Origin of the sequence: Aquimarina muelleri DSM 19832, from assembly GCF_000430665.1 — a bacterium.
Classification (GTDB): Bacteria; Bacteroidota; Bacteroidia; order Flavobacteriales; family Flavobacteriaceae; genus Aquimarina; species Aquimarina muelleri.
This window is the reverse complement of sequence record NZ_AUML01000019.1, coordinates 1-57,671: the sequence shown is the minus strand read 5'-3', so window position 1 is coordinate 57,671 and position 57,671 is coordinate 1. Positions and strand designations below refer to the sequence as shown.

Sequence of the window (57,671 nt, the reverse complement as noted above, 5' to 3'; positions counted from 1 at the left end):
GAACTTTTTTAGTTAATAAGGTAAATGTTTGAAGCAAAATAGGCGTGGACTATCTCTTAAATTTTTGGTAAGAATTTTTTAAGAATTTTCTCATTCTTGTATTTAATTGTACATTGGTACCCGCACCTCAAAATCTAATAATATGTCAGAATTTTGGCTTTATGTAAAGCTAGGCTTTAGTCATGTGCTGGATTGGCACGCTTATGACCATATCCTTTTTTTAATTGTACTTACTGTAGGGTATACTTTTGATAACTGGAAACGAATTTTAGTATTAGTAACGTTATTTACACTTGGGCATACCATATCTTTGTTTTTAGCATCGTATAATGTAGTTTCAGTAAATTCCAAATTAATAGAGTTTTTAATACCGCTTACTATTTTAATAACAGGTTTGTTTGCTGTTTTTACAGTAAAAAACACCTCAAAAAGCGGTAAAATGGGACTTTTGTATGGAGCAACTATTTTCTTTGGACTTATTCATGGATTAGGTTTTTCAAGTTATTTTAAGGCAATTAGTAGTAATGTTAGTTCTAAAATTTTACCATTAATTGAATTTGCTTTAGGTGTCGAAGGAGCACAAATAGTTATCGTTTTACTGGTTTTAATTATTAGCTTTATAGTTCAGACTTTTTTTAGGTTTTCAAAACGAGATTGGGTATTGGTCATTTCTTCTATTGTAATAGGAATGGTAATACCTATGCTTATCGCAAATAAAATTTGGTAAATAAGTAAGGATTAAGATTGTATTTGCCACATCGTAATAATATATTCGTACTTTGAATTATTATCCATTTGTTATTTTTCTACTTTATGTCCAAAAAAAAACAGCTCAAATATGATAAAGCGTATCTTAGAATAGCAAATGAGTGGGGGAAACTATCTCACTGCGAACGAAAAAAAGTTGGAGCGGTTATTGTTAAAGATAGAATGATTATTTCTGATGGATTTAATGGAACCCCGACAGGTTTTGAAAATCCATGTGAGGACGAAAAAGGCTATACAAAGTGGTATGTGTTACATGCAGAGGCAAATGCTATTTCTAAAGTAGCGTCATCTACACAATCTTGTAGCGGAGCAACACTATATATAACCTTGTCTCCCTGTAAAGAATGTAGTAAGTTAATACATCAAGCAGGAATAAAACGTATTGTATATCAATTAGGTTATAAAGACGATTCAGGCTTGCAATTTCTTGAAAAAGCAGGGGTAGAAATAGAACAGATTACAGATTTAGAAGAGTAATGGGATATTCAAAAAAATACTTGCCTTTGTTTTTAGGCCTGGCTATAGGTGTTGGGGTGTTTTTGGGGAGTAAACTAAATTTTAGTAACCCATCAGCAAAATTATTTTCTTATAATTCCAAAAAAGAAAAACTCAATAGACTTATTGATTATATTGATTATGAATATGTTGATGAGATTAACACAGATAGTATAGTAGAAGTTGCTGTAAATCAAATATTAGAAAACCTAGATCCACACTCTGTTTATATCCCCACAGAAGAGTTAGAAGGAATTACAGAAAGTATGCAAGGTGATTTTATAGGTATAGGAGTTAGTTATTATCCATATAGAGATACTATATCTGTAATTAACACAATAAAAGGTGGTCCTAGTGAAAAATCAGGGATTAAAGCAGGAGATAGAATTTTAATGGCTGATATGGATACTTTGTATGGAGAACGTCTTGTACGAGAAGGGTTGGCAAATAAGTTAAAAGGAGAATTAAATAGTCAAGTACAACTTAAAATCTTTAGAAAAAGTAAAGGGGTGTTTAATGTGCTTGTTAAAAGAGGTCGTGTACCTTTACAAAGTGTCGATGCATCTTATATGTTAGAAGATAAATTAGGCTATGTTAAGGTAAATCGTTTTGCAGAAACCACATATAAAGAATTCAAAGTAGCATTAAATAAATTAATTACAAAGGGAGCTAAAAATATTGTAATTGATCTTCGGGATAATGGAGGAGGGTTTATTGCTCCTGCATTAAAAATGGCAGATGAATTTCTTAAGGACGATGTTCTTATTATGTTTACTAAAAATAAAAAAGGAGCAATAGAAAATAACTATGCTACCAGTAAAGGTGTTTTTGAAAAAGGAAAAGTTTATGTGTTAATTAATGAAAACTCAGCTTCGGCTAGTGAGATTTTTGCAGGAGCAATACAGGATAATGATAGAGGAGTTATCGTAGGTAGACGATCTTATGGTAAGGGTTTGGTACAAAGAGAAATGGCGTTAGGAGATGGTAGTGCAGTTAGATTAACAATTTCAAGATATTATACTCCTACAGGGCGTTCTATACAAAAACCTTATGATAATGGTAATAAAGAATATTTTAACGAATATCTGGAACGATATAAAAATGGGGAATTACAAAGTGCAGATAGTATTCAGGTAGCAGATTCTTTGAGATTTAAAACACCAAAAGGTAAAATTGTTTATGGTGGCGGTGGTATTATTCCAGATATATTTGTAAGGAAAGATACAACGCGTGTTGGAGAAACATTAGATTATATGCTTCGTTCTGGTCGTATGGGAGGTTATGTATTTGAAAAACTAGATAAAGATAGAGAGTATTATAATAGCTTATCCGAAGATGAGTTTGAACAGAAAATCAATATTGATGATGATTTTGCAGAAGATTTTTTAAAATATGCAAGAAGAAGAGGTGTAGAAATAGAGCTAAAGGATTACGAAGATCAATTGAAAAAATATTTGAAAGCTACGATGGCACAACAACTTTTTGGTGCTGGTGCATTTGAAAGAATTATAAATAAAGATGATGTAATGATTAATAAAGTAGTGTCGCTTTTGAAAAAAGAATAACTTATACCCCCTAAATATGTCAGAATTTGAAGAATATTTAATAGCTATAGGAATTTGTTCACCACTCTTTTTCTTTATTATTGCAGTTGCTTTTAGATTATTAGATAATAGTGCCTCTATCTTTTTAAAACATGACATTCTGGTAGATACCTCTTATGTATCAGGAGATATAATTAGAGAGCATATACATCGTAATTCTGAAGATAAAAAACTTAAGAAATCGTTAATGACAGCACTTATGTTTAGGCGATTACATAATTTTTTTATGATATTAACAGTAATTACTATTCCTCCTGCAATTATTGCCTGTTTTTTTGTCTTTTAAGCTTTTTGTGAAAAATTATTTGCTTCTCTTCTTTTCTTGAATACTTCTTGATATCAATAAAATTAATAGTAATACAACTACACAAGAAGAAGAAAATACACCTATAAGAGCGGTTTTGCTATCTTTGATTAATGGATTTTCAAAGTCTATATGCGTAGTGTTATAGATGATTAAACTTACTGCAATAATAATTAATGTGTATATAAAATATCTCATTTGTTATATGTATTTAGTGTTTCTATTTTGTTTAAAAAAGATCCTTAATGTTGGTGGCAAATAACTTGACAGCTATTGCAAGTAAAATTACACCAAATATTTTTCGAACAACATTAATCCCTTGTTTGCCTAAAACTTTTTCTATTCGACGGGAAGACTTTAAAACAATATAAACAAAAACAATATTAACTAAGATTGCAATTACAATGTTAATAGTGTGATATTCTGCCCTTAAAGATAATATAGAAGTCATAGTTCCAGCTCCTGCGATTAAAGGAAAAGCAAGAGGAACAACTGCTGCCGTTTCTGGAGCATCATCTCTGTATAATTGTATGCCAAGTATCATTTCTATTGCCAAAAAGAAAATAATAAAAGATCCTGCAACAGCAAAAGAATTAACGTCTATCCCAATCAAGCTTAGGATTTCTTTTCCTACAAAAAGAAAAAGAATCATTAATATAGCAGCAACTATAGATGCTTTTTCACTTTGTATATGCCCTACCTTTTTACGAAGGTCTATGATAATAGGTATGCTTCCTACGATATCTATTACAGCAAATAAGATCATGCTTGCAGTTAATATCTCTTTAAAATTAAAGTTCATAAAAAATAGTTTCAAAAATTTGTGCAAATGTAATTAGACTTTATAGAATAAAGGTATTATAAAAAGATGAATAAATTGTAAAAAATTATGGCATAAGAATTATCTTTGTCCCATGTTTCAATTAGGAAAAACCATAGTTTCTGAGGATATCATAGAAAAAGATTTTATGTGTAACCTCTCTGCTTGTAAAGGAGCTTGTTGTATTGATGGAGAAGCAGGAGCGCCTTTGGAAGAATCAGAAATACATAAGCTTGAAGAAATTTATCCCTTAATAAAATCTTATTTAAGAAAAGAAGGTATAGATGCTATTGAAAAGCAAGGGATTTATGTAAAAACGGAAGAAGGAGAGTTAGAAACACCTTTAATTAATGGTGCAGATTGTGCATATGTGACTTTTGATGATAAAGGAACTGCTTTATGTGCAATTGAAGAAGCGTATAACCAGGGAGAAATAGATTGGAAAAAACCAGTATCCTGTCATTTGTACCCTATTAGAGTTCAGCAATACACTGAGTTTTCTGCTGTAAATTATCATAAATGGGAAATATGTGATGATGCTTGTACATTAGGTAAAGAATTACAAGTTCCAGTATATAAATTTGTAAAAGAAGCCTTAGTCAGAAGATTTGGAGAAGATTGGTATGCAGAACTCGAAAATGTGGCAGCAGGTTTAAAAAAATAACCATTAATGACTGCTTTTAAGTATTAAATCTCTTCTTTTTGATATCTTTTTCTGTTAAAAAACATAAAATTTTTAATTACGGTTTAGCCGTAAATTAGCATATTTCTACCTTTTGAATTTTCTGTTCATAAAACGCGGTTAGTAAGTGAGAAATGGGAGGTTCTCAAGGGTAATCATTACCTAATTTGATATTTTCAAAAAAGAACTAAATAATTGATAGTCATTTATTTATACTTAATTTTGTAATTGATCTTTTTTGTCTCTATTTCTCTTCGTGTTGAAAACTTTGTTGAAAACGTTTGCTAACTTTTGGTGAAACTTTTAACGTATTTTTTGATCTTTGTAAGACCGTTTGAGAAGAAAAAAATTACAAAAAAGTTAAAGAAAATTAAGATGAGTGCTGTAGAACCTATTTTGCAAGAAAATAAAGATCGATTCGTAATTTTTCCAATTCAACATCATGATATTTGGGAGTGGTATAAGAAATCAGAAGCCAGTTTTTGGACTGCAGAAGAAATTGACTTGCATCAGGATATTACAGACTGGGCAACTAAATTAAGTGATGATGAAAAATATTTCATCAAACACATTTTAGCATTTTTTGCTGCATCTGATGGAATAGTAAATGAAAATCTCGCAGAAAACTTTATAAATGAAGTGCAGTATAGTGAAGCAAAATTTTTCTATGGTTTTCAGATTATGATGGAGAATATTCATTCTGAAACATATTCATTACTTATTGATACTTATGTTAAAGATGAAAAAGAAAAAGATATTTTGTTTAATGCACTCGAAAACTTTCCAGCAATTAAGAAAAAGGCAGATTGGGCATTAAAGTGGATTGAATCTGATTCCTTTGCAGAACGCTTAATTGCTTTTGCAGCAGTAGAAGGTATTTTCTTCTCTGGAGCATTTTGTTCTATCTTTTGGTTAAAAAAGAGAGGATTGATGCCAGGACTAACCTTTTCAAACGAGTTGATCTCTAGAGATGAAGGTGTACACTGTGATTTTGCAGTTCATCTTCATAATAAACACCTAATAAACAAGGTTCCAAAAGATAAAATTCGCGAAATTCTTGTTGATGCATTGGATATCGAAAGAGAATTTATTACAGAATCACTTCCGGTAAGTTTGATTGGAATGAATTCAAAATTGATGACACAGTATCTAGAGTTTGTTACCGATAGATTGTTGGTAGAATTAGAGTGTGAAAAAGAATATGGTACGGCAAATCCATTTGATTTTATGGATATGATCTCTTTACAAGGAAAAACTAATTTCTTTGAAAAACGAGTTTCAGAATATCAAAAAGCAGGAGTACTTAATAAAGATACCGAAGAGAATAAAATAAGCTTTGACGCAGATTTTTAGCATGGAATTTTCATAGCAAAAACATATTCATTCTGAGCTAATCAAAAAACATTTCTTCTGTTTACAACAGTTTAGCTCAGTTTGATAAAGCTTAATAAAAAGCTTTACAAAGAAAAACAAAAAGGGGAGAGTCATATATTTTACTTTTAGAATTTCTCAGATCTTAGGATTTAGAGGTTTCTTTTTAATACCTAATATTAAATTAGGTGTGGTGTAATTTTTTGACTCTTAAATAATAAAAATAGTAAGACGAATTAGTATCACTTTCTTTAAAAAAAAGAAAATTTAAAAACCAAAAAAGCATATGTATGTAGTAAAAAGAGACGGTCGTAAAGAGCCAATTATGTTTGATAAGATTACCGCTAGGGTAAGAAAATTATGTTATGGACTTAACTCCTTAGTAGATCCTGTAAAGGTAGCTATGCGAGTGATAGAAGGATTGTATGATGGTGTAACGACAAGCGAACTGGATAATCTGGCTGCAGAAATAGCTGCAACCATGACCATAACACATCCTGATTATGCAAAGCTAGCAGCTCGTATCTCTGTTTCTAATTTACATAAAAACACAAAAAAGACATTCTCAGAGGTGGTTACCGATCTTTATGAGTATGTAAACCCCAGAACCGGTAAAAAAGCAGCTCTGATTGCAGATGATGTATATGATGTTATTATCGCTAATAAGGAAAAGTTAGATTCTACTATTATTTATAATAGGGATTTTGGATATGATTATTTTGGTTTTAAAACATTAGAACGTTCTTATTTACTTAAGATTAACGGTGAAATTGCAGAACGTCCACAGCATATGCTAATGCGGGTTTCTATAGGAATTCATCTTAATGATTTGGATGCAGCAATAGAGACGTATGAGCTAATGTCTAAAAAATATTTTACACACGCCACTCCTACTTTATTCAATGCTGGTACACCAAAGCCACAAATGTCATCCTGCTTTTTATTAACCATGCAAGATGATAGTCTTGATGGTATTTATGATACTTTAAAACAAACCGCTAAGATTTCGCAATCTGCAGGAGGTATAGGGTTATCTATTCATAATGTTAGAGCTACAGGATCTTATATTGCAGGAACTAATGGTACTTCTAATGGTATTGTGCCTATGTTACAAGTGTTTAATGATACAGCTCGTTATGTAGATCAAGGAGGAGGAAAACGTAAAGGATCATTTGCTATATACGTAGAGCCATGGCATGCGGATATCTTTGATTTCTTAGATCTTAAAAAGAACCATGGTAAAGAAGAAATGCGAGCACGAGATTTGTTTTATGCCATGTGGATCCCAGATCTATTCATGAAACGAGTACAAGATGATGCAGAATGGACATTAATGTGTCCTAATGAGTGCCCTGGACTATTTGATATACATAGTGATGCGTTCGAAGAAGCTTATCTTCGTTTTGAAGCAGAAGGAAAAGGTCGAAGAACTATAAAAGCGAGAGAGTTATGGGAAAAGATACTAGAATCTCAGATCGAAACCGGTACTCCATATATGCTATACAAAGATGCTGCAAATCGTAAATCTAATCAGCAAAATTTAGGTACTATTCGTTCTTCTAACTTATGTACCGAGATCTTAGAATATACTAGTCCAGATGAGATAGCAGTATGTAACCTTGCCTCTATTGCATTACCCATGTTTGTGAAAAACGGAGAGTTTGATCATAAGGAATTGTTTAGAATAACCAAAAGAGTAACTAAAAACTTAAACAAAGTAATCGATCGTAATTACTATCCTGTAAAAGAAGCAGAAAATTCTAATGTGCGCCATCGTCCAATAGGATTAGGAGTACAAGGATTAGCAGATGCATTTATACAATTGCGATTACCATTTACTAGTGATGGGGCAAAGAAGTTAAACCAAGAAATCTTTGAAACCTTATACTTTGCAGCAGTTACCGCATCGATGGAAGAAGCCAAAGAGGATGGCCCTTATCAAAGTTATGAAGGATCTCCTATTTCTAAAGGAAAGTTTCAATATAACCTATGGGGATTAAAAGATGAGGAATTAAGTGGTAGATGGGACTGGGATAAGCTACGAAAACAAGTGCTTAAAAATGGTGTTCGTAACTCTTTATTAGTGGCGCCAATGCCAACAGCATCTACCTCTCAAATACTAGGTAACAATGAAGCTTTTGAACCATATACTAGTAATATTTATACCAGACGAGTATTATCTGGAGAATTTATCGTAGTGAACAAACACTTACTAGAAGATTTAGTGAAATTAGGGTTGTGGAACGACTCGCTTAAAGATGCAATTATGCGAGCAAATGGATCAGTACAAAATATAGATATCATACCACAGGATTTAAAAGAGTTGTATAAAACTGTTTGGGAACTGAGTATGAAAGATATTATCGATATGTCTCGCCACAGAGGATATTTTATCGATCAGTCACAATCTTTAAACCTTTTTATGGAAGGAGCAACCATGGCAAAACTAACCTCGATGCATTTTTATGCATGGAAAAGTGGCTTAAAAACAGGAATGTACTATTTAAGAACAAAATCTGCGGTAGATGCCATTAAGTTTACACTAAAAAGTGAAAACAAAGAAGTGTCACAGCCAGAAAAAGTAGCTGTAGCTGCTGCACAAGTTATGGAGTCTCAATCTGCTAAAGCAGAGCCAAAACCACAGCCTGTTGCATTAGAAGAAACAGCACTTACTCCAGAAGAACTTCGAGCAATTATAGCACAGTCTAAAGAAGCTGAAGGAGATGACTGTTTAATGTGTGGGTCTTAATCTAAGTTTATATATAGCAAAAGGGGGAAGTTTTCTTTAGAAATACTTCCCTTTTTTATTATTTTTGAGCTATTTCTCGGTTTATATCGAGATTACGGGTTATTCACTGTATTTTTTATAGATTATTCCTTTTGATAGACTTAAGGACGGTCATAAAAAGAATACTGTTTTTGTCCCTTTTGCAAACCGTAAGTATATATTATGATGAATTGGGAGCAACTTCTGTCTTTAAAAAGACAAGGAGATAAAAATAAGAGATTACGTAAAGAACAGGATGAAACTCGATTAGGTTTTGAAGTAGATTATGATCGTATTATCTTCTCTTCGGCATTTAGGAGCTTACAAGATAAAACACAGGTCATTCCCTTGTCTAAAACTAGTTTTGTACATACCCGATTAACCCATAGTTTAGAAGTTTCTGTAGTAGGACGTTCTCTGGGTAGAGTAGTAGGAAAACAAATTTTAGAAAAACACCCACATCTGGCAGAAGTTTATGGGTATAAATTTAATGATTTTGGTGCTATAGTAGCTGCAGCAGCATTAGCACACGATATAGGAAACCCTCCCTTTGGGCACTCTGGAGAAAAAGCCATAGGAGAGTATTTTAAAACAGGTAGCGGTAAGCGATATAAAGAACAAATAACAGCAAAACAGTATCAGGATTTAATTGATTTTGAAGGAAACGCCAACGGATTTAAAATCCTTACCGAATCCCGAAAAGGAATCGAAGGAGGTCTGCGATTATCCTATGCTACATTAGGAGCTTTTATGAAGTATCCCAAAGAGTCCTTACCAAAAAAACCAACAAAACACATAGCACATAAAAAATTTGGATATTTTCAAAATGATGTTTCTTTTTTTAAAGAAGTAGCAGAAGAAGTTGGATTGTTATCCTATAAAATAGATAATGAATATACCTATAGTCGGCACCCATTAACTTTTTTAATAGAAGCGGCAGACGATATATGTTATACAATTATTGATTTTGAAGATGGAATTAATCTGGGGTGGATCGAAGAGGAGTATGCTCTTGAGTATTTGATTAAGTTGGTTAAGAATTCTATCAATACCTCCAAATATAATAACTTGGTTACTACAGCAGATAGGTTGAGTTATCTTAGGTCTTTGGCTATAAATACTTTGATACAAGAGGCGGCAAGTGTCTTTATTGAAAATGAAGAACAAATATTATCAGGGACTTTTGATATTGCGCTAATTGATAAAAGTAAGTATCAAGCACAAATTAATGATATTATCAAGATAAGTATCGATAAGATTTATCAAAGTAAAGAGGTGACCGAAAAAGAAATTGCAGGGTATGAGATTCTTGCAACTCTTTTGGATAGATATTGTGTAGCTACAGATAATTTTAATCAGGATATAAGCTCTAATTATGATAAGTTAATCCTTAGAGCCGAAGGAGGTAATTTTGATTATAAAAATGAAGATGTATATACTCGTCTTATTGGTATTTGTAATTATGTAGCGAGTCTAACCGATGGTAATGCATTGATGAAATTTCAGAAAATACGAGGGCTACAAATATAACAAACCACTTGTTTTGATTAAAACAAGTGGTTTGTATGATTTGATAATATTTAGTTATATTTTTTTGTAGGTATCTACATAAATATTTTTTGTAACAGTACCATCTTGATTTACATCTTCATGAGGGTATTGTACCTTTAAAATTTCTGAATTTAATTCTATTATAGTTTCAGAGCCATCACCAGTATCATAAGATATTATGTTACCAGATAAAGACCAAGGAGAAGAGTATGCGGAGTTACTACAAGTATCTCCTGTGCCGTTTGCATAAGAGTAAAAATAATCTATAATATTTCCTGTTTTATATTCTATAGTGGTTTTTAGGTCACATTCGTCAGATTGCATTACAACTCCGTTTTCTGTAGAACCTGTAAATTGCCATTTTCCTATTAACTTAGTTTCGTTTATGTTAATAGATGTACTTGGTTCAATATCAGGCTTTCCAATATAGGTAAATGTTTCAGCATAAATGGATGTTTTCTCAATACCCTGATCGTCTTTATATGTCTCTTTAGACTCAAGTTTTAGAGTGGTTTTACTCAACGTTATTATTGTATAGACATCTTCATAATCCCTATCATGATTTGTTAAAATAAAAGTAGATAATTTATTACCGGATAGTTCCCACGTATAATCTGCACTAATAGAAGAAGTGCATTCTTCATTACTTTCATGATGTCCGACAAATTTTGCTAATTTGCTTCCGTCTTCTTTAATAGAAAATTGTGAAATATCCTTTTTATCACAATCATTTAATATATCTTCTTTTCCGTCTTCTTCAATTTTAATTAATTGCCACTTTCCAATAAGATTTGTTTCGGTTATTTCTACATTGTCAGAAGCATCGTCATCTTTGGAGCAAGAAATAAAAATTGTTGCGATAAGTAAGATAAATAGGTTTAGTTTTTTCATAATGTAATTTATAGTTATTTTCTATATATAGAAGGTTTATGTCTTGTTTAGATAAAATGTTACCCTTAATTTTGATGAATATATATTAAGGAACCTGAATTCGATGCGAGAAAATTTACATCAGTCTGATTTTCGATAGAAAATAATACTTCGGCAAAACTCAGTAGAACTATCGAAGACAAATAAATGTTCATTCAAAAGCCTTGTTGCCTTGAGTTCGAAAGTGCGATGCCATTTTCTTCATGTTATCTCAGGCCTTTCGGTAGAGCTAAGACAGGATAGATTTGTAGAGAGATCATTATGAAAAACCCCTCAATTTGATGGTTTTTTGTGGAGAGATTAAGAATAAAAAAAGGGTGCTAAATTTTTCAGACACCCTCAAAAGTTATATTTTAGATAATATTATATTCTTTTGTAAGTATCGATATGAGTATCTGTAACAGTATTACCTTCTTGATCCTTATACTCATCCGTATATTCAATTTTAAGAGTAGTGTTTGTTAATTCTAATACTTTACCTGTGTAAGGTTCATTTTCAAATACGTTAGTAACTATTTCTCCAGATAAAGACCATTTGCCAGTCTCAGAAGAATCTTCTTTACAGGTTGTAGTAGTTTGACTATTTTCTACAACAATATTAGTGTAAAAAGTCATAGTTGTAATAACATTATTAGCTTTAAACTCTATGGTATCCATCAAATCACATTCGTCAAGAATAACTTCCTCTCCATTTTCTATAGAGTTAGTATGTTGCCATTTTCCAATAAGATTTGCTTCGGTAATACCATTGTTATCATCATCACTACTGCAAGAAGTAAAGATTGTAGAAATAAATAAGGTAAGTAAAACTAGTTTTTTCATAATTATAGATGTATATTATATTTCCGCAAAAAAACTATTTTAAAACCTAACATCAAAATACTTTCTTAATAATTTTAAAGATATAATTCTTGCTGAATTACCTTTAAAATTCCTGTGGTAGAAATACCACAAATATTATGTAATTCATCAACTGTGCCATGATGAATAAAGATATCGGGTATGCCTAGTGTTATGATTTTATTCTTAAAATGATGTTGATTGGCATGTGCAACAATAGAACTCCCAAAACCACCTTTAATAACCCCATCTTCTATAGTAATAATGGTTTTGTATTGTTGTAGTATCTGTTTTAGAGTATTGGTGTCTAATGGTTTTACAAAACAAAAATGATAGTGCCCAATTTCTTCTTCGATTTGTTTTAATGCATTGGTAATATTATGAGCAATGGTACCAGTAGAAAGTACAGCAATTTTAGATCCTGTTTTTAAGGAGGTAGCTTTTCCTATTTCAATCTTTTTCATAGGTACTTCCCAATCCACAATGTGACCTCTGCCTCTTGGGTATCGTATGGCAATAGGATAATCTAAACCCAAAGATGCAGTATATAATAAGTGCCTTAATTCGATTTCATCGATAGGTGCGGCAATACTAATGTTTGGAATACAATTTAAGTAAGCTATATCAAAAACACCATGATGTGTAGCACCGTCTTCTCCTACCAAACCAGCACGATCTACACAAAAAATCACAGGTAAATTTTGTAACGCTACATCGTGAATTACTTGATCATAAGCACGTTGTAAAAAAGTAGAATAAATGGTGCAAAAAGGAACCAAACCTTGTGTTGCCATTCCTGCAGCCAGAGTTACTGCATGTTGCTCTGCTATACCTACATCAAATGCTCGATCTGGCATTTCTTGCATCATGTATTTTAGCGAGCTTCCTGTAGGCATTGCTGGTGTAATACCTACGATTTTTTTATTTTTTCTTGCTAACTCTAAAATAGTATATCCAAAAACATCTTGAAATTTGGGGGGCAGACCTGTGTTGTCTTTAGAGATTAAATCTCCTGTAGAAGCATCAAATTTGCCTGGTGCATGGTACTTTACTTGGTTTTCTTCTGCTTGTTTTAATCCTTTTCCTTTGGTAGTAATAATATGTAAAAGCTTGGGGCCTTTAATGGATTTTAAATTCTCTAATGTTTTAAGTAACATTGGTAAGTCATGGCCATCAATAGGGCCGAAATAGTTAAAATTTAAAGCCTCTATAATATTATTGGTTCGAGGTTTGACTCCAACTTTAGCTTTGGTTAGGTATTCTTTAAGTGCTCCAACGCTTGGATCGATTCCTATTGCATTGTCATTAAGAATGACTAGCATATTTGCATCGGTTACTCCAGCATGATTAAGGCCTTCAAAAGCCATCCCACTAGCGATAGAAGCATCTCCTATTACAGCAATATGTTGTTTTTGAATTTCTCCTTTTAGTTTAGAGGCAAGTGCCATACCCAATACAGCAGATATAGATGTTGAAGAGTGTCCTACTCCAAAAGTATCATAATCGCTTTCCTTTCTTTTAGGAAATCCACTTATACCATCTAATTGGCGATTGGTATGAAATATATCTTTTCTTCCAGTGAGGATTTTATGAGGATATGCCTGATGTCCTACATCCCAAACCAAAAGATCATTAGGAGTATCAAAAATATAGTGAAGTGCAATAGTCAGTTCTATAACACCAAGACTTGCACCAAGATGCCCCTCTTTGGTGGCAACAATATTAATTACAAAATCTCGAAGCTCCTTTGCTAGTTCTGGTAATTGATCCAGAGATAATTCTCTAAGATCTGAAGGATATTCAATGTTGGATAATATGGATTGCTGCATAACACAAAAATAGTATTTTGTATTGGTTCTTTCTATACTTTTTATTTCATTCAGAATGCGATTTTTTTTATTTAGCTTTACTAAAAATTAATAGTATATGCTAGATCCATTAGATGATTCTTATTATATGAAAAAAGCCTTGCAGGAAGCGGTATTGGCGTATGAAAAAGAGGAGGTTCCTATAGGAGCGATTATTGTTGTTGCAGACCGAGTCATTGCTCGGGCACATAATCTTACCGAACTATTAAACGATGTAACTGCGCATGCAGAAATGCAAGCCATAACTGCTGCAGCAAATTTTTTGGGAGGAAAATATCTTAAAGAATGCACCTTGTATGTAACTCTGGAGCCATGTCAGATGTGTGCTGGAGCTTTATATTGGAGTCAGATTAAAAAAATAGTATATGGTGCTGTTGATGAAAAGAGGGGATGTGGTACAATGGGTACAAAATTACATCCAAAAACAGAAATAGTAGGAGGTGTTTTAGAAGAAGAATGTAAAGAACTACTTACTCGTTTTTTTATAGAAAAACGTAGTGCAAATTGAAAATTTTATTCTTAACAAATGAAAAATACGATTGCAGAGAGGATACAAGATTTTTTAAAACAATTTCCACCTTTTGATAGTTTACAAGCAGAGGACTTATTGTTAATTTCAAGTCAGATTAAAGTTTTGTATGTACAGAAAGGAGAGTATGTTTTTAAACAAGAAAACCCTTGTAATGACGAATTTTATATAGTTAGAGAAGGAGCTGTTGGATTGTATCGAAATTTTGATACAGATCAAAGCTTGGTAGATATATGTGATGCTGGTGATCTGTTTGGACTTAGAGTTATAATTATTAAAAAAGAATATAGAATGTCTGCAATAGCAGATGAGGAATCTATCGTTTATGCAATTCCGACACAAGTATTCGAACCATTTATTGAAGAAAACAAAGAAGTAAATAAGTTTCTTTTAGAAACCTTTGCTGCACATGCAAGAAATTATTTTACTGAAACAGATAAAGGGCAGCGTATAGATAATACAATTTCTATAGAAGTAGCAAAAGATCTTTCTACATTACGTAGTATCTCCTATTTAAAAAAACCTATAACATGTTTGCCTAAAGATACTGTTCGGGATATTGCCGAAAGGATGACCAGTAAAAAGGTAAGCTGTATCGTGATTGTTGATAAAGATAAATGCCCTGTAGGGATAATAACGGATAGAGATTTAAGAACAAAAATAGCTACAGGAATGTTTGCTGTTACCTCCTCTGTAGATCAAATTATGACCTTTCCAGTAATTACGTATCCTAAAACAATAACAGTTGCAGAAGCTCAGATAGCTTTAATAAAGCAGGATGTTAGCCATCTTTGTATTACTAAAGATGGAACCCAAAACTCAAAATTAATAGGCATTCTTTCTGATCATGATCTTTTAGTTTCGTTTGGTAATAACCCTTCTGTATTAATCAAGGAAATAAAACGTATTAAGAAAGTCCAAGAGCTTAGGTATATCCGAAAACAGGTAGAAAAGCTTTTAAAAACCTATTTAGAACAAGACATTCCTACTATACATATAATAAATATTATCTCTGAAATAAATGATGCATTAACAATCCGAATAATAGAGCTAGCAATAAAAAAAATGATTTACCCTCCTCCAGTTTCCTTTTGTTTTTTAGTTTTAGGAAGTCAGGGTAGAAGAGAGCAGTTGTTATTAACAGATCAGGATAATGCTTTTATTTTTGAAGATGTAGAAGAGGAGTATTATGAATCTACACAACACTATTTTATAGAATTAGCTAATGAAATTACCAAAGGACTTCACACCATAGGTTATGAATATTGCCCTGCCGAGATGATGGCTAGCAACCCCAGATGGTGTATGTCGTTGTCTAAGTGGGAAATGCAGTTTAAGGATTGGATGACAACCCCTACAGAAGAAGGGACTTTATTATCTTCCATATTTTTTGACTTTCAATATATATATGGTAATGTATCTATGGCAGATAAATTATCAAAAGTTGTTTTTGAAGGAGTTAATAAAGGGAACAGGTTTTTAGCGTTATTAGGAGTTAGTGCTATTCAAAAACCATCTCCTTTAGGGTTTTTTAAGCAATTTTTAGTAGAACAAAATGGCGAACATAAAGATACTTTTGATATAAAAACAAGAGCAATGATGGTTTTGATTGATGCAGCCAGAATCTTAGTGCTTTATCATAATGTAAAAGGAGTAAATAATACGTTATTACGATATGATAAACTTGCTGAAATAGAGCCAAACAATAGAGAGCTTTTTGAAAGCTGTGCCAAAGCATTTAGAGTTCTCATTAAATTTAGAACCAGGCAAGGATTACTTCATCATAATTCAGGTAGATTTATAAAATTAAATACGTTAAGTAAGAATGATAAACTACGACTTAAAAGATGTTTTAGACCAGTAAGGGATATTCAAGAATTATTACGAGTGCGTTTTCAACTTAAGAATTTAATATAAATGCAATTTTGGTTTAAAAAAAATAAAAACTATCCTGTCTTTTGGCAAAACTATTTGAATCTGTTTAGTAAAAAAAAACAAAAACAAGCGGTTCAAGATATTCGTTTTATTGCTTTTGATACAGAAACTACAGGATTTGATTATACTCATGATCGTATTTTGTCTATTGGAGCGATAGCTATTAAAAAAAATGCAATCGATGTGTCGGATCAATTAGAGATATATCTAGATCAGGAAATTTTCAATAAAAATACGGTAGAGATTCATGGAATTAGAAAAAATAATGGTTTAACCAAAGTCATAGAAAAAAAAGCTCTTGAATTTTTTATAGACTATATTGGAGATGCTATTCTTATCGCGCATCATGCAGAGTTTGATAAAAAAATGATTAACAAAGCTTTGTCTAGACACAACCTAGGAACATTAAAAAACAGAATATTAGATACAGGGATTCTTTTTAAGAAGATAAAGCACCAAGTATACCTTACAAATCAGCAAAATGTACATTATAGTTTAGATGAATTATGTAATGATCTTAAGATATCTAAAAGCGATAGACATACAGCATCTGGAGATGCATTTATTACAGCATTAGCTTTTTTAAAAATTTTAACAAAATTAAAGAAAAATAAAAAGATAGAGATTTCTGATTTGTTTAGATAATGTAAGTTCTTTGATTTTTATAAAGAGGAGTTTTATTGATGAATCTAAGGATTTTTACTTTCTTTTTCTTTCTCGTAATTTTTCATTTTATTAATATTTTCTTCAGTAAGCATATAATCTTTTACATTTTTGTTTTTCCATCGGTGGTATATAAATACAGGCATTAATATAAAAGTAGAAACCAAAATTCCAACTCCTACGAACTTGTCTCCTGTCACATGGTTTCCGATATTTTTATAATAATATCCAATACAAATTAAGAATAGGATAGCAGCAAAAAGTGTTTTAATAATGTATTTCATTGTATGTTATTTATTCGATACTTGTTAGATCTAAGTAGTATTTTTCTATTGTGTGAAATTAATTAATTTACGACGGTAGGATGTTAGAAGTTTTGATTTAGAAATAAACCCAAAATACTTTCCGTTTTTAATTACAGGAAGATTCCAAGCTCCTGTATCTTGAAATTTTTTCATAACTGTTTTTACATTATCTTCTTCGTAGATGATAATAACGGGTGGCTCTAACATCAATGACTCTACTTTTGTTTTATGATACAAGGTAATATCAAACATAATATCTCTAATGTCGTCTAGAGCAACTATACCAATTAAGTGATCTGATGCATCAATGACAGGAAAAAGATTTCTGTTAGACTTCGCTACTGCTTCGCTTAAAAGCTGCTTTAAGGTATATTCTGGTTTTACAGATACAAAATTAGTCTCAATACAATCCTCCAGGTTCATAAGAGTCAATACCGTTTGATCTTTATTATGGGTTAATAACTTTCCTTGTTTTGCTAGTTCGCGGGTATAGATATTATGTTCGATTTTATTTTTAGAAATAATAAAGGATATGGCTGTTGTGATCATAAGTGGTACAAATAACTCATAACTAGAGGTTATTTCTGCAATAAGAAATATAGAGGTTAGTGGAGCATGTAGTACCCCGGCTATAAGCCCAGCCATTCCCAATAATGTAAAATTAGCTTCAGAGACTTCAAAGCCTATACCTAGATTATTAATAACTTTAGATACTACATTGCCTAATGCACTGCCCATTACCATGGTGGGGATAAATATTCCTCCATATCCTCCTGCAGCAAATGTAGCAGTCATCGCAACAGCTTTAAAAATGGTAATACCAGTTAATAAAGCAATAACAACCCAGATATTATTCGTTATATTATCAAAAGGAGTTTTGCCTATAGCTTTTATATGATCTCCATGTAACAGGTGATTTATAAACCCAAGTCCTTCCCCGTATAATGGGGGAATAAAATACAACATGATTCCGATAGCAAGTCCGCCAATTAGTAATCGATGTATTTTTTTAGGAAAGCGGTTAAAAAAATGTAGTATTCCGAAATACATTTTAGTAAAATAAATAGATGCTATTGCAGTTCCTACCCCTAAAATGATATAAAAAGGAGTATCATAAATATCAAATTTTTCTAAAACATCGAATCTAAATAAAACTTCATCTCCTAAAAAGAAATAAGATGTAATTATAGAGGATACAGATGCAAATAAGAGGGGTAATAGGGATGTTAATGTAAGATCCAGGCTAAATACTTCTACGGCAAATACCAAACCAGCTAAAGGAGATTTGAATACTGCGGATATTGCACCTGCAGAAGCACAACCAATAAGTAATACCCGAGTTTTTCGGTTAACATGAAATAAGGTGCTAAAGCTAGAGCTAATGGCAGATCCAGAACTAATTGCTGGGCCTAAAAGTCCTACAGAACCTCCAAAACCTACCGTAATTGGCGCTAAGATAAGGGGTAAATACCCGTGGATAGATTTTATACTTCCATTTTTTTTAGAAAGAGAATGTAAAATTAAAGGAATAGCAGATTCTACATTTTCTTTAAATATGTATTTTGTAAATAAATAGACTATCCCTAGACCTATTATAGGAATAACAAAATAAAAAGAAGTTTGCCATGAAATAATATCACTTTGCAAAACTACCTGAATTAGGTGGGTAATGTTTTTTAATAATAGAGAAACTAAACCAGCAGTAAAACCAACAAGAATACTTAAAATCAGAATAAAATTCTTGTCTGAAATATGCCGATACCGCCATTTAAGAATACGATAAAGTAATGTCTTTTTTTTGGAGGACATATATACTTGGCTTAACTAATTTTAAAGATAATAAAAATCCCGCTACGAGCGGGATTTAATTTTTTATTATAAATCAAGCTTTATATGTAATTCTTTTAGTTGCTCTTTATCAATAATAGCTGGTGCATCGATCATTACGTCTCGTCCGCTATTGTTTTTTGGGAAGGCTATAAAATCTCGTATGGTTTCCTGACCACCAAGGATAGAAACCAATCTATCAAACCCAAATGCTATACCTCCATGCGGTGGAGCTCCGTATTCAAAAGCATCCATTAAAAATCCAAATTGTGCTTTTGCTTCTTCTGGAGTAAACCCTAAGTGGTCAAACATTAAAGCTTGTGTAGCTTTATCATGTATACGAATAGAACCTCCTCCAATCTCATTTCCGTTTAAAACAAGATCATAGGCATTAGCTCGCACATCTCCTGGTTTTGTATCTAATAGAGCAATATCTTCTGGTTTAGGAGAGGTAAATGGATGGTGCATAGCGTGGTATCGCTCTGTGTCTTCATCCCATTCTAATAAAGGAAAATCAACTACCCATAATGGAGCAAATTCTTCTGGGTTTCTAAGTCCAAGTCGTTCTGCTAATTCCATTCTAAGTGCGCTTAATTGTGCTCTTACTTTATTTGTAGAGCCAGAAAGCACGCAGATTAAATCTCCTGGATTAGCTCCAGTAACCTCTGCCCACTTAGCTAAATCTTCTTGGTCATAAAACTTATCGACAGATGATTTGTAAGTTCCATCTTCATTACATTTTACATATACCATTCCTAATGCTCCAACCTGTGGGCGTTTTACCCAATCAATAAGTTTATCAATTTCTTTTCGGGTATAAGAACTCCCGTTAGGAACCGCAATACCTACTACAAGTTCAGCATCATTAAATACTTTAAAATCTTTATGTTGTGCAACTTCATTAAGTTCGCCAAACTTCATTCCAAACCTAATATCTGGCTTGTCATTACCATACGTTTTCATGGCCTCATCATAGGTCATTCTAGGAAAATCAGCAATGTCAACCCCTTTTATTTCAGATAATAAATGGCGAGTAAGTCCTTCAAAAATATGTAGAATATCTTCTTGTTCTACAAATGCCATTTCACAATCTATTTGTGTGAATTCGGGTTGTCTGTCTGCTCTTAAATCTTCATCTCTAAAGCATTTTACAATCTGAAAATATTTATCCATTCCACCAACCATAAGCAATTGCTTAAAAGTTTGTGGAGATTGTGGCAAAGCATAGAATTGGCCTTCATTCATTCTAGAAGGAACAACAAAATCTCGCGCTCCTTCTGGAGTAGATTTAATCAAATAAGGAGTTTCTACTTCTATAAAATCATTAGTAGATAAGTAATTTCTAACCAACATTCCTACCTTATGGCGAAACATTAGGTTGTTTTTTACAGGATTACGTCTAATATCTAAATAGCGATATTTCATTCGTATATCTTCGCCTCCATCTGTTTCATCTTCGATAGTAAAAGGAGGTGTTTGTGCTTCATTTAGGATAGTAAGTCCCGAAACTAAAACCTCAATATCGCCAGTTGGCATATTAGGGTTTTTAGACTCTCGTTCAATAACGGTTCCTTTAATCTGTATAACGAACTCTCTTCCTAATTTTTTAGAGTTTTCTAAAAGTTCTTTAGCAGAACGTCCTTCATCAAAAACTAATTGAGTAATGCCGTAGCGATCTCTAATTACAACCCAATTTAAAGAGCCTAAATCTTTTATTCTTTGAACCCAACCGGCAAGAGTTACTTCTGTGTTGATATCTGTGGCTCGTAATTCACCACAAGAATGACTTCTATACATAGTTACATATTAAGCCTGCAAAAATAAGAAGATTTATGGATTAGTTGATATTTGATAGTTGATACTTTTTTTAAACAGTAGATTTTAATAAATAACCTATTAGTGGTGAGTTTTTGAGTTGTGATTTATGTGGTTTTAGGGCATTTTATTGAGGGTATTAACTGATTTTTTGCTGTTTTTTTGCGAACAATTGTTAGTTTTAACATTTTTATATCAAATTCTTTTAATAGATTTAACGAAACATTTAAACAGATTATTATGAAAAAACACAAACACTATAGTAAAATGAAGATTTTACTACTTCTAATTTTTGCTCCGGCTATTTTACTTGCTCAGGAGACCATCACAGGTAAGGTGGTCATTGAAGGTACGGGGCAAGGGGCAGCTTTTATGAATGTTGTAGAAGAAGGAACAAATAATGGTACTTCTAGTGATATTGATGGTAATTTTAGTATTACAGTAAATAAATTACCTGTTAAACTTAGGGTATTTGCATTAGGATTTGCTGAAAAAACAGTACCTGTGTCAACTGCAGGAGATATTACTGTGCAGGTAAAAGAATCTACAGAATCTCTAGAAGAGGTTGTTGTAACTGGTTTGGCAACATCTGTAAAAAGAAGTAATGCTGCAAATGCTGTGGCTTCTATTTCATCAGAGGATTTGGCGGGATTAACACCACCCCAAACTTTGGATGGAGCTTTAGCAGGAAAATTTGCAGGAGCGTTAATTACTAAAAGTTCTGGTGCGCCAGGAGGAGGAATATCTGTAAAACTTAGGGGGGTTACTTCAGTTAATGGAAATTCTCAACCTTTATATATTGTAGATGGAGTGTATGTAAACAACAGTAGTATTTCTGGTGCTGGTTTAAATGCAGTATCTGGCGCAGCTACAGGAGGAAATGCTTCTAACCAAGATAACCCATCTAACAGGATTGCAGATATAAATCCAGATGATATAGAAAGTGTAGAGGTGCTTAAAGGAGCATCTGCAGCAGCTATTTATGGTGCTAGAGCAGCAGCTGGGGTAATTATTATAACTACTAAAAAAGGACAGAAAGGAAAAACCAGAGTGTCTTTTTCTCAGGATATGGGTTTTAATACTATTCTTAATTATAGAGGACAAAGAAATTTTACAGAAGCAAGAGCTGAAGGACTAGGAGCGGGGCAAGGAGCGGCGTTTTTAGCGGCTCGAGCAGCAGGAAAATTAGTAGATTATGAAAAAGAGATTTATGGAGAAAAAGGATTTATTTCTAATACAAGTGTAAACGTTTCTGGAGGATCAGAAAATACATCTTTTTATACTGCTTTTTCTAATAATGAAGAAGATGGAATTGTTAGAAACACTGGATATGATAGAAAATCTATTCGTTTTAATTTAGATCATACTTTTTTTGACAGAAGAGCAAAACTTTCTTTGAGTACTAATTATATTGACTCCAAATCTGATAGAGGTTTTTTTAATAATGATAATACAGGTACTACCATTGGGGTAGCTTTAACCTCTACACCACCTTGGGCAGATTTATTTCCTGATGCTAATGGTGCGTATCCTGATAACCCGTTTGGATCATCAAACCCACTTCAAACAAGAGATCAGATAACTAACAGAGAAGATGTAAATAGGTTTATAGTAGGAGCCAATCTTGATCTAAAACTTTATGAAGCAGATAAGTCAGACCTAAAGTTAATATTAGGAGGGGGAGTAGATTATTATGAATTACTAACTACTGCTTTTTTTCCTAAAACATTACAATTTCAAAAAATATCAAATACAGGATTAAATGGATTATCTGCATTAGGAACAACAGAAAATAAAGATGCTAATTACTCTGCATTTCTAGTTCATAATTTTACAACTAATAAAGACCTTAATTTTAGATCTCAAGCAGGACTTACTAAACAAACATTTTATAGAAATACAGTAAGAAATATTGCAACAGATTTAATCGCTTTTGAGACCAATTTAGACCAAGGGGCTAATATAAGTGTAACTCAGTTTAGACAAGAACAAGAAGATTTTGGATTTTTTGTACAAGAAGAGTTAAATTATCAAGATAAGATAATTGCAACTATTGGAGTTAGAGGAGATAAATCTAGTAATAACGGGGATGCTAATGAATTCTTTTATTATCCAAAAGCGTCAGCAGCTGTAAATTTACATAGTTTTGATTTTTGGAAAATCCCAGTTATGAATCAATTTAAAATTAGAGCAGCGTATGGGGAAGCAGGAAACTTTGCACCAAACGGAGCATTATTTACAACATATACAAACTCATTAATTGATGGGATAGCGGGTATAGTAGTTCCTTTAACTTTGGGGAATCCTGATATTACTCCAGAAAAACAAAAAGAATTAGAAGTAGGTTTTGATGCAGGCTTTTTTAATAGTAGAGTTAACCTAGAGTTTTCTTACTACAACAAAAACGTGGATGATTTAATTTTACAAGCAAATATAGAGCCTTCTTCAGGTTTTACATCTAGATTCACTAATGCTGGAAATTTAGAAAATAGAGGAATAGAGATTGGGTTAAATGCAGATGTGTTTAAAGAGGAAAACTTTAATTGGAATACAGGATTGTTATTTTTTAAAAATACTTCTGAAGTAACTAAGCTAGAAGTAGATCCTTTTAATTTAGGTGGTTTTGGAACTGGTTTAGGAACTTTTAGAATAGAAGAAGGAAAGAGTGTAACACAGATAGTTGGAAACAATGCGAATGGAGATTTAGTAGTTTTAGGAAATTCAGAACCAGATTTTCAGGTTACTTGGTCTAACAATTTACGATATAAAGATTTTACTTTTTCTTTTTTATGGCATTGGAAACAAGGAGGAGATAATATTAATTTAACTAATTTATTAACAGATTTTGGAGGAGTTAGTCCAGATTATGATGATATAAGCGATGATCCTGCTGGGGTTACTCCAAATGGACCATATAGAATAGGAGCATTTCGAGCGGGTAATGCAACACCTTTTGTAGAAGACGCATCTTATTTACGTTTAAGAGAAGTTGGACTTTATTATACACTACCAACTAAATTTTTGGATCAAGTATTTAGGGGGTATGTTTCTAATTTTAAAATTGGTTTTTCAGGAAGTAATCTAGTTAATATCTTTGACTATAATAGCTATGATCCTGAAGTTTCTAATTTTGGATCTAATGGTTTGTCTACGGGAGTTGAAGTAACACCATTTCCTTCATCTAAACGTTATTTATTTCATCTAGCAGTTGGATTTTAATATTAAAAAAACATAAGAACAATGAAAATAATAAAAATATTTTTAATTACGATTCTTTCTTCTACAATGCTACTATCGTGTGATGTTGAAGATGGAAAAGATTTAAATGGACCAAGTACAGAGTCTATATCTAGTGGTTTATCTAGAGGAGAGTTACGAGAGACTATAGGAGGTATTTTATCGGATATGCGTATCCAATTGGGTACGCAAATAGATGCGCAATCTGTAGCAGGAAGAGAATATTGGCGTGTATCAAGTTCAGACCCTAGATGGGTAGCAGATTTATTGACGGGAACATTAGATAATAATACATTTTATACAACAAACCCTTATGCAGCAAGATATGCAACAATAAAAAATATCAATCTAGCTCTAGAAGGGTTAGCAAATACGACCGAAGCATTTTCTGCTGAAGAAATAGCAGGGATACGAGGTTTTGCTAATACGATTAAGGCGCATGAGTTATTGATGGTATTAAACCAACAGTATCAAAATGGGATACGAGTAGATGTGTCTAATCCAGATAAACTAGGGCCTTTTTTAAACTATCAAGATTCTTTATCAGCTATTTTTAGTTTGTTAACAGATGCTGCCGCAGATTTATCTAATGCAGGAAGTGAGTTTGCTTTTGTTCTTCCTTCAGGATTTTCGATTACAAGTGATCCAGCAAGTTTTCTTGGGTTTACTAACGGACTAGCAGCTCGAGTAGAGGTGTATAGAGGTAATTACAGTTCAGCAAAAACATTATTAGAGAACTCTTTTATGGATAATAATGTAGGAGCTGATCTACAAAAAGGAGTGTATTTTTCATTCTCATTAACTGGTGCTGATATTGCTAATCCATTATTTTTTGGATTAAATGCTACCGTTGCAAATGTAAGATTAGCGCATCCGTCTTTTGTCGCAGATGCAGAAGCTGGCGATACACGATTAGGTAAAGTAGTGTTTAGAGAAACAAAGAATAATGACACAGGAGTGTTAGAGCCTAATCCTCTTGTTATAAAAGATGAAAATATAGGAGATTTAGTAGGAGAGCATGATGTATTTATTTATAAGAGTAATATAGATCCTGTTCCAGTTATGAAAAACGAAGAGTTGATTCTTTTATATGCAGAGGCTAATCATATTTCTGACCCTGTTGCTGCTGTAGCAGCGATCGATGTAGTAAGAACTGCTGCAGGTTTACCTGCTTATACTGGTAGTACTACACCAACAGATTTGGTAAATGAGATATTAAAGCAAAAACGATATTCTTTATTTGCAGAAGGAGGGCACAGATGGATTGATTTAAGAAGGTTTAATAAATTAGGAGAATTGCCTATTGATAGAACAGGAGATGGAACATTCGAACAGTTTCCTACTCCAGCAAACGAAAATAAATAATATATACACAATAGTATACTATAGAAAACGCCGCATTTTGCGGCGTTTTTTTGCGTTATAATTCTTTTGGTTTATTCTCCTTGGCTTGGGTCAAAATCATCATCTAACTCTTGTGTTATATCTGATTTGTTACTAAGACGGCGCTCTATAGACAGGTTATATTGTTCTGTCAAAGCATTAAGATTACCAATGTATGTCTCAAATTGTGTAATTCCTTTGGTTTTAGCACGTATAAAAACCCAATCCAGCAATTCTCTTAATGCTTTTGTAGTTGTTTTTCTTAATTCGGTAATACTTAGATCACTTTGTTCTTGTTGCTGTTCTTTAATTCTACTTTTATAGACTGTATCAAAATTGAGATGCGCTTGTTTCATTTCATCAAAATATTTACGTTGATTTAACTCCTCTATGGCAGTACGTAACTCAGGAGTTTCTTCTATTTCTTCTATGATTTCATCCATTATGCCTCCTTGTTGATTATATGCCATATCATAAATCTTATAACCATGTTTGCTAAATACTTTGTATAGCATGTTGGCTTGTTTGCTATCTTTTTCATCTTTAGCAAAATCTGCAATTAGTTTTACCCCTCTTTGTACAAGTTTTAAACCATTATCTCGATATTGATCCATCATAGCTAATTCTGGAGTAAGAATACTACCTCTATTTTTTTTGTATACAGTTTTGAAGGCGTCGTATTCTGATACCAGAGTATTTTTGTAGCTGGTCAACTCCATAGCATCCAGATTTTGCTCATTACTTAGTTCCAAAAGGGTACGAACATATTTAGAAAACTCTCCATTTTTGAAATTTTCTAATTTTGGTGCGGCTAATAACTCTTTCATAATTATTTATATTAGATTAAAATTTATTTACTTGATTTTCAATTAATTGTGTTTATTATTTAGAATGAGTAAACGAAACTGGAAAACGCCCCGTAAAATACGGCACGTTTTCCAGTGCCACTAGATGTGTTGCCGCAAAACACGGCACGATTCCAGTCATACAGGATATGTTGCCGTAAAACACGACTGGACTTGCTGTCTGACTGTGATTTCTTTTTGGCTTTATAAGCGATCTTATCATTAACTTATAGAGTAGCCGTATGTTTTTACTACTCATTTTTTTTGTTTCTATTGTTTTTCAGTACAATATTAATAGCTTTTAGTTTCATTTTTCGGGAGTGATAAAAATTTCTTCAAAAATTCTAATACACTAAACGTATCGATTTAGGCAGTTCGAGTTATCCATTCTACCATTTTTCAGGGAGCTTGGATTCACTATAAAGAGGGTTCTTTAGCAATATATATGGGTATATATTTGATCCATAATATTCATATTCATTTTAAAAACATCCAACATGGGACTAAAAGAAAAAAGATTTAGCAAAACATTTCAAGAAGAAAAATATCCAGCATTAAAAGAAGAAATAAATAAAGCATTAGGTTTTGATATAACAATAGAGGTAGCATGGGATACTCTTTTTGAGGATAGATTTATGCACTTGTATGAGGATACTTATCCAAAAATTTATTTTCAGCCATTAGTTTTTGCATTTACAGCTATTACAGTAGATGAGTTAGGGAAAGAAGCTCTGCAAGAAAGTTTGCATAAAATTGTAATATGTAATACCAGTGATCATCATAATCCAGAACGAGCATATAGTTTTACAGATGGGGTGCTTACTGTAGATTTTAGCCCAGTACTTAATGCAGATAAGATAGAAGAACGTACAGATGTATTACAGCAAATTTTGGAAAACGCTCTGTAAACATGCCGTTTTTGTATATAATTTATTACAGAAATAAGAGTAGTATATAGAATTACTCTAGAGGAATACACAATATTAAAATAAGATAGAAGAATGGGGTTAAAAGAAAAAAGAGCTATACAAGCATTTCAAAAAGAGCAATTTGGCTCTTTAAAAAAGGAAATAAATCAAGCAGCAGGTTTTGATGTAGTATTAGAAATTGCATGGGATACACTGTACGAAGATAAATTTGCACATTTGTATCAAGATAGTTTTCCGAAAATTTATTTTCTACCATTAATCGAAGCATTGAAAAACATTTGTGTCGATGATTTTGGAAAAGAGCTATTAAAAAACGGTTTAAGAAAAGTAGTTATTATTAACCAAGATAATAAACATAACCCTGCAAATGCAATTACTTTTGAAACAGGAGTGCTTATTATAGATCATAGTCCTATTCTTAATGCTGATAAGGTAGAAGACCGCACAGATCGTATTACTATTTTGTTAGAAAACAACTTAGACGAGGTACAAATCCAACCTAAGCAAGAAAAACCTATACCTCAATCCGAAGAAGTGGTTGAAGAAAAACCAAAGGAAATAGATATTAATGAGGTATATAACCAATATATAGCCTTATCGTATGAAAAGCAATCAGTATTTGCAGATATGGTAGAGGATTTGCCATGGCAATTTGATATGGCAAAAGGGGTAGTGATTTTTGGGGATATAGAGTTTCCTGTACAAATGTTAGCTACCTATTCTGAAAAAGAAAGCTCATGGCTATGGGCATGGGCAAATAAACAAAGTGGCATACCAGAGCATTTGCTAGCCAGTGTATATGAACTTAAAGAGGCAGGAAGTAGAAAAGGACTAGAAGTTTTTGCTTCTCCAAAATTAGAAATAGATGAAGATTCAGGACATTTTTATGGAGCCCTGTCAAGCGTATTAACTAGTTCTAGTTGTTACTGTCAATTAGATTTTAAAGGTCTAAAAGTATATGTTTTGATAAAATCGGATGTATTAGATCAAAGAGCAATAACCCAAACACCTTTTATCATCTCTAATTTCACAAAGATGATAGCTAATGTAGATTGCTCTCATAAACATGCATTGTATTGTTATTTAGAACAAAAAGGATTTGCTGTAGAGTTTACAGGAAACAACATTGTGGGTAAAAAAGAAGACAACCAGATATTGGGCATATTTGATCTTAAGGGTCGACTTATGAAATTATCTAATACAACCGTATAATAATAAAACGAGATATAGATATATGCAATATCAAGCAACAACCATAGCAAGTTTGGCAATAGAGCATCAAGAGGCTATTGCAAAAGCCCAACAACAAATGATGAACATATTGGATGAGGCACAAGGAAACATGGAGCTTATAAAAAAAGCAAGTGAAGATTTTCAAGAAACCACCACAAAATTGATAAAAGAGTACGAAAGACAAACAGCCGTAATTGATGCATTAGATATAATTGCAATACCAGAAATAGAGCAAGTATATGATAACTCTAGAAGTGATTTAGATTTAGATGCATTGGTTTATGATGGAGATAGAGACGGGGTTTTAGATTTTAAGAAAGATCAACTGATTGAAGAAGTTTTAAATAAAATTAAAGACAAAAGAATAGCTTTTACATCCCGTAAACATTTACTAAAATCAAGTTTACGTCTAACCAAAACATTAGCACCTGTTTTACACGAGATAGGAGAGCATTGTAAAGAGGTTTTGAAGTTAAAAGCAACTATCGAATTTTTTGTTTATCAAAGTGATGTGTTTAATGCCTCTTGTTATCCCCCAGACGATAATAAGTTATACATTATCCTATCTTCAGGGATTTTAGAGCGTTTTCAAAAAGATGAACTTAGTTTTGTAGTAGGACATGAAATAGGGCATGTGCTATTCGAACATTTTAATTATCCTGTAAAACATATATTGGATGAAGGTAGTAATACACTTGCGCCAATACATGCCATGAAACTTTATGCATGGAATAGAAATGCTGAAATAAGTGCAGATAGAGCAGGCTTATTATGTTGTCAGAGTTTTGATGCAGCAGGACGTACATTTTTTAAACTTTCTTCTGGGGTAACTACGGATTCTTTAGACTTTCAATTACATGAATATATGGAACAGTTTGTAGATCTAGAAAACATATTAAACGATTCGGATCACGATCCATCAGATTGGTATAGTAGTCACCCTTTTAGCCCTTTACGGATAAAAGCATTAGAGCTTTTTAATAAAAGTAAAACCTACCAAAAATTTAATCCAGAAATTTTTGGTGAAATTACAGAACAAGATATGGAAGATCAAATAAAAAGAATAATGTCTCTAATGGAGCCAGAAGACCTTAACAGTGAGTCAGAACAAGCGCCAAAAATACAACGCTTTATGTTTTTAGGAGGATATATGATCTCTAATGCAGATGGTACTATAGAGGATTCTGAAATACAGGCACTAAGCAGTATTGTTGCCCCCAATGTATTTGCCGAGTGTATGTTGACGATAAAAGGCTTATCTGAGGATGAAATTATTGAAGAGTTACAAGTGCTAGCCAAAGATTTGGATATTGTACTTTCGATAATGCAAAAATTAAATGTATTAAGAGATCTTTCGATTATATCTTATGCCGATGGCCATATCGATGAAACCGAAGTTGAGGTTTTATACAATTTGGCAAGAATACTATACATTAATACAGATTTTATTGATCGTGTCATAAATGATGCGCAACAGGTAGATTAATTTAAATTTTTGTAATGGTTATGTTTTGAAAACAAAGAAAAAGAAAACTTTATTACAATTAAACATATTAGTTTTTAAGAAACTTATTTTTGTATCATATTTACGCTGAAAAAAAGGATTAGTTACAAAACAAAAGTGTAAAAGTAGATAAGTGTGTTGATTTCAAGAAATATGGACGCTTTTTTATGTTTAATAAATTTGTATTTGGATAGCTTTGTAACTAAAATTAAGAGGTTCGTTTTTTATGATAAAAAATAAAAAGGTATTAATTGTTGAGGATGAATTTTCAATCGCATTAGATATTAAAACCAGTTTAGAAAAACTAGATTATTTTGTAGTTGGTATAGCAGACAGTCATAAAGAAGCGATGAAATATATGGCAGAAACTATATTGGATATTGTTGTAATGGATATTCATATTTCTGGAGACAAAAATGGTATTGAAACAGCCGAAGAGATTTATAAAAAGTATAAAACACCAGTTGTTTTTCTTACTGCTTATGATGATGATACTACTTTTAAAGAAGCTTTGAAAAGTAAACCTTTTGGCTTTTTATTAAAACCCTTTAAAATAAAAGAATTATCCTTTGCTATACAAATAGCCTTACAAAAACAATTCGAAAATAAAGATAAGGTACCCTCTGTATCTAAAAATAAATTATGTGATACATTATTTATAAAAGATAAATCACAGCTAACAAAAGTTAAGATAGATGATATTTTATGGGTAGAAGCAATGGATAATTATACCCAGATTATCACTAAGAATAAAAAGATAGTAGTCAATATGTTTTTAAAAGAGTTTTATGAAAAAGTACCAGAAGACAAATTCTTAAGAATCCATAGATCCTATATTATTGCATTACAAAAAATAGATAAAATAGAGACTAGATTTGTTTGTGTAGGAGACAACAATATCCCTATAAGTAAAGCATATAAAAATCAACTATTAGAACGATTGGATATTTTATAGTATGAGGATGATAATATGCTTTTTGAAGAGAAGTAGTTTGTTGTTTTTTTTGCTCTTACATCTTTCATTACTAGGGCAAACAGATAGTTTAATTCAAAAACTGGAAACAGTTTCTAAGAAAGAAAAAATACAGATATATAAAGAGCTAACCCTTAAGTATAGTAACTCAGAGACAGAAAAATCACTTCAATACGCCCTGGAAGGATTAGAGTTATTAGAAGATAAGAGTTCTAAAAATGCAGGCTATTTCTATTTTATTTTAGGTAGGTTATATAATGCAAGTGCTGATTATGAACAAGCATTATTTTGTTATACTAAAACACTAGAGATAGCTAAAGGGTTACAATATGAGTTGGGGGTTGCCAAAAGCCATCAAAACATAGGATTAGTGCATATAAAAAAGGGAGATTATCATCAGGCACTTGACCACTATTTAAAAGCAGTTACGATTTATGAAATCCAAAAAGAAGAGAACTTTCTTGTAGGCGTTATAGGTAATATAGGCTCGTTATATTCTTGTAGGCTAAAAGATGATGAAAATGGTTTACTGTATTATAATAAAGCATTAAAACTATCAGAAAAGATAGGGAATGCAGAACATAGAGCCAGTATATTAGTAGCGGTAGCAGAAATGTATATGCGCCAAAAAGATTTTGAAAAAGCAAAAAATATATTAAAAGAATCTATTGATGTTGCAGAAAAAACAAATGTTCCCCAAACAGTTATAGTTGGATTGAGTAATTTATCAGCAATAGCTGAAGAGGAAAATAAATTAGAAGAAGCATTAGTGTATGCAAAAAAATCTTTAAAACTAAGATTAGATACTGGTAAAGTAAACGAAAATGCCTCAGAATATTTAAGATTAGCTAATATCTATGAAAAACTTGGAGAGGCAAAAGAAGCAAAATTACATTACGATAAAGCTTTGTCTACAGCTTTAGCTACAAATGCTTTACCACAATTGTTAAAAGTATATGAATCTCTTCAGGATTATTATAGTAGACAAAAAGAGTATAAAAAAGGATATCAATATTTGCTACAATATAATACAATTAAAGACTCATTGTTTACTGAAGAAAAACATAAACAACTTAAAGAAATACAAGCAAAATTTGATATAGAAAGTAAAGAGAAAGAAGTACAACTACTAACTAGTGAGAACCAGATAAAAGCCTTAGAAAATAAGAGCCATCGAATTGCCAGATTTTTATTAGTAATAGGGTTAGTTGCACTATCGGTAGTATCGTTAACAATGCTATACGCATATAGAAATAAACAAAAAACGAATAAGATCCTGGCAGAAAAAAACAAAAAAATATCACAAACCCTAAAAGATCGCGAAATACTATTGAAAGAAGTGCATCATAGGGTGAAAAATAATTTACAGATTGTTTCTAGTTTATTAAGGTTGCAATATAAATTTGGAGATCATAAATCTTCTGGAGAGATTCTGCAAGAGATTCAGAATAAAATACAAGCAATGGCTATCATTCATGAAAGACTTTATAAATCTAGCGACCTGTCTTTTATTAATCTACAGACGTATTTAGAGAATTTGTTAAACTATTTTAAAACAAGTTACGATCTGCCAAAACAAAATATCACAATAAGCGCTACAGTAGATACTATTAATCTAAATATGGATTACCTGGTACCGTGCGGGCTAATTGTTAATGAGATTATTGCTAATAGCATAAAGTATGCTTTTAAAGAGTCGTTAAGTGGCCATATTAGTATAGAAGCATCCAAAAAACAGGATACCTGTTTACTAACAATAAAAGATACAGGAGTTGGTTTTCCAGAAGGTTTTAGAATGAAGGATAGTACATCTTTAGGAATGCAACTTATACAAGGACTTACCAAACAAATTAAAGGCTCTGTAGAAATAACCTCTAATCCAGGAGCATGCTATATTATTAAATTTGATATAGCGTAAGAAATAACAAGAAATCAGCTTACCCTTTTTTATAATTCATTTACCAAATAAATAGAACAATACACCAGATTAATTTAGAAACGATACTATAGTACGGTAGTTTTGATCCATAAACGATTTAAAGAAAAGTGAAAAATGAGAAATATTATTAAACTATTAAGAGTAGGAAGCGCTATTCTATTTGCAAGCACTATAGTTGGGTGTAGTTCTAACGATGATGATCCTGTTTCAATTGCAGAAAAAATAAAGATAGAAGAAGCAAAACTTTCTGCTTTTCCATTATTTGGTATACCATCCACAAAAGTAGATATCATTGATCCTGAGATTGTCGATAATAAGGAGGTTAAATATGGAGAGATTAATATCACAGTACCCAGCACAACGGTTTTAGATAATATAAGTGCCTTAATTACATCTGAAGAGCTTAATTTAAGTAAGTTTAGTATCTCTCCTAGTAATGATGTAAAATTATCGTATGTAGAAGGAAAAACAAACGTATATACTATTCGTAATATAATAGGGGGTAAAGAAGAATTATTGCACTATAATGTAAGTATTACAAAAGAACCAATAGAGGTGTCTGAAACTTTAAAAATTACAAGTTTTACTTTCGAAAAAAGTAAAAATCCAAGCCTGCCTAATGATATAGAAATTTCAAGAATAGTTGAAGGTATAGGTGTAGATAGGATATATCTATTTGTACCTGCAGGAACAGATTTTACTAATCTAATTCCAACAATTACTTATGATGGCACAAAAATTTATTATTACCAAGATTCTTCACAAAGACCAGGTAGTACTAACAATGAATATCCTGCGCAGGGTAAAAGTATAGATTTTAAATACCCCAAATCTTTTATTCTGGAAGTTAAGGATCGGAATAATGAAGAGTTTAAAACTACTTCTGTAATTGTAGACGTAGTAAATCCTCTTATAGTCGAAACAACATCGGTAATTATACCCGATACAAAAGAAGGTAGCACAGAAGTATATATGATTGCAAAATGGATTAATCAAGGGAATCACATGCTTGTATACGGAAAAGCTGATGCTCAGGAAAATCAAGATCCTGATTTAGGAACAAATGCAATTAGAGTAACTAGAAGTTTGCCATCAGTAGGTTTGGTACCAGGCGAAAGTGCAGACGTAAAGGCTGGTATTGCAAGTGCAAGTTTCCCCAGAGGAACCTATAAAACAACCGCTGTGTTTTATCCTAGATTTAGATATAACGAAGAGGTTGATGATTTATTAGAGCCAGCAAGACTAAACATAACGGCTAAAATCATTGAGTAATACTAATACCAAATTAATTATGAAATTGCTTTTTCGTTTTATAACCCTGTGATTGATTTGCATAACAGTAGCTATAGAAATCACGAACAAGAAAATAACCCAGAAAACGAATACCTTAGATGTGATATTTTATGGTTAAACTGGTATAAGAGTTATGTTTTATAAAAAAAGAATAGAGTTTAAATAAAACAGGCAGTATTCTTTAGTTTTATCTTAGAATACTGCCTGCTGTCTTAAATCAATTTTAAAATTGAACTAAGCAGTTATTGTTTTTGATGGCACTTCTGAAACTTTCTTTTTATGAAACCTTACCTTAATTTTATGTACAATATAAAACAAGCATGGTACAATAATAAGAGTTAAGAATGTAGCTATAATTAATCCGTAGATTACAGCCCAAGCTAGTGGTCCCCAAAAAATCACGTTATCTCCTCCTAAATAAATTTTTGGATCAAAGCTAGAAAACAATGAAAAGAAATCTATATTAAAGCCTATGGCGAGAGGTATTAATCCTAGTACTGTGGTAATAGCAGTAAGTAATACAGGTCTTAAACGCGCTTTACCTCCTTTTATAATAATTTTCATTACCTCTTCATTCGGTAAAAGTTCTTTTTCTAAAACGTTAAGCTCTGCTTTTTTTCTATCTATTAAAAGTTGCGTATAATCTAATAATACAACCCCATTATTTACTACAATTCCTGCAAGTGAGATAATCCCCATCATGGTCATCATAATTACAAAAGAAGCTCCTGTAATTAATATACCTCCAAATACACCAATAAAACTTAAAAATATTGCAATCATTATTATAGTAGGTTTTGAAATAGAACCAAATTGAAAAATAAGAATTAACATAATAAGTCCTAACCCAGAAAAGAACGCACCCATTAAGAACGACATTTGTTTACCTTGCTCTTCTATCTGCCCTGTATAATCCACTTTAACACCTCTTGGTAACTCTGAAAAACCAGCCATTTCGGTCTTAATCTGAGATACAATTGCTCCTGCATCTGTAAAACCAGGCTGAAGCCCAGAATATACAGTTACAACTCTCTTGGTAGCTTTATGTTTAATAGCACTAAAAGAAGAAGTGTTTTTTTGAGAAGCAACTGTAGAAACAGGAATTTCTTTCAGTTGTCCTGTTGCCTGATTTCTAAAAGTGATATTTTGATTAAAAAGCGCACTGGTATTATATCTGTTTTCTTCATTAAAACGCACATAAATATCATAATCTTCTCCATCTTTTTTATACACCCCTGCTTTTTCTCCAAAAATAGATCGACGCAGTTGGTTTCCTACTTGCCCTGCGGCAACATTAAGTTCTCCTGCTTTTTCTCGATCTACTACCACCTGCATAGCAGGTTTTCCTTTATTAACATCTATTTTTAGCTCCTCTATACCAGCTATGTTTTTTTCATTAATAAAATTACGTATTTTCTCTGCAAGAGTAATTAACTCGTCATAATCAGGGCCTTCAATCTCCATATTTATAGGATATCCAGCAGGTGGGCCTACAGGGTCTTTTTCTACAGAAATGGCAACACCGGGGTAGATTCCTTTTAAGGATTCTTGTACTTTTTGACGTAATACCTCAGAGTCTTTTCCTTTTCGGTATTTAAACTCTCTCATAGTAGCTGTAATCTTTGCTTTATGAGGCATTTCGGCATTACTTCCTCCATCTGTTTGTGGATTTCCAGCACCTTCTCCTACCTGCGAAACAGCAGATTCTACTAAGAAATTATAGTTCTCGCCATCTACATACTCTTTGTCATTTACAACAGCATATACTCTTTGTTCTATTTCTTTGGTAATCGCGTTGGTTTTATCAATATCTGTTCCCTGTGGATACTCTATATAGACTACAATCTGATTAGGCTTATTATCTGGAAAAAATTCTACTTTGGTTCTTTGGCTACCAATAGATGCTCCAAACATTGCAAAAACAACAAATAATAAGATAAAGGTTCCAGTTATAAAAGCATAAGATCTCCAGCCCTTTAGAGCAAAGTTTAAAAATCGGTGATATTGATTTTCTAACCAAGCTAAAATTCTTCTTTGAAAGAAATTTGCTGCGCCTTTTAATACATATCTATATAGCCAGAATAGGATTGCAGTAAAAATCATAAGACTACCTAAACCTCTTACCGCTCCTCCAAAAATTAAGATAAATGTACCGATACCTCCTAAAATAATACTTAAACGTATTAGCTGTTTACGAGTTAGTTTTTTTTCACCTATTTCCATAAACTGAGATACTAACATAGAGTTAATGAAAATGGCTACAAATAAAGAGGATCCAAGTACTACAGATAGTGTAATAGGAAAATAGATCATAAACTGTCCCATGACCCCAGGCCACATTCCTAAAGGGACAAAGGCTGCTACGGTAGTTAAAGTAGATATAATGATAGGAAAAGCGATTTCGCCAATACCTTTTTTTGCAGCTTCGATCCTGGACATACCTTCTTCTTCCATCAAGCGGTATACGTTTTCTACTACCACAATACCATTATCTACCAACATTCCTAATCCCATAATTAATGCAAAAAGGATCATAGTATTCATAGTATATCCTAAAGCAGATAAGATCATAAAGGACATAAACATAGACATTGGTATAGCAAAACCAACGAATAATGCATTTCTAAAACCTAAAAAGAACATCAAAACTCCTACAACCAGAATAATACCAAATATGATATTGTTAACCAAATCACTTACTTGATTGTTTGTCTTTTCGGATTGGTCATTTGCAACTGATATTTTAAGATCGTTTGGAAATACATTTTCTTTTGCATCCTCTATAATCAATGCTATCTTTTCTGCTGCTTCGATCATATTTTTTCCAGAACGTTTCATAACGTCTAGCATTACTACACTATGCCCAAACTCTCTGGCAAAGGTGGTTTGATCTTCATCTTTAAATTTTACTTCAGCAATATCTCTAAGATATACAGCACCATTTTGAGATTTTACTACAAAGTCATTAAGTTGCGATGGTTTTTCTATTTCTCCTAAAATTCGTATCGTACGTCTTTGCCCACTTGTAATTAGGTTACCTGCAGACATTGTCATATTACCGTTACGGATGGTATTGATAATATCGTCGAAACTAACTTTTGCAGCCATCATCTTATAGATGTCTACGGCAACTTCTACTTCTTTTTCTTGAGCACCACGAATCTCTGCTTTTTTAATTTCTGGAAGATCTTCTATTTCATCTTCTAGATACTCAGCAAACTCTTTTAATTTATCCACAGGATAATCCCCTGCGATATTAATGTTCATGATTGGAGTTTCTTCAGAAATACTCAAATCAAAAACATTAGGTTCTACTTTGGCTCCATTAAAAGTAGGCCAGTCTTCATTTGCTTTTTCAGAATCTACCTCATCTTTTACTTTTTGTTTAGCTTCGGGTATACTAAGATCTTCATCAAATTCTATTGTTATTATTGCATAATCTTCTTGCGAGGTCGAAAGTATTTCTACTACGTTGCTTACGTTTTTTAATTTATCCTCCAGAGGATCTACAATCAAACGTTCGATATCCTCTGCAGTGTTACCTGGATATGGCACACTGATATAAATTTTGGTTTCGTTAATCTCAGGAAAGTTTTCTCTAGGCATAGAAAAATATGCCGAAAGGCCTAACACGAGAAATATACCAATCATTACATATATAGTAGTAGGATTGTCTATCGCCCAAGACGATAACTTAAATTCCTTATCTACCTTTTTTTTATTGACTTCCATAAATGTGTTAGTTTAAGATTTTAACTTTCTGACCATCTTTTACGCTTCTGGCCCCTTCACTAATTACAGCATCACCATTTAGAACTCCTTCTGTAATTTCGATTAGGTCTCCTTGTGTTTTTCCAGTTTTTATAATTACTCTTTTTGCTTCGGCAATGTTTTCTGAATTTTTACCCGAAGTAACGTAAGTGTATTGGTCTCCTTCTGCATTTTCAGAAATAATACTTTGTGGTATTAATATTGCTTTTTCATTAGTATAATCGTTGATCTTTACTTTGGCAGTAAGGTTAGGTTTTACAGTTCCTCCATTGGATGGGACACCTATTTCTACCATAAAAGACCGATTGTTTGGATTGATATAATTTCCTACCTGACGAATTTTTGTAGTAATTGTTTTATTCAAAACAGGAAAATAAACTTCAACATCTTTACCTATAGTGATACTAGTGATATACCGTTCTGGTACTTCGGTTTCGATGTACATATCATCTAAATTAACAATTCGTATTACAGGGGTTTGACCTGGCGATACTACACTTCCTTGTTCTGTTATGATATCATCAATAACACCAGAAAAAGGAGCGTTTACAGTAGTTCTAGCTAATTGACGTTTAATTTGACTTACTACGTTTTGTTGTGCTTCAAAATTTGTTTTAGCTTCCAGAAATTGAATTTCTGAACCTATTTTTTGCTCCCAAAGTCTTTTTTGGCGATCAAAGGTAGTTTTGGCTAATTGTGCCTGTACTTCTACTTGTGATAATTGTTGGCTAAGTCCACCGTCATCAATTCTGGCAAGTAATTGACCTTTAGATACTTTTTGTCCTTGCTTTACGTAAATTCTTGTAAGAATCCCACTCATTTCGGGATATAAAACTATATTTTTCTTAGTTTCTACGTTTCCTTGTAATTCCAGATAGTGATTAAACAAGGTGTCTTTTGCTATAATGGTAGTCACTAAAGGTAGTTTTTTAACAGAATCTAAAGCAGCTATAGCTTTGTCTATCTGTTTTAATTTGTTAGTAACCTCTTGTTGTTCGGTTATTATTTCAGTTCTTTTAGAACGTAAATCTTGTAGGTTGCCTTCTTCTATGATTTTCTCGATAGATTTGGCATTATCTTTCCCACACGATAGGATGATAAGTGATATGGTTAGTATAGAAAGTATCTTTTTCATGATAGGTTAGTTGTTATTGTTTGGCGTGTTTATAATTGTTTCTAGTTCTGCCTTTTTATTAATAATATCAAGCATAGCGGTTAATACTTCGTTTTGAGAAGAGTACAATTGTAATTGTGCTTGTCTTAATTCAAAACTGGTAGCAAGACCTTCAGAATATTTAATTTGATTTTTTTTCTCAATTCGTTCTGCTAGCGTAAGGTTTTGTTTTGCTGTGTCATAACTTTCTAATGAAAATTTATAATTACTTACAGCATTATCATATTTGATTTGTATTTCTTGTTGTGTTCTGGTAAAATCTGTTTTAGATTGCTCGTTAGCAATTTTTGCTTGCTTTGATCGTGCACTTCTTTTAAAAGAACTAAAAATCGGAATATTTAAAGTTGCTCCCAGAATTGAAGATTGAAACCACCTTGTTTCATTATCTAAGAATACGAAATTGTTATCAAATGCAGAGGTGCCATAATTTACAAAAGCAGATAAAGATGGTAAAGCTTTACTCTTTTCTAATTTTAATTCTAATCTGGTTTGTTCGGTGAGCAGATATGCTAATTTGTAATCTATATTGTTTTCAATTATAAAAGATTTATTAACAATAGATTGGTCTATGTTTTTTAAAGCTAGTCCTTCTAATGTTTCTGTAAGTACAATATCCGAATCTAGATTTTTTACTCCAATAGTCAAGCTAAACATTTGCATTGCAATTTTTTCTAATCGTTCTGCGTTGCTAAGTTGATTAGTGATTTGTAATAGAGTTATTTGTAATTGTTCTACATTTTCTTCTTCTGTAAGACCGTTGTCAAAAATCTTTTTTGTCTCTTCGTAGTTTTTCTCAAGAGTTTCTAGATTGTTTTTAAGGATTTTTACACTTTCTTGAGAAATAAGCACACTGCCATAAGCATTTATAACACCTTTACGAACTTGTAGTTGCGTTTTCTCTTCTACATCATTACTGTATTGTAAAAAGGTTTTTGCCGCCTCTAAGCCTACTAGGTATGATCCATCAAAAATAAGTTGGCTTAACGTAGCTGTTGCCGAGGCCTGTTGTTTTGTGCCAAATACAATAGGAACAAATGTACCTGGTTCTCCGCCAGTTACTTCGCCAGGAAGTAGTGTGACTGGTTGCTTTAATTGATTTTGATAATTAATAGCAGCATTAATTTGTGGAAGACCATCTGCGGTCGCTTCCCATTTTCTTTTTAGCGCTTTCGCAACATCACGTCTGGCATTAATTGATTGGTAACTATTCTCTAGTGCAAAATCTATAGCTTCTTCTAAAGTGAAAGAATACGTAGAACTTGCAGGTGGTTCTTGTTGGGCTGATATTGTGGTTGTAATTAACCAACCAATGCAGATTAACCAAAGGTTGTTTTTCATAAATATTACTCTTTTATTAGTAGATTGTTTAAAATTTCTAGTCCTTTTTCTGTAGCAATTCCTCTAATATGGTATTCCAGGTAATCCTCCATAAGTTTAGTCATGGGGAATTCCTGCATAGGAAATGTGTCTTGATCTTTTATTCCAATAACTCCAACAAAATAGATTCGTGAAATAAACTGGACATCCATGTTTTTTCTATACATGCCAGATTTAATACCTCTATCTAAATTTTCGATAACACATTCTTGCATTACCTCAAACTGTCTGGATTTTAAGGCACTGTATATCTTTGGATAATATTTTTGTAGTTGGTATTGTGGAGAGGTTTTTTCGTTTTTTAAATGGTTCATTACAAAAGCCTTGATTTCATATAGTTCTTCGATGGGATCATTTTTTTGATCTATAATAGTATCTATACCATCCGAGATACAACAGAATAAATGGTCTGTGGTAGCTTTTACTAATTCTGTTTTATTTTGGAAATGAGTATAAATAGTTTTTTTAGAAATCCCCATTCCAGTAGCAAGGTCATCCATAGTCACACTTTTAAAACCAAGATTTAAAAATAGATCATTAGCTTTCTCTATAATTTTTTCCTTCATTAATTATGTGTTTAATTTTTGCGCAAATGTACATCTGGAAACTATGAAAACAATAAAAGTTTCCTAAGTTTTACATTTTTTTAACACTACTTTTAATTTTGAGGATATTTGCTTAACAAAATGTTTTAAGCGACATAAAGGATAAACTTCCTTTTTTTAAAAGTTTCGATTACTTTAGCACAAAAAAACATTGTGCATACAGTTTCTGACTATCAAACATATTTTTTAGAGTATTTATCTAAGAAGATTATTACCAAAGAACCTAAAAACCTATACGAACCTATATCTTATATTCTTAATCTTGGTGGTAAACGATTGCGTCCAATATTAGTTTTAATGGCTTCTGAAGCTTTTGGAGGGTCTTATAAAAAATCTCTGGATGCAGCATTGGCAATAGAGGTTTTTCATAATTTTTCTTTGATACATGATGATATTATGGATGCAGCTCCTCTTAGGCGGGGTAAAGAGACGGTTCATGAAAAATGGGGGGTAAGCACAGGAATTCTTTCTGGAGACGCTATGCTTATTAATGCATACCAACTGTTTGAAAATTATGAAAGTGAAACTTTTAGAGAGTTAGCTACATTATTTACTAAAACAGCTATAGAGGTTTGCGAGGGGCAACAATACGATATCGATTTTGAAACTCGTGATGATGTAGTGATTTCTGAATATATCAAAATGATAGAGTATAAAACAGCCGTTTTGGTTGGTGCAGCTATGAAAATGGGTGCTATTATCGCCAATGCTTCAGAAAGTTGCAGAGAGGCCATTTATGATTTTGGAAGGTTGTTAGGCTTGGCATTTCAGCTTCAGGATGATTATTTAGATGCATTTGGCGACCCTGATACTTTTGGTAAACAAGTAGGAGGTGATATTATCGAAAACAAAAAAACTATTTTATATTTAAAAGCTCTCGAATTTGCTAATGAAGGTGAAAAAAAACAACTAACAGGGCTGTTTTCCCTTAATCCAGAAAACCCTTCTGAAAAGATAAATACAGTCAAACATCTTTTTGAAACAACAGGAGCAAAAGAGCAAACACGCATCGAGATCGAAAAATACACAGAAAAAGCCTTTGCAGTACTAGATAAACTATCTGTAACAGAAGATAAGAAAGAAGTGTTACGATTGTTTGGAAAAAAACTAATGAATAGAAGTGTCTAAGTCTTATAACCTTGTAGCGGCAGATAAATTATTAGAGGAGGTTCGTGAATCAGAGCTTTATTCTCAGGTTGTTATGCAAATACAAAAGGACTTAAATCGTGCTGGAATGGATCATACTATTAAAAGTGAAAAGCCTCAGGGTTTGTTTTTAGAAATAGTCAATTTACTTTTAGAGAAATTACATAACGATTTCAACGAATTCCTTAACCTGTTATATGCTGTTGATGTCTCTGAAAGTGAAATAAAAAAGCTAGATTCAGAGGATAGTACAGACATAGCAAAATATGCTACTTATTTGATTTTAAAAAGAGAGTGGCAAAAAGTTTGGTATAGAAATCAATAAATCTTTAGCTTATTTCTGTAATAGTTTAGTCGATTTAACAATTGGTAATCCTTTCTTTATTTATTAAAGAGTTTTTGATTTAGATTAGTTATAAAATTTTAAATAAATGAATCTATATAATAGTGTTTTCTTATTTTTCTTTTTCTCTTTTAGCTATAGTCAAGAGCTCTCCCAGAACGAGATAAATATATCTTATGAATCATTTTTACAAGCGGTAGAAAAAAAGGACACATTAGTTACTGAAAAATTTAAAAGATATAAATGTTCTGAATTTTTTTCTGGTAGTATTAAGTTTTATTTTCTAGAAAAGAAATTAAAACTGATTATACATAGATATAAACAAGGCGGAGATATGAATTTAGAACATTACTATGTGGATAAAGATACGCTGAGGTTGCAAACATCTTTTTTAGAAAATATTCGATATAATACGTATTCTTTTGAAAGTACACATGAAAAATCTTCAACTATAGAAAAAGTGCTAGAAGTTATAGAGTTTCGAAAGTTTTTTGGTCGTGACTTTAATGAATTGTGTTATGAAAGAAAGGATATGCAAAAGCTTGCAGAGTGGAATTCGGATTTTTTTAATTCTTTAAGTTTTAAAAAAAAACAATGTGCTAATGGAGTAGTAGAAGATGTGAATTATAAATACAGATTACTTCTTAAAGCAGAAAAGAAACTTGTTAATTATGGGGGCAAAAAACTAGGCTGTATTTTTCATTTGTGGTAATAATAAAGACTTTGTTTGTAAAATTAGTTTTAAAAATACACTCTAAGAAATGGGGTGTATGCACTTCCATAAATACTTTTCTTATCATCGTATAAAACGTCATATTTAATTCCTAAAGCCATAAAGCCAACTCTGTATCCAGCACCAATAAATAAAGCAGGATACCAATAATCCTCTGTGATTTTTTTATCTGAAAATTTAATATTTCGGCTAACCCCCATTTCTTCAAACTCTGCAGAGATCTGTAATTTTGGAAAAGGATTTAATAAAGTAATAATGCTTGCGCCATAATTAGTGCTATTTATCTTTTGATTTAAACGTTTGTTATCAAAACTACTGTATCCAAAACTCACGCCTAATCCAGCACTGAACCACTTGTTAAATTCATATATAGCAGATGGAGCAACAACAGCATTAAATGTGTCATTAGAAAAACCAATGCCCAGATTACCTCCAAATCGTACGTTCGACCAGAAGGAGTTGTCCTGAGAATAACTTTTTTGTAAGGAAAAAAGAATAATAAGAACTAATACTAGAATTTTAGGATTTATATAAAAATTTACTTTCATTATTCGTTTTATGAAAAATTATAACATAAATATAAGTAATTCGATGTCTAATATATCGTAATTATTGTATTTTTGTGGCGTTTTGTTATTTAAAAGACAGTTGAATACTTACATATGGATAAATATTCATTTTTGAATGCGGCTAATACCGCATTTTTTGCAGATTTATACGATCAATATTTACAAAATCCAGATAGTGTAGAGCCTAGTTGGCGTGCATTTTTTCAAGGTTTTGATTTTGGGCTAGAGAGCGCCAATGGATCGGGAGAAACAATATACGTAGATCGTGACCCTGGTGAAACAGTTGCGGTTCCTCAAAATGTTCAAAAAGAGTTTCAGGTAGTTAGATTAATTGATGGCTACAGAACTCGTGGACATTTGTTTACTAAAACCAATCCGGTAAGAGAACGAAGAAAGTATACTCCTACTTTAGCACTAGAAAACTTTGGGCTAAGTCAGGGAGATCTTAATACCGTTTTTAATGCTGGGGAGATTATAGATGTAGGCCCTAATACGTTAAGTAATATAATAGTTCATTTAGAACATATTTATTGTGATTCTATTGGAGTTGAGTATATGTATATTCGTAATCCTGAAGAACGAGAATGGATACAAGCGCGAATAAACTTTAATACCAATAGAACAAAGTTTTCTGCCGACCAGAAAAAACATATTCTTAAAAAATTAAACCAAGCAGTTTCTTTTGAAACCTTTTTACATACAAAGTATGTGGGGCAAAAACGTTTTTCACTTGAAGGAGGAGAAACACTTATTCCTGCATTAGATGCATTAGTAGAAAAAGCTGCAAGTTTTGGAGTAAAAGAATTTGTGATGGGTATGGCTCATCGTGGTCGTTTAAGTACGCTTACTAATATTTTCGGAAAAAGCCCTAAAGATATTTTCAGCGAATTTGATGGTAAAGATTATGAAGAGGCAATATTTGATGGGGATGTAAAATATCATTTAGGATGGACTTCTAAACGTGAATCTGATTCTGGAAAAGCTATTAATATGAATATAGCCCCTAATCCTTCACATTTAGAAACAGTAGGTGCTGTAGTAGAGGGTATTACCAGAGCAAAACAGGATACGCATTATAAAAATGATATCTCGCAGGTACTTCCTATTGTAGTACATGGGGATGCTGCTGTAGCAGGACAAGGGTTGGTGTATGAAATTGTTCAAATGGCACAGCTTGATGGATATAAAACAGGAGGAACAATTCATATCATAGTCAACAATCAAATTGGTTTTACTACAAACTATCTAGACGCACGTTCTTCAACGTATTGTACAGATATCGGAAAAGTTACTTTGTCGCCTGTTTTGCATGTAAATGCAGATGATGCAGAAGCTGTAGTACATGCAACCAATTTTGCATTAGAGTTTAGAATGAACTTTGGTCGGGATGTATTTATAGATTTATTAGGATATCGTAAATATGGTCATAATGAAGGAGATGAACCCCGTTTTACGCAGCCAAAATTATACAAAGCGATCTCTAAACATGATAATCCAAGGGATATATACGCACAGAAACTAATATCCGAAGGGATTATTGGTGTAGATTATGTTGCAGATTTGGAGAAAGAGTATAAGGAGTCTCTTGAAGAAGAGCTAGAGGATTCTCGTAAGCAAGAAAAAACAGTTATCACTCCTTTTATGCAAGATGAGTGGGCTGGGTTTACTAGAGTGCAAGAGGATGAGATGATGAAAGTGGTAGACACAACTTTTTCTAAAGATAAATTAACAGAAATAGCAGAAGTAATAACCAAGCTGCCTTCCAATAAAAAATTTCTTCGTAAAATAGAAAAAATTATTAATGAAAGGCATAAAGGGTTTTTTGAAAACGACCAATTAGATTGGGCAATGGGAGAGTTACTTGCCTATGGCTCTTTGTTAACAGAAGGATATAATGTAAGAATGAGTGGGCAGGATGTTGAGCGAGGAACATTTTCTCACAGGCATGCAGTAGTTAAGGTAGAAGATAGTGAAGAAGAGATCTTATTATTAAATAACCTTAAAGGAAATCAAGGAGACTTCTATATTTATAATTCATTGCTTTCAGAATATGGAGTTGTAGGTTTCGATTATGGGTATGCTATGGCTAGTCCCGATACATTAACTATTTGGGAAGCGCAATTTGGAGACTTTAGTAATGGAGCACAAATAATGATTGACCAATATATATCCTCAGCAGAGGATAAATGGAAGTTGCAAAATGGATTGGTAATGCTATTGCCACATGGATATGAAGGACAAGGAGCAGAACACTCTTCTGCAAGAATGGAACGCTACCTGCAATTATGTGCAAAAGATAATATGTTTGTAGTAGATGTAACCACTCCTGCAAATATGTTTCATTTGTTAAGAAGACAAATGAAGGCTAAATACAGAAAACCACTAATTGTATTTACTCCAAAGAGTTTGTTAAGAGATAAAAGAGTAGTATCTTCTGTCGAAGAATTTACAAATGGAAGCTTTCAAACCGTAATTGATGATGTAAGTGCTGTTCCAAAAGATATAAAATCTCTTGTTTTTTGTACAGGTAAATTCTATTATGATTTGCTCAAAGAAAAAGAAGAGTTAGGAAGAAAAGATATTGCTTTAGTGAGAATAGAACAATTATTCCCTTTGCCAACCGTAGAGATGGATAAGTTGATTAAAAAATATAAGGCAGAAGAAGTGGTATGGGCACAGGAAGAACCTCGTAATATGGGAGCATTGAGTCATATGTTAATGAATTATGACGAAGCGAAAACATTTAGGTTTGCTAGTAGAAGACCTTATGGAGCTCCGGCAGCAGGTAGCGCTACTAGGTCTAAAAGAAGACATCAAGAGGTAATCGATTATGTGTTTGATAAAACAAAGAATAATCAAAGAAGATAAAATATAGTAAATAATCATAGATTAAAAGTTTCCAAAGGAAATTATACAAAGGATAAATTCAGAATTATGGCTTTAGAAATGAAAGTCCCATCACCGGGAGAATCTATTACAGAAGTTGAAATAGCACAATGGCTTGTTGAAACTGGTGACTATGTAGAAAAAGATCAAGCAGTTGCTGAAGTAGACAGTGATAAAGCAACATTAGAGTTGCCTGCAGAAGCAAGTGGTATTATAACACTTATAGCGGAAGAAGGTGATGCCGTAGCAGTAGGTCAGGTAGTGTGTCTTATAGATACAGAAGCTGCTAAGCCAGATGGCGCTGCTGCACCTGCTCCTGTAGCAGAAACTCCTAAAGTAGAGGAGAAAAAAGAAGAGTCTAAACCAATAGCACCAGCTAAGGCACAAACGTATGCCACAGGTACTGCGTCTCCTGCTGCAAAAAAAGTACTTGCAGAAAAAGGAATGGATGCAAATCAAATACAAGGAACTGGTAGAGATGGTCGCATAACTAAAGCAGATGCATTGGATGCAAAACCATCTATGGGAACTCCTGGATTAGGAAGTAGAGGAGAAGAGCGTAAAAAACTATCGATGCTTCGTCGTAAAGTTGCAGAACGTTTGGTTTCTGTTAAAAATGAGACTGCAATGCTTACTACATTCAACGAAGTGGATATGCAGCCAATTTTTGATCTTCGTAATAAGTATAAAGAGGGTTTTAAGACCAGACATGGAGTTGGTTTAGGTTTTATGTCTTTCTTTACACTAGCATGTGTTAGAGCATTAAAGATGTATCCTGCAGTAAACTCTATGATTGATGGAGACTTTATGGTTTCTTACGATTTTCAGGATATCAGTATTGCTGTTTCAGGACCCAAAGGATTAATGGTGCCTGTAATTCGTAATGCAGAAAATCTAAGTTTTAGAGGAGTAGAATCTGAGGTAAAAAGATTAGCACTTAGAGCTCGTGATGGTCAAATTACTGTAGATGAAATGACGGGAGGGACTTTTACTATTACTAACGGAGGAGTTTTTGGAAGTATGTTATCTACACCAATTATTAATCCACCACAAAGTGCTATTTTAGGAATGCATAATATTGTAGAGCGTCCAATTGTTAGAGATGGTCAAATCGTTATTGCACCTATCATGTATGTAGCTTTGTCTTATGATCATAGGATTATAGATGGTAAAGAGTCTGTAGGGTTCTTAGTAGCCGTAAAAGAGGCATTAGAAAACCCAGAAGAATTGTTAATGGATAATAATATAACTAGAGCATTAGAAATGTAATTAGTTTTATCATATATTTTATAAAAACCTTAGTTCAAAAAGAACTGAGGTTTTTTTTTATAGAACCATTTCAGAATACGGTATAATCGTGGTATACCCTTTTTTTCTAAAGTATTCCATTTCTAAGGTATTTCCGGTGACTAAGATAAAATCACCACCCCATCCACCAAGGCTTTTTATACTACCAGAGTAATCAGGGAATAAAACAGATTTTACTGTCGGTGTTTTTATAATTTTAGAAATAGTTTCTTCGTGAGATTGTATTAAAATTTCAAATCTTTTTACTGATGAACAATCTAATATTTTAGAAGTAATTTCATTTATAATCGTTTCTGCTTTATCAAAATCTTTTAATGGTAAAGATTGATAATGTTTTATAGATTCTTTGCTATCTTGTTTTTGATTTAAATAAATAAAGAATAAGTTTTCTTGAAAAATAGGATTAAAACTAGAAACTGTTATTATTGGTTTTCCACTATTACGCTTATATAAAATAGGAGAGTTGTATTGCGCACAGGCAATATCATAACCACTACCTCCAAAACTTTTTTCTAATAGAGTAAAAGCATCTACTTTTGCCCATTGAGCGATATTATTAATTAATGTAGAAGAAGATCCAAGTCCCCATTGGCGATCAAACTCTAATCTGGTTTCGACTAGATACCCTTTTTTTAAAGATAGAAACTCTGGATTTAATATTTTTGCAACAGTAAGGATGTTTATTAGTGTTTTTGTGATAGTGAGCTCTTTATTAGTATCCTCAGTTGGTCGAAACGTATTATTTTCTAGTATTAGATTAGTCTCAAACCAACAATTACCTTTGTCGTCAAAGCTTTTCCAGATAATTTGATTTGTATCATTTTCTTCGATATATAACCATTGCCCTTTTTTTGTTGGTATAGCCAGAGCTCTCACCCCATCAAGAACCAAATATTCTGCGGTAAGCAATAGTTTGCCATGACTATAAAAGGATTTTTTCATTTTAAGCTCTCAATTTTTCAATTTGTGCTACCACCTCACTATGAGTAACCGTATTTGTTTTAAAATAATTTATTAGTTGTTTTTTTTCAGTTTCAGTGGCCTTAAATTGGTTTAAGATGTTCATAAGGTGCATTTTCATGTGTCCTTGTTGTATACCCGTAGTTATTAAAGAATTTATAGCGCCAAAATTTTGAGCAAGTCCGGCTACAGCAGTAATCTCCATTAATTTTTTTGCATTTGGTTTTTTTAATAATTGTAAAGATAACTTTACGAGAGGATGAAGCGATGTTAGCCCACCAACAGTACCTAGTGCTAAAGGGATTTCTATAGAAAAAAAGAAGGTATCATCCTCAATTTCGGCATGAGTTAAGCTAGTATACTTCCCATTTCTTGCGGCGTATGCATGTGCTCCTGCTTCAATTGCTCTAAAATCATTTCCTGTGGCTAATACTACTGCATCAATACCATTCATTATACCTTTATTATGAGTCACAGCACGATATGGCTCCACTTCGGCGATACGTACGGCTCTTACAAATTTTTCGGCATATTGTTGTGAAGAAAGAAAAGGAGTAGAAGGTAGATCCTTTATAGCACAAGAAACAGAAGCTTTTACCAGACATTGTGGGACGTAATTAGAAAGGATACTCATAACTACTTCGATATTCTTTTCATTATCAAAAAAGTTAGAATACTCTTTTGCTTCCGTAGTGATTGTTTTAGCGAACTGCTCTAGACAAGAGTTTATAAAATTAGCTCCCATTGCATCTACAGTTTCAAAAGTGCAATGCAATTGGTAATAGTTGTCTATTTCAGTAGTTTTATCCTTAAGTTCAATCTCTAGTACACCACCACCTCTTTTTTCCATATTTTTGGTTAAATGAGAAACAGAGGATAGCAAGTTAGGTTTTATTAGGTTGAAAAATTGCTGTAATTTCTCATAACTTCCTGGATAGATAAAATGTACTTGTCCTACTTTTGTAGTGGATATTACTTCTGTATGGAATCCTCCTCGTGTCTGCCAAAATTTGGCAGCCTTACTGGCAGCAGCAACTACTGAACTTTCTTCAATAGTCATTGGTATGGTGTACTGCTTATTGTTAATAAGGAAATTTGGAGCTATCGAGAAAGGAAGGTAGTAATTAGAAATGGTGTTTTCAGTAAACTCATCATGAAGTTGTTGAAGTGCATTATCAGAATTCCAATACTTTATTAAAATAGCTATAGTGTTTTGATCATTATTAAAATAATGTTCTACTAACCATTTTATTTTATCCGTTTTAGAGAGTTTAGAAAACCCAGAAACTACAGGTGTCATTGTCTTTTTTTGTTATTAATGAGGTCAAAGATACTATTCTGTTTTATCATATCTATTGTTGAGCTATTTTTAGAAGCCTTAAAAAGGAGAGTTTATGAGTTTTTGTGAGAAACTAAATGCTAGATTATCTTTTAAAAATGATTTTTTTAAATATTAAATTCTATTTTGGATTTGTGTAGGTTTTACCTTAATAGATAATAAGATACATCAATAGTGTTTTAGCTTTTATTGATGATATGTTAAAAAAATCAAGTATGGACTCATGAAATTATTGTATTTAACAGCAATTGTTGTATTTTTCAAGGATTTTTTAGTATTCTTGGCGTTCATAAATTTTAAAATTACGGTATGAAAATCACAAAATTACTTTTTGCGATTGCATTTTTTGTTGTTCTTGTAGCATCCGCACAAGAAAAGGCTTTTACTTTAGAAGAAATATGGAAAGGAGCTTTTAGTACAGAAGGGTTACAATCGCTTCATTCCATGAAAAGTGGAAAAGAATATTCTGTTATAGAAAGAGATGCAGTTTCTGGCGCAATTAATATCGAGGTTTATAATTATGAATCTGGAGAAAAAACAAAAACACTAGTAACTTCTTCTTCTTTAGGAGATCTATCTACATTTCAAGGATACTCATTTAGTAAAGATGAGAATAGGATTTTACTTTCCAGCCAATTAGAACAAATATACAGACACTCTTCCAGAGGAATTTATCATGTATATGATGTTCTCTCTAAAGGGATTTTTAAGGTTAGTGATAAAAAAATCCAAGAGCCTTTATTGTCACCTGATGGTAATAAGATAGCATATGTGTTAGATAATAATATTTATATGTTAAATTTTGCTACAGGTCAAGAAGTTCAGCTAACAGATGATGGAAAAAAAAATGAAATAATAAATGGAATAACAGATTGGGTGTATGAAGAAGAATTTGCATTTGTAAGAGCTTTTGATTGGAGTGCTGATAGTAAAAAAATAGCATTTCTGCGATTCGATGAACGAGAAGTGCCTGAGTTTTCTATGGATGTGTATGGTAAAGATTTGTATCCGAAACAAGAAGTCTTTAAATATCCTAAAGCAGGAGAAAAAAATGCAAAAGTATCTCTTTATGTAGCAGATATTACTGAAATGACTTTAGACGAGATTAAGTTAGGAGATTATAAAGATTTTTATATTCCTAGAATAAAATGGACAGCAAGCCCAGATGTTTTGAGTGTACAGGTACTAAACAGACACCAAAATAGTCTGGATTTAATTTTTGTAGACGCTAAGACTAAAACACCGACAGTAGTGCTTAATGAAAAAGATAATGCGTATATCGATATTACAGATAATCTTACATTCTTAGACGACAATAGTTTTATCTGGACTAGTGAGAAAGATGGATTTAACCATATCTATCATTATACAACAACGGGAGAGTTAATTAATCAAATAACCAAAGGTGCTTGGGAAATAACTAACTACTATGGGTATGATAAAAAGAACAAAAAAATATACTATCAAAGTGTAGAAAACGGAAGCATAAATAGAGATATTTATTCAATTACTTTAGATGGAAAAGATAAAAAACGACTAAGTAATAAAGAAGGAATTAATGATGCAGATTTCAGCGCAGATTTCAGCTTTTATATTAATTATTTTTCTAATTCTACGACCCCATATGAGTATACTTTAAATAAAGGAAATACAGGGGTAATAGTTCGAGAAATTAAAAATAATAAAGGGTTGTTAGAAAAATTGAAGCAATATAATGTTAGGCCTAAAGAATTTTCTACAATAGAAATAAATGGAGAAACACTAAACACTTGGATGATTAAACCAAAAGATTTTGACTCAGCAAAAAAGTATCCTTTGTTGATGTTTCAATATTCTGGACCAGGATCACAAATGGTAAAAAACTCATGGCATAGTGCTAATGATTATTGGTACATGATGTTAGCACAACAGGGGTATATTGTTGTCTGTGTAGATGGTAAGGGGACTGGTTTGAAAGGAGCTAAGTTTAAGAAAGCTACACAGAATGATTTAGGAAATTTAGAGGTTCAGGATCAAGTTGCTGCAGCAAAACATTTTGGGGCATTAGAGTATATCGACGCTTCAAGAATTGGTATTTGGGGATGGAGTTATGGTGGTTTTATGTCTAGTAACTGCTTGTTTAAAGCACCAGATGTTTTTAAAATGGCTATTGCAGTAGCACCAGTTACTAATTGGAGGTTTTATGATACCGTTTATACAGAACGATATTTAATGACTCCTCAAGAAAATACAAAGGGATATGATGATAATTCGCCAATCAATTTTGTAAATGGATTAAAAGGAAAATTTTTATTGATACATGGTAGTGCAGATGATAATGTACATGTGCAAAACACAATGCAACTGGTAGAAGCATTAATACAGGCAAATAAAGATTTTGATTGGGCAATTTATCCAGATAAAAATCATGGTATTTATGGAGGTAATACAAGATTGCACTTATATAATAAAATGACTAACTTCATTACAAACAACTTATAATTAACTAAATAAAGATAATGACAAATACAGTTAAAGCAGCGCATCAAAAAGAGCTTTTTGGGCATCCCGTGGGATTATATATATTATTTTTTACAGAAATGTGGGAGCGTTTTTCATACTATGGTATGAGGGCATTATTAGTTCTATATATGACAACAGAAACTATAGGGGACGAAAGAGGTGCAGGTTTAGGTTGGACAAGTAAAGAAGCTTTGGCATTGTATGGTTGGTATACCATGTTAGTGTATGTAGCATCCATTCCAGGAGGAATGATTGCAGATAAAATTTTGGGACAAAAAAAATCAGTTCTATTAGGAGCTATAATATTATGCCTTGGTCATGGAGTATTGGTTTTAACGGATACTTGGGCATTTTATACAGGTTTAGGTTTAGTTATTTTGGGTGTTGGGTTATTGAAACCAAATATTTCGACTATGGTAGGAGGTCTTTATAAAGAAGGAGATATTAGAAGAGATAAAGGATTTAGTATTTTTTATATAGGGATAAACCTAGGATCTTTATTAGCTACAATGATAATAGGGGTCGTAGTCGCAAATTGGGGATGGCACGCTGGATTTGGATTAGCAGGAATAGCTATGGTTTTTGGACTCTTAAATTATGTGTACGGACAAAAATTTTTAAAAGAAGTTGGTAATTATGTGCCAAATAAGATAGATGAAAATGAAGTTTCCTACGGAAAGCTGTATGCAAAATTATTTAGTTCGCCTAAACAATTAGTAATTGTTGCAATTTTATTAATAGCATCAATTTACGGCTGGTATACTTTAGATTGGGGTTTTGGGTTATTATTCATTTTTTTAACAGCTATCACTGCATTATTAGTGATGATATACAAAGATTTAGATTCTCAAGTGTTTAAAGATCGTTTTTTAGTGTTATTACTATCATTTATCATGGTAATTATTTTTTGGGGAGCTTTCGAGCAAGCAGGAGGATTAATGAATTTGTATACAGAAACCAATACCGATAGAAATTTATTTGGATGGGAAATTCCTACAGTAATGTTTCAGAGTCTAAATGCAGGTTTTATTATTTTATTTGCAACATTAATTGCAAGTATCTGGGCTAAAAGAAAATTGAAAGGAAAAGAAGCATCTTCTTTATTTAAAATGGCTTTAGGTATTATAATTATGGGATTTGGATTTTTATTTATGGTATTTGCTGCGATAGAATTTGAAAAGTCTGGAAGTTCAAGTATGATTTGGTTAGTTTTAGCGTATTTGTTTCATACCATAGGAGAATTATGTATTTCTCCGGTAGCATTATCCTTTATTACAAAGTTAGCACCAGTTAAATATGCCTCACTAATGATGGGGGTATATTTTGCAGCAACAGGACTAGGAAACAAAGTGGCTGGAATTGTAGGTGAATCTGCAAGTGAATATGGAGAGTTAACTATTTTTTCTGGAATAGTAATATTTACAGTAATTTTCGGATTATTATTTATTATGATATTAAAACCTTTAAAAAGATTAACACATGGAGCTGAAGAAAAAGAGAGGGTCTTAAAAAATGATGAAGCAGAAGGTTTTGAATTAGTAGAGAATTAATAGTAGTTTATTTATGAATACAGATATAGAAAACTTATTTAAAGATAAAGTTTTAGGGCATCCTGCAGGTTTATTTGTGCTTTTCTTTACAGAAATGTGGGAGAGATTTTCATTCTATGGAATGAGAGTCTTGTTAGTGATATTTTTAACCCAACCATTGTTTGGAGAAAACCCCGGATGGGCAAATTGGCCTAGAGAACATGCATTAGCATTATTTGGAACGTACGCATCTCTTTTGTACTTAACACCAATTTTAGGAGGGTATATTGCAGATAAAATAACTGGTTATCGATGGGCAGTTACTATAGGGTGTTTGATTATGACATTTGGTCACGTTGCTATGGCTTTTGAGACAGAAGCAACTTTGTATTTTGGATTAGCATTGTTAGTAATTGGTACAGGTCTTTTTAAGCCTAATATCACTTCTATTATTTCTGAAATGTATAAAGGAAATGATTCTAAAAAAGACGGCGCCTATACCATATATTATATGGGGGTTAATGCAGGGGCTTTTTTTGGTATTATGCTTTGTGGATATTTAGGCGAAAATTATAGCTGGGCTTTGGGCTTTGGTTTGGCAGGAGTTTTTATGCTTTTAGGAACAATTCAATTTTGGCTTTCTAAAAATATATTTGGAGAAATTGGGGCAAAACCTAAAAAAGAAGTTGCTGAAAAAGAAACTGTTTTAGAAGATGGAGATAAGCTTAATCCTTTTACTTTAATTGACAAGATTCTCATTGCAATAACTGCAACAATAGGACTAACTTGGTTAATTAATGACCCAATGTCCAAAATTAGAGGTATTAATTTATTTGATTTTAAAGTAGGTAGTTATGAAGGAACAACCTTTATGATTGTTTTAGGTATATTGCTTTTTGTATATTTAATAGTTTCTAGAATTATAAGGTACAGTCCTACAGTAAGAGATAGAATGATTGCAGTAGGAATTTTTGCTTTTTTTACTATTTTCTTTTGGGCTGCATTTGAACAAGCTGCAGGTTCTTTAAACATTTTTGCAAGAGATTATACTGCAAGGGATTTATCTGGTTCTTCTGCATTGGTGTTTAAAATTATTGATACTATTTTAACTGTTGTGCCATTAGCTATTATATCATGGGTATTGTACTTGTTATTTAAAAAAACATTTTCTAAGATAGGACTTTCTAATATCGTGTTATCGATCAGCTTTATTATTATATGGGGAATTGTTGTGTGGAAACTAAACAATGAGTTTAGTAAGGATACTACAGAGGTAGGTGCAACATGGTTTGGAATATTAAATTCATTTTTTATTATAGCATTAGCACCATTGTTTTCTAAATGGTGGGAAAGTAAATATAATCCTAGTGTGGCTTTTAAGTATGGTTTTGGATTAGGGCTATTAGGCTTTGGGTTTGCATTATTGGCATTTGGATCTTCTGATATTCCGCAAGGAGCAAAAACAGCTTCAGTAAGTATGATTTGGCTAATTTTAGCCTACTTGTTTCATACATTAGGAGAGTTATGTTTGTCACCAGTAGGATTGTCCTATCTTAGTAAGCTTGTCCCAGGCAGGATGATTGCATTTATGTTCGGTATTTGGTATCTTGCTATTGCAATAGGTCAAAAAGCAGCAGGAACTCTTGGAGGCATGATTGATGAAATCACTGCAAACTATAACTTGTCTACTTTCTTTTTAATCTTTACAATAGTTCCAATTGTGGCAGGAGGGTTGATTATTCTTCTGAATCCAGTATTGAAAAAACTAATGCATGGAGTAAAATAAATAATATTTATTTTTATTCGTTTACCCAAATACAACATAAATTTTTAAATTAAGGAATAGTTTTTATTTCCGACCTAGTTATAAAATTTTACACCTATGAAAAACCTACTTATTATTATGTTTCTGATGTGCTTTTCTGCCCAAGCACAAGGAATTAAATGGATGTCTATGAATGATGCGTTAGAGGCTCAGAAAAAAGAGCCTAAAAAAATTTTTATGGATGTATATACAGATTGGTGCGGGCCTTGTAAGCTTTTAGATAAAAAAACTTTTCATAATAAAGATGTAGTATCTTATGTAAATAAGAACTATTATGCAGTAAAGTTTAATGCAGAAGGAACAGAAGAGGTGAAATACAATAATTTCACATACACTAATCCAAATTATAATCCAGATAGAAAAGGTAGAAATAGTCAACACTTTTTTGCAAATGCATTAAAAATAAGTGGATATCCTAGTATGGTATTTTTTGATGAAAAGGCAAACCTCATAGCTCCAGTGGTTGGATATAAAACACCAAAACAGTTAGAGATATACCTTAAAATGATCTATAGCAATGATTATAAAAAATTAACGAGCACTGAAGCATGGAAGGATTATGAAAGTTCTTTTGTAAGTACTTTTACAGATTAGAAAAACATATATAAAAAATATTGTAAACCCCATTAAATAAAGTGATTAATGGGGTTTTGTTTTTGCTAATATCTGATTAGCATATAGTTTTTGGTTAAGAATAGGAGTTGTTTATTAGGTAGTCCAGTTTCTGATTTTTCCATAAATAACTCTATATAGTAAAGAGTTTTGTGCAGGGCCCTATCTTTTTTTCTGCTAGTAATAATTTAAATAACCTCTTAGTTTTATTAAGAAACTCTGTTATAACCTGAGTTCGACGTAAGAAAAAAGGGTTTTTACTTGTAGAAAAAGCAGAAAAACATTATATTTAAGTATCTAACATTCAAATATTTAAATGAATTTCTGCTTATGATTTCTAAAGATAAAATTACTGAAATTTTCTTTTCTATTGATGAATTTTGCAAGGTTTTTAACCCTGCTTTAAAGAAAAGACAGCTTACTACAGGAAAAAAGACAAGAAATAGGAAGTTTACCATGTCTGCTAGTGAAATTATAACCATTACTGTTCTATTCCATTGTAGTGGCTATAGAACCTTCAAACACTTTTATATTTTTTACGTAAAAGAGCATTTGCAAAGAGAGTTTCCCAATACTGTTTCT

The 57,671-nt window shown here is 32.3% G+C and carries 44 protein-coding genes and 1 pseudogene; 29 read left to right on the top strand and 16 right to left on the bottom strand.

The annotated features are described in order from the left end of the window. Positions 1–142: 142 nt before the first annotated feature. The 4 genes from H527_RS0109455 to H527_RS0109440 all read left to right on the top strand — a co-directional run bounded on the left by H527_RS0109455 (position 143) and on the right by H527_RS0109440 (position 3,153). Positions 143–727, top strand: a complete 585-nt coding sequence (locus tag H527_RS0109455; protein WP_027412488.1) for a HupE/UreJ family protein — start codon at positions 143–145, stop codon at positions 725–727. An 86-nt stretch (positions 728–813) separates the two neighbouring features. Next, the gene (locus H527_RS0109450) at positions 814–1,245 is read left to right on the top strand and encodes a deoxycytidylate deaminase (protein ID WP_027412487.1); all 432 of its coding nucleotides are present in this window, start codon (positions 814–816) and stop codon (positions 1,243–1,245) included. Next, entirely contained in the window at positions 1,245–2,828 is a 1,584-nt protein-coding gene (locus H527_RS0109445; RefSeq protein ID WP_027412486.1) for a S41 family peptidase, read from the top strand. Before H527_RS0109450 ends, H527_RS0109445 begins: the two co-directional genes overlap by 1 nt. 16 nt (positions 2,829–2,844) lie before the next feature. After that, a complete protein-coding gene (locus H527_RS0109440) occupies positions 2,845–3,153 on the top strand; it encodes a hypothetical protein (RefSeq protein WP_027412485.1) in 309 nt (102 codons plus the stop codon). Positions 3,154–3,168: 15 nt separating this feature from the next. On the opposite strand, the gene H527_RS23515 is transcribed toward H527_RS0109440, so the two are convergent. Together H527_RS23515 and H527_RS0109435 are read right to left on the bottom strand one after the other, a co-directional pair. Continuing rightward, positions 3,169–3,369, bottom strand: coding sequence for a hypothetical protein (locus H527_RS23515; protein ID WP_081414585.1), 201 nt, complete (start codon positions 3,367–3,369; stop codon positions 3,169–3,171). A 31-nt stretch (positions 3,370–3,400) separates the two neighbouring features. After that, entirely contained in the window at positions 3,401–3,973 is a 573-nt protein-coding gene (locus tag H527_RS0109435; protein ID WP_027412484.1) for a MarC family protein, read from the bottom strand. A 112-nt stretch (positions 3,974–4,085) separates the two neighbouring features. Between H527_RS0109435 and H527_RS0109430 the strand changes: the two genes are divergently transcribed. The 4 genes from H527_RS0109430 to dgt all read left to right on the top strand — a co-directional run bounded on the left by H527_RS0109430 (position 4,086) and on the right by dgt (position 10,341). Beyond that, positions 4,086–4,655: a DUF3109 family protein gene (locus H527_RS0109430; protein WP_027412483.1), complete on the top strand. Its 570-nt coding sequence runs from the start codon at positions 4,086–4,088 to the stop codon at positions 4,653–4,655. Positions 4,656–5,048: 393 nt separating this feature from the next. Continuing rightward, positions 5,049–6,026, top strand: a complete 978-nt coding sequence (locus H527_RS0109425; RefSeq protein WP_027412482.1) for a ribonucleotide-diphosphate reductase subunit beta — start codon at positions 5,049–5,051, stop codon at positions 6,024–6,026. Between the two features lie 304 nt (positions 6,027–6,330). Then, positions 6,331–8,793: a ribonucleoside-diphosphate reductase subunit alpha gene (locus H527_RS0109420; protein WP_027412481.1), complete on the top strand. Its 2,463-nt coding sequence runs from the start codon at positions 6,331–6,333 to the stop codon at positions 8,791–8,793. Positions 8,794–8,997: 204 nt separating this feature from the next. After that, a complete protein-coding gene (dgt, locus tag H527_RS0109415; protein ID WP_027412480.1) occupies positions 8,998–10,341 on the top strand; it encodes a dGTP triphosphohydrolase in 1,344 nt (447 codons plus the stop codon). Between the two features lie 54 nt (positions 10,342–10,395). On the opposite strand, the gene H527_RS0109410 is transcribed toward dgt, so the two are convergent. From H527_RS0109410 to H527_RS21765, 3 genes are all read right to left on the bottom strand, one after another. Beyond that, positions 10,396–11,253: a lipocalin-like domain-containing protein gene (locus H527_RS0109410; protein ID WP_027412479.1), complete on the bottom strand. Its 858-nt coding sequence runs from the start codon at positions 11,251–11,253 to the stop codon at positions 10,396–10,398. A 402-nt stretch (positions 11,254–11,655) separates the two neighbouring features. Further along, positions 11,656–12,114, bottom strand: a complete 459-nt coding sequence (locus H527_RS0109405) for a lipocalin-like domain-containing protein (protein WP_027412478.1) — start codon at positions 12,112–12,114, stop codon at positions 11,656–11,658. A 74-nt stretch (positions 12,115–12,188) separates the two neighbouring features. Next, the gene (locus tag H527_RS21765; RefSeq protein ID WP_035087752.1) at positions 12,189–13,961 is read right to left on the bottom strand and encodes a 1-deoxy-D-xylulose-5-phosphate synthase; all 1,773 of its coding nucleotides are present in this window, start codon (positions 13,959–13,961) and stop codon (positions 12,189–12,191) included. A gap of 97 nt (positions 13,962–14,058) precedes the next feature. Here H527_RS21765 and H527_RS0109395 point away from each other — a divergent pair, with 97 nt between their 5' ends. The 3 genes from H527_RS0109395 to H527_RS0109385 are packed head-to-tail and all read left to right on the top strand — an operon-like array spanning position 14,059 to position 17,109. Continuing rightward, on the top strand, positions 14,059–14,508 hold the full coding sequence (locus H527_RS0109395; RefSeq protein WP_027412477.1) for a nucleoside deaminase: 450 nt from the start codon (positions 14,059–14,061) through the stop codon (positions 14,506–14,508). Positions 14,509–14,526: 18 nt separating this feature from the next. Continuing rightward, on the top strand, positions 14,527–16,446 hold the full coding sequence (locus tag H527_RS0109390; protein ID WP_027412476.1) for a DUF294 nucleotidyltransferase-like domain-containing protein: 1,920 nt from the start codon (positions 14,527–14,529) through the stop codon (positions 16,444–16,446). Beyond that, on the top strand, positions 16,447–17,109 hold the full coding sequence (locus H527_RS0109385) for a 3'-5' exonuclease (protein ID WP_027412475.1): 663 nt from the start codon (positions 16,447–16,449) through the stop codon (positions 17,107–17,109). Positions 17,110–17,153: 44 nt separating this feature from the next. On the opposite strand, the gene H527_RS0109380 is transcribed toward H527_RS0109385, so the two are convergent. The 3 genes from H527_RS0109380 to aspS all read right to left on the bottom strand — a co-directional run bounded on the left by H527_RS0109380 (position 17,154) and on the right by aspS (position 21,056). Next, entirely contained in the window at positions 17,154–17,411 is a 258-nt protein-coding gene (locus H527_RS0109380) for a hypothetical protein (protein WP_027412474.1), read from the bottom strand. A gap of 45 nt (positions 17,412–17,456) precedes the next feature. Beyond that, on the bottom strand, positions 17,457–19,241 hold the full coding sequence (locus H527_RS0109375; RefSeq protein WP_027412473.1) for a chloride channel protein: 1,785 nt from the start codon (positions 19,239–19,241) through the stop codon (positions 17,457–17,459). 66 nt (positions 19,242–19,307) lie between these two features. After that, positions 19,308–21,056, bottom strand: coding sequence for an aspartate--tRNA ligase (gene aspS / locus H527_RS0109370; RefSeq protein WP_027412472.1), 1,749 nt, complete (start codon positions 21,054–21,056; stop codon positions 19,308–19,310). Positions 21,057–21,314: 258 nt separating this feature from the next. Here aspS and H527_RS0109365 point away from each other — a divergent pair, with 258 nt between their 5' ends. Then, positions 21,315–24,293, top strand: coding sequence for a SusC/RagA family TonB-linked outer membrane protein (locus tag H527_RS0109365; RefSeq protein ID WP_027412471.1), 2,979 nt, complete (start codon positions 21,315–21,317; stop codon positions 24,291–24,293). Between the two features lie 21 nt (positions 24,294–24,314). After that, positions 24,315–25,676: a RagB/SusD family nutrient uptake outer membrane protein gene (locus H527_RS0109360; RefSeq protein ID WP_027412470.1), complete on the top strand. Its 1,362-nt coding sequence runs from the start codon at positions 24,315–24,317 to the stop codon at positions 25,674–25,676. Between the two features lie 71 nt (positions 25,677–25,747). Here the strand turns inward: H527_RS0109360 and H527_RS0109355 are convergent, their stop codons facing one another. Then, a complete protein-coding gene (locus tag H527_RS0109355; RefSeq protein WP_027412469.1) occupies positions 25,748–26,521 on the bottom strand; it encodes a DUF6261 family protein in 774 nt (257 codons plus the stop codon). Positions 26,522–27,036: 515 nt separating this feature from the next. On the opposite strand from H527_RS0109355, the gene H527_RS0109350 reads away from it, so the two are divergent. The 6 genes from H527_RS0109350 (at position 27,037) to H527_RS0109325 (ending at position 34,389) form a co-directional block, all read left to right on the top strand. Then, positions 27,037–27,447, top strand: a complete 411-nt coding sequence (locus H527_RS0109350) for a hypothetical protein (protein WP_027412468.1) — start codon at positions 27,037–27,039, stop codon at positions 27,445–27,447. A 93-nt stretch (positions 27,448–27,540) separates the two neighbouring features. Beyond that, positions 27,541–28,680, top strand: coding sequence for a DUF6882 domain-containing protein (locus tag H527_RS24395; protein ID WP_189457507.1), 1,140 nt, complete (start codon positions 27,541–27,543; stop codon positions 28,678–28,680). A 22-nt stretch (positions 28,681–28,702) separates the two neighbouring features. After that, a complete protein-coding gene (locus tag H527_RS0109340; RefSeq protein ID WP_027412467.1) occupies positions 28,703–30,187 on the top strand; it encodes a M48 family metallopeptidase in 1,485 nt (494 codons plus the stop codon). A gap of 244 nt (positions 30,188–30,431) precedes the next feature. Continuing rightward, on the top strand, positions 30,432–31,160 hold the full coding sequence (locus tag H527_RS0109335) for a LytR/AlgR family response regulator transcription factor (protein ID WP_027412466.1): 729 nt from the start codon (positions 30,432–30,434) through the stop codon (positions 31,158–31,160). A 22-nt stretch (positions 31,161–31,182) separates the two neighbouring features. Next, entirely contained in the window at positions 31,183–33,096 is a 1,914-nt protein-coding gene (locus tag H527_RS0109330) for a histidine kinase dimerization/phosphoacceptor domain -containing protein (RefSeq protein ID WP_162143813.1), read from the top strand. A 135-nt stretch (positions 33,097–33,231) separates the two neighbouring features. Beyond that, positions 33,232–34,389, top strand: a complete 1,158-nt coding sequence (locus H527_RS0109325) for a hypothetical protein (protein WP_027412464.1) — start codon at positions 33,232–33,234, stop codon at positions 34,387–34,389. 255 nt (positions 34,390–34,644) lie between these two features. Here the strand turns inward: H527_RS0109325 and H527_RS0109320 are convergent, their stop codons facing one another. Genes H527_RS0109320 through H527_RS0109305 form a run of 4 tightly spaced genes read right to left on the bottom strand, consistent with a single transcriptional unit; the run spans position 34,645 to position 41,298 of the window. Beyond that, positions 34,645–38,142, bottom strand: a complete 3,498-nt coding sequence (locus H527_RS0109320; protein ID WP_027412463.1) for an efflux RND transporter permease subunit — start codon at positions 38,140–38,142, stop codon at positions 34,645–34,647. A gap of 7 nt (positions 38,143–38,149) precedes the next feature. Then, positions 38,150–39,316 carry an efflux RND transporter periplasmic adaptor subunit gene (locus tag H527_RS0109315; protein WP_027412462.1) on the bottom strand — a complete coding sequence of 389 codons (1,167 nt, stop codon included), beginning with the start codon at positions 39,314–39,316 and terminating at the stop codon, positions 38,150–38,152. Between the two features lie 6 nt (positions 39,317–39,322). Continuing rightward, positions 39,323–40,693, bottom strand: coding sequence for a TolC family protein (locus H527_RS0109310; RefSeq protein WP_027412461.1), 1,371 nt, complete (start codon positions 40,691–40,693; stop codon positions 39,323–39,325). A gap of 5 nt (positions 40,694–40,698) precedes the next feature. Then, entirely contained in the window at positions 40,699–41,298 is a 600-nt protein-coding gene (locus H527_RS0109305; RefSeq protein WP_027412460.1) for a TetR/AcrR family transcriptional regulator, read from the bottom strand. Between the two features lie 192 nt (positions 41,299–41,490). Between H527_RS0109305 and H527_RS0109300 the strand changes: the two genes are divergently transcribed. The 3 genes from H527_RS0109300 (at position 41,491) to H527_RS0109290 (ending at position 43,538) form a co-directional block, all read left to right on the top strand. Then, positions 41,491–42,465, top strand: coding sequence for a polyprenyl synthetase family protein (locus H527_RS0109300; RefSeq protein WP_027412459.1), 975 nt, complete (start codon positions 41,491–41,493; stop codon positions 42,463–42,465). Continuing rightward, positions 42,458–42,808 carry a hypothetical protein gene (locus H527_RS0109295; protein WP_027412458.1) on the top strand — a complete coding sequence of 117 codons (351 nt, stop codon included), beginning with the start codon at positions 42,458–42,460 and terminating at the stop codon, positions 42,806–42,808. The genes H527_RS0109300 and H527_RS0109295 overlap by 8 nt, the downstream gene beginning before the upstream one ends. A 106-nt stretch (positions 42,809–42,914) precedes the next feature. Then, complete coding sequence (locus H527_RS0109290; protein WP_027412457.1) at positions 42,915–43,538, top strand: hypothetical protein; 624 nt, start codon at positions 42,915–42,917, stop codon at positions 43,536–43,538. Between the two features lie 29 nt (positions 43,539–43,567). Here H527_RS0109290 and H527_RS0109285 read toward each other — a convergent pair whose 3' ends face one another. Continuing rightward, positions 43,568–44,107: a hypothetical protein gene (locus H527_RS0109285; RefSeq protein WP_027412456.1), complete on the bottom strand. Its 540-nt coding sequence runs from the start codon at positions 44,105–44,107 to the stop codon at positions 43,568–43,570. 114 nt (positions 44,108–44,221) lie between these two features. Here H527_RS0109285 and H527_RS0109280 point away from each other — a divergent pair, with 114 nt between their 5' ends. Beyond that, entirely contained in the window at positions 44,222–46,996 is a 2,775-nt protein-coding gene (locus H527_RS0109280; RefSeq protein WP_027412455.1) for a 2-oxoglutarate dehydrogenase E1 component, read from the top strand. A 66-nt stretch (positions 46,997–47,062) separates the two neighbouring features. Continuing rightward, a complete protein-coding gene (odhB, locus tag H527_RS0109275; RefSeq protein ID WP_027412454.1) occupies positions 47,063–48,283 on the top strand; it encodes a 2-oxoglutarate dehydrogenase complex dihydrolipoyllysine-residue succinyltransferase in 1,221 nt (406 codons plus the stop codon). Positions 48,284–48,340: 57 nt separating this feature from the next. On the opposite strand, the gene H527_RS0109270 is transcribed toward odhB, so the two are convergent. Both H527_RS0109270 and H527_RS0109265 read right to left on the bottom strand, forming a co-directional pair. Continuing rightward, positions 48,341–49,264: a GYDIA family GHMP kinase gene (locus H527_RS0109270; RefSeq protein ID WP_027412453.1), complete on the bottom strand. Its 924-nt coding sequence runs from the start codon at positions 49,262–49,264 to the stop codon at positions 48,341–48,343. 1 nt (position 49,265) lies between these two features. Further along, the gene (locus tag H527_RS0109265) at positions 49,266–50,582 is read right to left on the bottom strand and encodes a hydroxymethylglutaryl-CoA reductase, degradative (protein WP_027412452.1); all 1,317 of its coding nucleotides are present in this window, start codon (positions 50,580–50,582) and stop codon (positions 49,266–49,268) included. Between the two features lie 348 nt (positions 50,583–50,930). On the opposite strand from H527_RS0109265, the gene H527_RS0109260 reads away from it, so the two are divergent. From H527_RS0109260 to H527_RS24390, 5 genes and pseudogenes are all read left to right on the top strand, one after another. After that, positions 50,931–53,102 (top strand): S9 family peptidase, encoded by a 2,172-nt coding sequence (locus H527_RS0109260; protein WP_027412451.1) that lies wholly within the window; start codon positions 50,931–50,933, stop codon positions 53,100–53,102. A 17-nt stretch (positions 53,103–53,119) separates the two neighbouring features. Next, entirely contained in the window at positions 53,120–54,673 is a 1,554-nt protein-coding gene (locus tag H527_RS0109255; RefSeq protein ID WP_027412450.1) for a peptide MFS transporter, read from the top strand. A gap of 13 nt (positions 54,674–54,686) precedes the next feature. Beyond that, positions 54,687–56,438 (top strand): peptide MFS transporter, encoded by a 1,752-nt coding sequence (locus H527_RS0109250; RefSeq protein WP_027412449.1) that lies wholly within the window; start codon positions 54,687–54,689, stop codon positions 56,436–56,438. Positions 56,439–56,534: 96 nt separating this feature from the next. Beyond that, positions 56,535–57,071 carry a thioredoxin family protein gene (locus tag H527_RS0109245; RefSeq protein ID WP_027412448.1) on the top strand — a complete coding sequence of 179 codons (537 nt, stop codon included), beginning with the start codon at positions 56,535–56,537 and terminating at the stop codon, positions 57,069–57,071. A gap of 348 nt (positions 57,072–57,419) precedes the next feature. Next, positions 57,420–57,671, top strand: a pseudogene (locus H527_RS24390) (IS982 family transposase); the annotation flags it as partial.

Bases quoted from the DNA above. Each gene is read 5' to 3' on its own strand.
- H527_RS0109450 (WP_027412487.1), top strand. From the start codon at position 814: ATGTCCAAAAAAAAACAGCTCAAATATGATAAAGCGTATCTTAGAATA.
- aspS (WP_027412472.1), bottom strand. From the start codon at position 21,056: ATGTATAGAAGTCATTCTTGTGGTGAATTACGAGCCACAGATATCAAC.
- H527_RS0109430 (WP_027412483.1), top strand. From the start codon at position 4,086: ATGTTTCAATTAGGAAAAACCATAGTTTCTGAGGATATCATAGAAAAA.
- H527_RS0109350 (WP_027412468.1), top strand. From the start codon at position 27,037: ATGGGACTAAAAGAAAAAAGATTTAGCAAAACATTTCAAGAAGAAAAA.
- H527_RS0109310 (WP_027412461.1), bottom strand. From the start codon at position 40,693: ATGAAAAACAACCTTTGGTTAATCTGCATTGGTTGGTTAATTACAACC.
- H527_RS0109445 (WP_027412486.1), top strand. From the start codon at position 1,245: ATGGGATATTCAAAAAAATACTTGCCTTTGTTTTTAGGCCTGGCTATA.
- H527_RS0109355 (WP_027412469.1), bottom strand. From the start codon at position 26,521: ATGAAAGAGTTATTAGCCGCACCAAAATTAGAAAATTTCAAAAATGGA.
- H527_RS0109280 (WP_027412455.1), top strand. From the start codon at position 44,222: ATGGATAAATATTCATTTTTGAATGCGGCTAATACCGCATTTTTTGCA.
- H527_RS0109375 (WP_027412473.1), bottom strand. From the start codon at position 19,241: ATGTCCTCCAAAAAAAAGACATTACTTTATCGTATTCTTAAATGGCGG.
- H527_RS0109410 (WP_027412479.1), bottom strand. From the start codon at position 11,253: ATGAAAAAACTAAACCTATTTATCTTACTTATCGCAACAATTTTTATT.
- odhB (WP_027412454.1), top strand. From the start codon at position 47,063: ATGGCTTTAGAAATGAAAGTCCCATCACCGGGAGAATCTATTACAGAA.
- H527_RS23515 (WP_081414585.1), bottom strand. From the start codon at position 3,369: ATGAGATATTTTATATACACATTAATTATTATTGCAGTAAGTTTAATC.
- H527_RS0109455 (WP_027412488.1), top strand. From the start codon at position 143: ATGTCAGAATTTTGGCTTTATGTAAAGCTAGGCTTTAGTCATGTGCTG.
- H527_RS0109250 (WP_027412449.1), top strand. From the start codon at position 54,687: ATGAATACAGATATAGAAAACTTATTTAAAGATAAAGTTTTAGGGCAT.
- H527_RS0109325 (WP_027412464.1), top strand. From the start codon at position 33,232: ATGAGAAATATTATTAAACTATTAAGAGTAGGAAGCGCTATTCTATTT.
- H527_RS0109265 (WP_027412452.1), bottom strand. From the start codon at position 50,582: ATGACACCTGTAGTTTCTGGGTTTTCTAAACTCTCTAAAACGGATAAA.
- H527_RS0109360 (WP_027412470.1), top strand. From the start codon at position 24,315: ATGAAAATAATAAAAATATTTTTAATTACGATTCTTTCTTCTACAATG.
- H527_RS0109380 (WP_027412474.1), bottom strand. From the start codon at position 17,411: ATGAAATACATTATTAAAACACTTTTTGCTGCTATCCTATTCTTAATT.
- H527_RS21765 (WP_035087752.1), bottom strand. From the start codon at position 13,961: ATGCAGCAATCCATATTATCCAACATTGAATATCCTTCAGATCTTAGA.
- H527_RS0109335 (WP_027412466.1), top strand. From the start codon at position 30,432: ATGATAAAAAATAAAAAGGTATTAATTGTTGAGGATGAATTTTCAATC.
- dgt (WP_027412480.1), top strand. From the start codon at position 8,998: ATGAATTGGGAGCAACTTCTGTCTTTAAAAAGACAAGGAGATAAAAAT.
- H527_RS0109285 (WP_027412456.1), bottom strand. From the start codon at position 44,107: ATGAAAGTAAATTTTTATATAAATCCTAAAATTCTAGTATTAGTTCTT.
- H527_RS0109420 (WP_027412481.1), top strand. From the start codon at position 6,331: ATGTATGTAGTAAAAAGAGACGGTCGTAAAGAGCCAATTATGTTTGAT.
- H527_RS0109315 (WP_027412462.1), bottom strand. From the start codon at position 39,316: ATGAAAAAGATACTTTCTATACTAACCATATCACTTATCATCCTATCG.
- H527_RS0109270 (WP_027412453.1), bottom strand. From the start codon at position 49,264: ATGAAAAAATCCTTTTATAGTCATGGCAAACTATTGCTTACCGCAGAA.
- H527_RS0109365 (WP_027412471.1), top strand. From the start codon at position 21,315: ATGAAAAAACACAAACACTATAGTAAAATGAAGATTTTACTACTTCTA.
- H527_RS0109435 (WP_027412484.1), bottom strand. From the start codon at position 3,973: ATGAACTTTAATTTTAAAGAGATATTAACTGCAAGCATGATCTTATTT.
- H527_RS0109440 (WP_027412485.1), top strand. From the start codon at position 2,845: ATGTCAGAATTTGAAGAATATTTAATAGCTATAGGAATTTGTTCACCA.
- H527_RS0109395 (WP_027412477.1), top strand. From the start codon at position 14,059: ATGCTAGATCCATTAGATGATTCTTATTATATGAAAAAAGCCTTGCAG.
- H527_RS0109405 (WP_027412478.1), bottom strand. From the start codon at position 12,114: ATGAAAAAACTAGTTTTACTTACCTTATTTATTTCTACAATCTTTACT.
- H527_RS0109385 (WP_027412475.1), top strand. From the start codon at position 16,447: ATGCAATTTTGGTTTAAAAAAAATAAAAACTATCCTGTCTTTTGGCAA.
- H527_RS0109245 (WP_027412448.1), top strand. From the start codon at position 56,535: ATGAAAAACCTACTTATTATTATGTTTCTGATGTGCTTTTCTGCCCAA.
- H527_RS0109260 (WP_027412451.1), top strand. From the start codon at position 50,931: ATGAAAATCACAAAATTACTTTTTGCGATTGCATTTTTTGTTGTTCTT.
- H527_RS0109320 (WP_027412463.1), bottom strand. From the start codon at position 38,142: ATGGAAGTCAATAAAAAAAAGGTAGATAAGGAATTTAAGTTATCGTCT.
- H527_RS24395 (WP_189457507.1), top strand. From the start codon at position 27,541: ATGGGGTTAAAAGAAAAAAGAGCTATACAAGCATTTCAAAAAGAGCAA.
- H527_RS0109290 (WP_027412457.1), top strand. From the start codon at position 42,915: ATGAATCTATATAATAGTGTTTTCTTATTTTTCTTTTTCTCTTTTAGC.
- H527_RS0109255 (WP_027412450.1), top strand. From the start codon at position 53,120: ATGACAAATACAGTTAAAGCAGCGCATCAAAAAGAGCTTTTTGGGCAT.
- H527_RS0109340 (WP_027412467.1), top strand. From the start codon at position 28,703: ATGCAATATCAAGCAACAACCATAGCAAGTTTGGCAATAGAGCATCAA.
- H527_RS0109390 (WP_027412476.1), top strand. From the start codon at position 14,527: ATGAAAAATACGATTGCAGAGAGGATACAAGATTTTTTAAAACAATTT.
- H527_RS0109425 (WP_027412482.1), top strand. From the start codon at position 5,049: ATGAGTGCTGTAGAACCTATTTTGCAAGAAAATAAAGATCGATTCGTA.
- H527_RS0109305 (WP_027412460.1), bottom strand. From the start codon at position 41,298: ATGAAGGAAAAAATTATAGAGAAAGCTAATGATCTATTTTTAAATCTT.